45 protein-coding genes (2 of these 45 cut by a window edge) are annotated in these 57671 nt (G+C 40.2%); 39 read left to right on the plus strand and 6 right to left on the minus strand.

The window, feature by feature from the left end:
• Both mutL and ACESQI_RS13150 read left to right on the plus strand, forming a co-directional pair.
• Positions 1 to 540: the final stretch of a DNA mismatch repair endonuclease MutL gene (gene mutL, locus ACESQI_RS13145; RefSeq protein WP_002562347.1), read on the plus strand. It extends 1344 nt beyond the left edge of the window; only the last 540 of its 1884 coding nucleotides appear in the window; its start codon lies off the left edge, out of view; its stop codon occupies positions 538 to 540.
• A gap of 432 nt (positions 541 to 972) precedes the next feature.
• Positions 973 to 2157, plus strand: coding sequence for an OmpA family protein (locus ACESQI_RS13150; RefSeq protein ID WP_007487175.1), 1185 nt, complete (start codon positions 973 to 975; stop codon positions 2155 to 2157).
• A gap of 84 nt (positions 2158 to 2241) precedes the next feature.
• Here the strand turns inward: ACESQI_RS13150 and trpS are convergent, their stop codons facing one another.
• Together trpS and ACESQI_RS13160 are read right to left on the minus strand one after the other, a co-directional pair.
• Complete coding sequence (gene trpS / locus ACESQI_RS13155) at positions 2242 to 3342, minus strand: tryptophan--tRNA ligase (RefSeq protein WP_373126270.1); 1101 nt, start codon at positions 3340 to 3342, stop codon at positions 2242 to 2244.
• A gap of 96 nt (positions 3343 to 3438) precedes the next feature.
• A complete protein-coding gene (locus tag ACESQI_RS13160) occupies positions 3439 to 4197 on the minus strand; it encodes an outer membrane beta-barrel protein (protein WP_320969820.1) in 759 nt (252 codons plus the stop codon).
• Between the two features lie 335 nt (positions 4198 to 4532).
• Here ACESQI_RS13160 and carB point away from each other — a divergent pair, with 335 nt between their 5' ends.
• Positions 4533 to 7760, plus strand: a complete 3228-nt coding sequence (carB, locus tag ACESQI_RS13165; RefSeq protein ID WP_373126272.1) for a carbamoyl-phosphate synthase (glutamine-hydrolyzing) large subunit — start codon at positions 4533 to 4535, stop codon at positions 7758 to 7760.
• A 490-nt stretch (positions 7761 to 8250) separates the two neighbouring features.
• Here carB and ACESQI_RS13170 read toward each other — a convergent pair whose 3' ends face one another.
• Positions 8251 to 8679 (minus strand): hypothetical protein, encoded by a 429-nt coding sequence (locus ACESQI_RS13170; protein ID WP_373126274.1) that lies wholly within the window; start codon positions 8677 to 8679, stop codon positions 8251 to 8253.
• Between the two features lie 178 nt (positions 8680 to 8857).
• Positions 8858 to 12967: a two-component regulator propeller domain-containing protein gene (locus ACESQI_RS13175; RefSeq protein WP_373126276.1), complete on the minus strand. Its 4110-nt coding sequence runs from the start codon at positions 12965 to 12967 to the stop codon at positions 8858 to 8860.
• A gap of 526 nt (positions 12968 to 13493) precedes the next feature.
• On the opposite strand from ACESQI_RS13175, the gene ACESQI_RS13180 reads away from it, so the two are divergent.
• Together ACESQI_RS13180 and ACESQI_RS13185 are read left to right on the plus strand one after the other, a co-directional pair.
• Positions 13494 to 14693 carry a glycoside hydrolase family 76 protein gene (locus ACESQI_RS13180; protein ID WP_256142847.1) on the plus strand — a complete coding sequence of 400 codons (1200 nt, stop codon included), beginning with the start codon at positions 13494 to 13496 and terminating at the stop codon, positions 14691 to 14693.
• Positions 14694 to 14706: 13 nt separating this feature from the next.
• On the plus strand, positions 14707 to 16176 hold the full coding sequence (locus ACESQI_RS13185; RefSeq protein ID WP_007487183.1) for a glycoside hydrolase family 125 protein: 1470 nt from the start codon (positions 14707 to 14709) through the stop codon (positions 16174 to 16176).
• A 118-nt stretch (positions 16177 to 16294) separates the two neighbouring features.
• On the opposite strand, the gene ACESQI_RS13190 is transcribed toward ACESQI_RS13185, so the two are convergent.
• Positions 16295 to 16747: a copper resistance protein NlpE gene (locus tag ACESQI_RS13190; protein WP_025867904.1), complete on the minus strand. Its 453-nt coding sequence runs from the start codon at positions 16745 to 16747 to the stop codon at positions 16295 to 16297.
• A 156-nt stretch (positions 16748 to 16903) separates the two neighbouring features.
• On the opposite strand from ACESQI_RS13190, the gene yaaA reads away from it, so the two are divergent.
• From yaaA to ACESQI_RS13215, 5 genes are all read left to right on the plus strand, one after another.
• A complete protein-coding gene (gene yaaA / locus ACESQI_RS13195; RefSeq protein WP_002562317.1) occupies positions 16904 to 17677 on the plus strand; it encodes a peroxide stress protein YaaA in 774 nt (257 codons plus the stop codon).
• Position 17678: 1 nt separating this feature from the next.
• Positions 17679 to 18230, plus strand: coding sequence for a sugar O-acetyltransferase (locus ACESQI_RS13200; protein WP_195348860.1), 552 nt, complete (start codon positions 17679 to 17681; stop codon positions 18228 to 18230).
• A 176-nt stretch (positions 18231 to 18406) separates the two neighbouring features.
• The gene (locus ACESQI_RS13205) at positions 18407 to 22075 is read left to right on the plus strand and encodes a hypothetical protein (protein WP_373126277.1); all 3669 of its coding nucleotides are present in this window, start codon (positions 18407 to 18409) and stop codon (positions 22073 to 22075) included.
• A 335-nt stretch (positions 22076 to 22410) separates the two neighbouring features.
• Complete coding sequence (locus tag ACESQI_RS13210) at positions 22411 to 23850, plus strand: sensor histidine kinase KdpD (RefSeq protein WP_122201959.1); 1440 nt, start codon at positions 22411 to 22413, stop codon at positions 23848 to 23850.
• A 2-nt stretch (positions 23851 to 23852) separates the two neighbouring features.
• A complete protein-coding gene (locus tag ACESQI_RS13215; protein ID WP_122201960.1) occupies positions 23853 to 24599 on the plus strand; it encodes a hypothetical protein in 747 nt (248 codons plus the stop codon).
• A 135-nt stretch (positions 24600 to 24734) separates the two neighbouring features.
• Here the strand turns inward: ACESQI_RS13215 and ACESQI_RS13220 are convergent, their stop codons facing one another.
• The gene (locus ACESQI_RS13220) at positions 24735 to 25199 is read right to left on the minus strand and encodes a hypothetical protein (RefSeq protein WP_373126280.1); all 465 of its coding nucleotides are present in this window, start codon (positions 25197 to 25199) and stop codon (positions 24735 to 24737) included.
• 1063 nt (positions 25200 to 26262) lie between these two features.
• On the opposite strand from ACESQI_RS13220, the gene ACESQI_RS13225 reads away from it, so the two are divergent.
• From ACESQI_RS13225 to ACESQI_RS13365, 29 genes are all read left to right on the plus strand, one after another.
• A complete protein-coding gene (locus ACESQI_RS13225) occupies positions 26263 to 26814 on the plus strand; it encodes a UpxY family transcription antiterminator (RefSeq protein ID WP_195571408.1) in 552 nt (183 codons plus the stop codon).
• Positions 26815 to 26887: 73 nt separating this feature from the next.
• Positions 26888 to 27373 carry a UpxZ family transcription anti-terminator antagonist gene (locus tag ACESQI_RS13230; protein ID WP_025867911.1) on the plus strand — a complete coding sequence of 162 codons (486 nt, stop codon included), beginning with the start codon at positions 26888 to 26890 and terminating at the stop codon, positions 27371 to 27373.
• A gap of 40 nt (positions 27374 to 27413) precedes the next feature.
• Complete coding sequence (locus ACESQI_RS13235; protein ID WP_373126282.1) at positions 27414 to 28205, plus strand: polysaccharide biosynthesis/export family protein; 792 nt, start codon at positions 27414 to 27416, stop codon at positions 28203 to 28205.
• Positions 28206 to 28227: 22 nt separating this feature from the next.
• On the plus strand, positions 28228 to 30672 hold the full coding sequence (locus ACESQI_RS13240; protein WP_373126284.1) for a GumC family protein: 2445 nt from the start codon (positions 28228 to 28230) through the stop codon (positions 30670 to 30672).
• A gap of 247 nt (positions 30673 to 30919) precedes the next feature.
• Entirely contained in the window at positions 30920 to 32011 is a 1092-nt protein-coding gene (locus ACESQI_RS13245; protein WP_195571615.1) for a polysaccharide biosynthesis protein, read from the plus strand.
• Positions 32012 to 32022: 11 nt separating this feature from the next.
• On the plus strand, positions 32023 to 32880 hold the full coding sequence (locus tag ACESQI_RS13250) for a sugar nucleotide-binding protein (protein WP_196039451.1): 858 nt from the start codon (positions 32023 to 32025) through the stop codon (positions 32878 to 32880).
• Between the two features lie 8 nt (positions 32881 to 32888).
• Positions 32889 to 34016, plus strand: a complete 1128-nt coding sequence (gene wecB / locus ACESQI_RS13255) for a non-hydrolyzing UDP-N-acetylglucosamine 2-epimerase (protein WP_195571621.1) — start codon at positions 32889 to 32891, stop codon at positions 34014 to 34016.
• Positions 34017 to 34131: 115 nt separating this feature from the next.
• On the plus strand, positions 34132 to 35646 hold the full coding sequence (locus tag ACESQI_RS13260; protein WP_195571624.1) for an oligosaccharide flippase family protein: 1515 nt from the start codon (positions 34132 to 34134) through the stop codon (positions 35644 to 35646).
• A 116-nt stretch (positions 35647 to 35762) separates the two neighbouring features.
• Entirely contained in the window at positions 35763 to 36887 is a 1125-nt protein-coding gene (locus tag ACESQI_RS13265) for a Coenzyme F420 hydrogenase/dehydrogenase, beta subunit C-terminal domain (RefSeq protein ID WP_195571626.1), read from the plus strand.
• Positions 36884 to 37942, plus strand: coding sequence for a polysaccharide pyruvyl transferase family protein (locus ACESQI_RS13270; protein WP_373126287.1), 1059 nt, complete (start codon positions 36884 to 36886; stop codon positions 37940 to 37942). The genes ACESQI_RS13265 and ACESQI_RS13270 overlap by 4 nt, the downstream gene beginning before the upstream one ends.
• The gene (locus ACESQI_RS13275; RefSeq protein ID WP_195571631.1) at positions 37939 to 39150 is read left to right on the plus strand and encodes a glycosyltransferase; all 1212 of its coding nucleotides are present in this window, start codon (positions 37939 to 37941) and stop codon (positions 39148 to 39150) included. Before ACESQI_RS13270 ends, ACESQI_RS13275 begins: the two co-directional genes overlap by 4 nt.
• Entirely contained in the window at positions 39140 to 40216 is a 1077-nt protein-coding gene (locus ACESQI_RS13280) for an EpsG family protein (RefSeq protein WP_373126289.1), read from the plus strand. The genes ACESQI_RS13275 and ACESQI_RS13280 overlap by 11 nt, the downstream gene beginning before the upstream one ends.
• Entirely contained in the window at positions 40213 to 41505 is a 1293-nt protein-coding gene (locus ACESQI_RS13285) for a hypothetical protein (protein WP_196039485.1), read from the plus strand. Before ACESQI_RS13280 ends, ACESQI_RS13285 begins: the two co-directional genes overlap by 4 nt.
• Positions 41490 to 42830: a polysaccharide pyruvyl transferase family protein gene (locus tag ACESQI_RS13290; protein WP_195571639.1), complete on the plus strand. Its 1341-nt coding sequence runs from the start codon at positions 41490 to 41492 to the stop codon at positions 42828 to 42830. The genes ACESQI_RS13285 and ACESQI_RS13290 overlap by 16 nt, the downstream gene beginning before the upstream one ends.
• A 7-nt stretch (positions 42831 to 42837) precedes the next feature.
• Positions 42838 to 44475 (plus strand): right-handed parallel beta-helix repeat-containing protein, encoded by a 1638-nt coding sequence (locus ACESQI_RS13295; RefSeq protein WP_195571641.1) that lies wholly within the window; start codon positions 42838 to 42840, stop codon positions 44473 to 44475.
• Positions 44475 to 45611, plus strand: a complete 1137-nt coding sequence (locus tag ACESQI_RS13300) for a glycosyltransferase family 4 protein (protein WP_195571643.1) — start codon at positions 44475 to 44477, stop codon at positions 45609 to 45611. The genes ACESQI_RS13295 and ACESQI_RS13300 overlap by 1 nt, the downstream gene beginning before the upstream one ends.
• Before the next feature lie 170 nt (positions 45612 to 45781).
• Positions 45782 to 45943, plus strand: coding sequence for a hypothetical protein (locus ACESQI_RS13305; RefSeq protein WP_229105867.1), 162 nt, complete (start codon positions 45782 to 45784; stop codon positions 45941 to 45943).
• Between the two features lie 15 nt (positions 45944 to 45958).
• The gene (locus ACESQI_RS13310) at positions 45959 to 46615 is read left to right on the plus strand and encodes a sugar transferase (protein WP_195571646.1); all 657 of its coding nucleotides are present in this window, start codon (positions 45959 to 45961) and stop codon (positions 46613 to 46615) included.
• An 11-nt stretch (positions 46616 to 46626) separates the two neighbouring features.
• Positions 46627 to 47628, plus strand: coding sequence for an NAD(P)-dependent oxidoreductase (locus ACESQI_RS13315; RefSeq protein WP_195571648.1), 1002 nt, complete (start codon positions 46627 to 46629; stop codon positions 47626 to 47628).
• A 9-nt stretch (positions 47629 to 47637) separates the two neighbouring features.
• A complete protein-coding gene (locus tag ACESQI_RS13320; RefSeq protein ID WP_373126293.1) occupies positions 47638 to 48717 on the plus strand; it encodes a hypothetical protein in 1080 nt (359 codons plus the stop codon).
• Between the two features lie 35 nt (positions 48718 to 48752).
• Positions 48753 to 50018: a pyridoxal phosphate-dependent aminotransferase gene (locus ACESQI_RS13325; protein WP_373126294.1), complete on the plus strand. Its 1266-nt coding sequence runs from the start codon at positions 48753 to 48755 to the stop codon at positions 50016 to 50018.
• A 2-nt stretch (positions 50019 to 50020) separates the two neighbouring features.
• Positions 50021 to 51085: a GNAT family N-acetyltransferase gene (locus ACESQI_RS13330; protein WP_195571655.1), complete on the plus strand. Its 1065-nt coding sequence runs from the start codon at positions 50021 to 50023 to the stop codon at positions 51083 to 51085.
• A gap of 53 nt (positions 51086 to 51138) precedes the next feature.
• Entirely contained in the window at positions 51139 to 51381 is a 243-nt protein-coding gene (locus ACESQI_RS13335; RefSeq protein WP_195571658.1) for a hypothetical protein, read from the plus strand.
• Positions 51382 to 51573 (plus strand): hypothetical protein, encoded by a 192-nt coding sequence (locus ACESQI_RS13340; RefSeq protein ID WP_196039506.1) that lies wholly within the window; start codon positions 51382 to 51384, stop codon positions 51571 to 51573.
• Positions 51574 to 51916: 343 nt separating this feature from the next.
• On the plus strand, positions 51917 to 53257 hold the full coding sequence (locus ACESQI_RS13345) for a DegT/DnrJ/EryC1/StrS family aminotransferase (protein ID WP_373126297.1): 1341 nt from the start codon (positions 51917 to 51919) through the stop codon (positions 53255 to 53257).
• Between the two features lie 5 nt (positions 53258 to 53262).
• On the plus strand, positions 53263 to 53703 hold the full coding sequence (locus ACESQI_RS13350; protein WP_373126298.1) for a transposase: 441 nt from the start codon (positions 53263 to 53265) through the stop codon (positions 53701 to 53703).
• A 366-nt stretch (positions 53704 to 54069) separates the two neighbouring features.
• Positions 54070 to 56010 (plus strand): polysaccharide biosynthesis protein, encoded by a 1941-nt coding sequence (locus tag ACESQI_RS13355; RefSeq protein ID WP_373126299.1) that lies wholly within the window; start codon positions 54070 to 54072, stop codon positions 56008 to 56010.
• Positions 56011 to 56271: 261 nt separating this feature from the next.
• The gene (locus ACESQI_RS13360; protein WP_373126301.1) at positions 56272 to 56589 is read left to right on the plus strand and encodes a transposase; all 318 of its coding nucleotides are present in this window, start codon (positions 56272 to 56274) and stop codon (positions 56587 to 56589) included.
• Positions 56590 to 56769: 180 nt separating this feature from the next.
• A protein-coding gene (locus ACESQI_RS13365; RefSeq protein WP_278508241.1) for a P-loop NTPase fold protein crosses the window boundary here: on the plus strand, positions 56770 to 57671 show its start. The gene runs 1645 nt beyond the window's last position; the window shows 902 of its 2547 coding nt (coding positions 1-902); its start codon is at positions 56770 to 56772; the stop codon falls past the right edge of the window.

A 57671-nucleotide genomic window follows, 5' to 3' on the forward strand; every position in this document is an offset into this window, starting at 1 on the left:
AAAGGGCGGTTTATTCTTACTTCTGTAAAATCCGGGCTCATGCTTATTGATCAGCATCGTGCTCATATCCGGGTGTTATTTGATCGCTATATGATGCAGATCAGACAGAAACAAGGAATGTCTCAGGGAGTTCTTTTCCCGGAAATATTGCAATTGCCTGTTTCAGAGGCTGCCGTATTGCAAAGTATTATGGACGATCTTTCTGCTGTGGGCTTTGAACTTAGTGACCTGGGTGGAGGAAGTTACGCTATTAATGGTATTCCTGCTGGTATTGAGGGGCTGAATCCGGTAGAACTGGTGCGTAGTATGTTGCACACGGCAATGGAAAAAGGTAACGATGTGAAAGAAGAAGTACAGAGTATTCTGGCACTGACTTTGTCTCGGGCTGCTGCTATTGTTTACGGTCAGGTTTTGTCAAACGAAGAGATGGTGAATCTTGTAGATAATCTGTTTGCCTGCGTGGCCCCTAACTATACTCCCGATGGCAAAGTGGTACTTTCCACAATAAAAGAAGAAGAGATAGAGAAACTCTTCAGATAGTGCTTCCCGCACGGGGAGGTACGCCAAGCGGTGGTTAATTGATAAAAAAATGAGCTAAATAGATTTGTGTTTTCTATGTGGCACACGGATGAGCCAGATCAGGCAGATGACAACGGATCAAATTTTCTTTTCCCTGATTACCAATAAATGAAAAGACCTGTTGTCATCTGCCTGATCTGGCTTATCTGTGTGCCATAGAAATAGAACGCAGTTTTACTTAAAGCTGATTAATAATGTGTCAATATGCCAATTCATCAATTAGATTAAAGCTAATCATAAAGTAGTATGCCGACTGCTTCATCAGGCTCTTCACTCTCCTTTTCTCACAAGAAAAAACATAAAATCATCTATTTTCAGAACCTTTTATTTCCCTTGGTGTTATTTAAACAGTTTCAATAGGAAAAATAATAACCACTTTAACTATTTAGGTATATGAAAAAGATTCTAATGTTGCTGGCATTTGCCGGCGTTACTGCTGTAGCTTCTGCTCAGCAAGTTACTGTAACTGAATTCGAAGAAATTCAGGTTCAAGACAAATATCAAGTGTTGACCAACCCGTTCTGGAGTAACTGGTTCTTCTCTGTTGGCGGAGGTGCTCAGGTGCTTTATGGAAATGGTGATAAAGCCGGCAAGTTCAAAGATCGTATCAGTCCTGTATTAAATGTTGCAATCGGTAAATGGTTTACTCCCGGATTGGGATTGCGTTTGCAATATAGCGGACTTGAAGCTAAAGGTTTTACATACGATAAAACTGCTCCTTACGTAACCGGTAATGAACTGGGTGACGGATATTACAAACAGAAATTTGACTACATGAATCTGCATGGTGATATCATGTTCAATCTGAATGCCCTTTTTGGCGGTTACAATTCACACCGTGTATATGAGTTGATTCCTTATTTAGGAGCTGGTTTCACTCATGCTTACACAAGACCTCACGTAAATGCATTAACGATAAATGCAGGTTTGATAAACCGTTTCCGCATTTCGAGTGCAGTTGATATTAATCTTGAGTTAAGTGCTACTGGAGTAGAAGGTAAATTTGATGGCGAACATGGTGGTAAACACGACTACGATGGTATTTTCGGAGCTTCTATAGGTTTGACTTATCGTTTCCCGAACCGTGGATTCCAACGTCCGTTCCCGCAGATTATCTCTGAACTGGAATTGAGAAATATGCGCGAACAGATGAATGCAATGGCAGCTGCCAACCTTACATTGCAACAGCAGTTACAGGAAGCAGAGAGCCAGCCAACAACAGAGGTTGTAGAACAAGAAGTGATCGTAGATGCTAATATCGCCCCTCGTACCGTATTCTTTAATATTGGTTCTGCCGAGATATCTCCTCGTGAAGCAATGAACTTGTCTTATCTGGCTGAGCAGATGAAGAAATTCCCGGATACTAAATATGTTGTAAACGGATATGCAGACTCCGCAACAGGTACTCCAAGCTTCAATAAAGAATTGAGTATGAAACGTGCACAAGCCGTTGTGAATGTATTGGTTAAACAATATGGTATTTCAGCAAACCGTCTGAGCGTTGATGGTAATGGTGGTGTAGATAAATTCGGACAACCTATCCTGAACCGTGTTGTATTGGTGAAATCTAACAATTAAAAAGATAGGATTATATAAAAAAGAAAGCCCCGCTACCGGTAAACCGGTAGCGGGGTATTTTCATAAACGATACTCAACGTTTGTTTATTTTTCAGGAGTACTGAACTTCTTTACTTGTTCCGCTATCAGATCCGCATCGTCAAAGTAATTGATCTTCATAGATCTGCGAACGTCTGCCAGTGTATCGGCAGCGGCGGCTCTTGCCACTTCGCATCCTTGTTTCAGCATCTCATAGATGGCAGGGATATCTTTCTCAAACTCTTTCCGGCGGTTACGGATCGGCTCCAGTGTCTCCTGCATAATGGCATTTAAGAAGCGTTTTACTTTCACATCTCCCAGTCCACCACGTTGATAGTGGGCTTTCAGCTCATTCAGGTTCGGATAATCCGGCAGATAACGCTCGAAATGTTCCAGACGACAGAATGCATCAAGATATGTGAATACAGTGTTACCTTCTATCTTACCCGGGTCCTGTACACGCAGATGGTCGGGATCGGTGAACATGCTCATTACCTTTTTCTGTATTTCGTCGGCACTTTCGGAGAGGTAGATACAATTACCCAATGATTTACTCATTTTAGCCTTACCATCGGTGCCCGGTAGGCGCAGACAAGCAGCATTATCGGGTAACAGGATTTCCGGTTCTACCAAAGTTTCACCATAGATATAATTGAAGCGGCGTACAATTTCTCTTGCCTGCTCAATCATCGGTTCTTGATCTTCACCTACCGGAACAGTTGTTGCGCGGAATGCAGTGATATCAGCAGCTTGACTGATGGGATAAGTAAAGAAACCTACTGGGATACTCGTCTCAAAGTTACGCATTTGGATTTCCGTCTTTACCGTCGGATTGCGTTGCAAACGTGACACGGTCACCAGATCCATGAAATAGAAAGACAATTCACAAAGTTCCGGAATCTGTGACTGGATGAAAATAGTAGCTTTGGCCGGATCGAGTCCGCAAGCCAGATAATCGAGAGCTACTTCGATAACATTTTGACGTACCTTTTCGGGATTATCAATATTGTCCGTCAAAGCTTGCGCATCAGCAATGAAAACAAACATCTTACTGAAGTCGCCGGAGTTTTGGAGGTCTACCCTTCTTTTCAAAGAGCCCACGTAGTGTCCGATGTGAAGTCTACCTGTCGGGCGGTCGCCCGTTAATATGATCTTTTCTTTTCCCATTTTCTTTATACTTTTATATATTAGGTGCAGCTTATTTTCGCTTTGGCAAAGATACGAATAAAAAAGGATAAAATAAAAAGGTGGCTATTGCATCGTTTAGAAAGTCCAACCCAATCGGAGAACCGGTTCTATATAAGTCTTAACCTTTGTTGTAATAGCTTTATCGGTCGTTTCTTCGAGATAATTGGTCTTATCTGCCACTGCTCTGTAAGTCATTTTGCTTGATTTACGGTTTTCCAGTTTCAGCCCAAGCTCTGTACCTACATAGAGTCCTTTGTATACGTAAAAATCCAGACCGGTGAAAATTGCTGCATTGATTCCCCAGTAAGCTCTGTCATTCACGGCTGGCAACATATTTTCAATATCCAGTTCGTCTGCATTTGAGTCAGGGGTAATGGCCCCATTGGTGATTTCACCTTTGAATGTAGTTGAGAGTTCATTAGAAACAGTTTCTAACTTAGTGGAGGCGAAATGACGGGTGAACCCCAAAGAACCTCCAACATAGACATTTACTCTTTTGCTGATATCGAAATGGCGTTCGTAACCTGCATCCAGACGGAAGTCTCCCACATTATATTTAAATTTGGTCGAAGTGTAATCCGCCTGTGTTTCGCCTTCTTCTTTATTTGTAAAGTTAGAATGGTCCAGGTTGAATCCCAGTTTCAGGCGAATAGCGTCTTTGTCTGTTACGAAGTAGCGGAACTTTAGTCCGTCCAATTTGAACGTTTCTCCGTTTTGATCAAATGGGTTAAACTGAACTTCAGTACCAAATGAACCTTTACCTGGTTTGTTTTGAGCAGATAGGTTTGCTGCAATACATAATGCGGCAAACAGAATAAGTGTAAGTCTTTTCATGTTTTGAAATTATTGATGTTTACGAGGTGCAAATATAGGAAACAAAATGATGTCGAATACTACTTTGTAGGAAATATTCTTTCCCGAATCTTTTGTATTTATAGAAATAAGTCGTTACTTTGCACAAATTTTAAAAATAGCAATGAATCAACAGGAAATAAGAAGTAAGCAATATCTTCGTTCGGATGTTTTCCATCCGGAATCTGTATACTTCTTCTATTTTCTCCAAAAACGATATTTTAGTTCTTTGGTAATGCGTTAGTCCTTTTGTTAGGGTAACGCATTTTTTTTATGTGGTAACTTTAAGAAACAACAACATTATAACAACAAGAGAAATGGAAAAGGAAATGAAGAAAGTCCTGGTTCTGGGTTCAGGAGCACTCAAAATCGGACAAGCCGGGGAGTTTGACTACTCTGGTTCGCAGGCACTGAAGGCCTTGAAAGAAGAAGGTATCAGTTCGGTATTGGTTAATCCGAACATTGCAACCATTCAGACTTCTGAAGGAATTGCTGATAAAGTGTATTTCCTTCCCGTGACAACCTACTTTGTAGAAGAGATTATAAAGAAGGAACGTCCTGATGGAATTCTCCTTGCATTTGGTGGTCAAACGGCGCTGAATTGTGGTGCTGAACTTTACACAAATGGTATTCTCGACAAATATGGCGTGAAAGTATTAGGTACTTCTGTTGAAGCTATCATGTATACAGAAGACCGCGACTTGTTCGTGAAGAAGCTCAATGAAATTGAAATGAAGACTCCTGTCAGCCAGGCGGTGGAGAATATGGAAGATGCCATTGCTGCTGCACGTCGCATCGGATATCCGGTTATGGTTCGTTCGGCTTATGCATTGGGAGGTCTTGGAAGCGGTATTTGTGCCGACGAAGAAGAATTCTTGAAATTGGCTGAAAGTTCATTTGCATTCTCCAAACAAATTCTCGTAGAAGAATCTCTGAAAGGATGGAAAGAAATTGAGTTTGAGGTAATTCGTGATGCCAACGATCACTGTTTCACAGTGGCAAGCATGGAAAACTTCGACCCGTTGGGCATCCATACAGGTGAGTCTATCGTGGTAGCTCCTACCTGCTCGTTGGATGATAAGGAACTTACATTATTGAAAGAACTTTCTACAAAATGTATTCGTCATTTGGGTATTGTAGGCGAATGTAACATTCAATATGCTTTCAATTCCGAAACGGATGACTATCGCGTTATCGAAGTTAATGCCCGTCTGAGTCGTTCTTCTGCCTTGGCTTCCAAAGCTACCGGTTATCCGTTGGCATTTGTTGCTGCCAAAGTTGCTTTAGGCTACACACTCGATCAGATTGGTGAGATGGGAACTCCGAATTCTGCTTATCTGGCTCCGCAACTTGACTACTATATCTGTAAGATTCCTCGTTGGGACCTTACTAAGTTTGCCGGTGTATCCCGTGAGATCGGTTCAAGTATGAAGTCGGTGGGTGAAATCATGTCTATCGGTCGTTCTTTTGAAGAGATCATCCAGAAAGGACTTCGTATGATCGGGCAAGGTATGCACGGATTTGTAGGTAATGATGACGTGACTTTTGATGACCTCGACAAAGAACTGGCTAATCCTACTGACCTGCGCGTATTTGCTATTGCACAGGCTTTGGAGCAAGGATATACGATTGACCGTATCCACGATCTGACTAAGATTGATCCGTGGTTCCTTGGTAAATTGAAAAATATTGTTGACTATAAAGTGAAACTTTCTACTTATAGTAAAGTAGAGGATATTCCTGCTGATGTGATGCGCGAAGCGAAGATTCTCGGTTTCTCTGACTTCCAGATAGCTCGTTTCGTATTGAATCCGACCGGCAATATGGAGAAAGAAAACCTGGCTGTTCGTGCACATCGTAAATCGTTGGGTGTTCTTCCGGCTGTAAAACGTATCAACACAATTGCTTCTGAACATCCGGAACTGACCAATTATCTCTACATGACGTATGCTGTAGAAGGGTATGATGTAAACTATTATAAGAATGAGAAATCAGTAGTCGTTCTCGGTTCGGGTGCATATCGTATCGGTAGTTCGGTAGAGTTTGACTGGTGTTCGGTAAATGCTGTACAGACAGCTCGTAAGTTAGGTTACAAATCTATCATGATCAACTATAACCCCGAAACGGTATCTACTGACTATGATATGTGCGACCGTCTGTACTTCGACGAGCTTTCCTTTGAGCGTGTACTCGATGTGATCGATCTCGAACAGCCTCGTGGTGTTATTGTTTCCGTGGGCGGACAGATTCCGAACAACTTAGCGATGAAGCTTTATCGTCAGTCGGTTCCTGTACTGGGTACTTCTCCGGTTTCTATCGACCGTGCCGAGAACCGTAATAAGTTCTCTGCTATGCTCGATCAGCTGGGCATTGACCAACCGGCATGGATGGAGCTCACCAGCCTTGAAGAAGTGAAAGGCTTCGTTGAAAAGGTGGGTTATCCGGTGTTGGTTCGTCCGTCTTATGTGCTTTCGGGTGCGGCAATGAATGTTTGCTATGACGACGAAGAGTTGGAGAACTTCCTGAAGATGGCTGCTGAGGTTTCAAAAGAATATCCGGTAGTTGTTTCTCAGTTCCTCGAAAACACGAAAGAGATAGAATTTGATGCAGTAGCTCAGAATGGTGAAGTGGTGGAATATGCCATCTCTGAACATGTTGAGTTTGCCGGTGTTCACTCCGGTGATGCTACATTGGTATTCCCTGCACAAAAGATCTACTTTGCAACAGCTCGCCGCATTAAGAAAATCAGTCGCCAGATTGCAAAAGAACTTAATATCTCCGGTCCGTTCAACATCCAGTTCTTGGCTCGCAATAACGAGGTGAAAGTGATTGAATGTAATCTGCGTGCTTCACGTAGTTTCCCATTCGTGTCTAAAGTACTGAAACGTAACTTTATCGAAACAGCTACCCGCATCATGCTCGATGCTCCGTACAGCCGTCCGGACAAGTCTGCCTTTGATATCGACTGGATTGGTGTAAAGGCTTCTCAGTTCTCATTCTCCCGTCTGCATAAGGCTGACCCTGTTTTGGGTGTAGATATGTCTTCAACCGGTGAGGTGGGTTGTATCGGTGATGACTTCTCAGAGGCCCTGCTGAATGCAATGATTTCTACCGGATTCAAGATACCTTCAAAAGAGAAAGGTGTTATGTTCTCTTCCGGTGCCATGAAATCAAAAGTTGATTTGCTGGATGCCAGCCGTGCTCTGTTTGCGCAGGGATATAAGATTTATGCTACTGCCGGAACGGCTGCTTTCCTCAATGCACACGGTGTAGATACCACTCCGGTGTACTGGCCCGATGAAAAGCCGGGAGCAGAAAACAACGTGATGAAGATGATTGCCGATCATAAGTTTGACTTGATTGTCAATATCCCGAAGAATCATAGCAAGCGTGAGCTGACGAACGGTTATCGTATCCGCCGCGGTGCTATCGACCACAATATTCCGTTGATCACCAATGCCCGTCTGGCAAGTGCATTTATTGAAGCATTCTGCGAGTTGAAACTCGAAGATATCCAGATAAAGAGCTGGCAGGAATATAAATAAGCTTTTCTTGCTATAAAGAGTTCAGGGTGGTAATGCGTGGCATTATCACCCTGTTTTTTTCTTATGTGGAGGTACGTTGGGCAATCAAAGGGAAGGTAATTTATTTAAGTCGTAGTCGAACTCACAGAGAGTCGTAATGAAGCGTTGTTAAACATGTAGATGTTTAACAACGTCCCTCATCGGGAAAGATAGACTTCCTTTGCTTGGTAGAGATCGTTCATCGGTGAAGGATAAATAACAGCATTAGACTGGTACACCTTCCTTATCTTTTAGATGTACCTTCTTGAAAGAGGATTTGTTTGTAAAATAGTATGTTAATACTATATACACTATCATTGCGGGGCTTCATCTTCCTCCGAAAGGGTGAGGGTAAAGGGTAGAGGAGATATACTGACACAACATATTCATTTTTGAATTCATAGTAGATCGAAATTCGTATGAATTCTGAAGAAGAAACAAGGGTTTTTGAGGTGGATAAAGTACGTGAAATTTATGGGCCAAATGTAATTGTAGAAATGATTTTCTTTTCCCCTGTAGAATGACTGCCTATTGATATTCTTTTGCAGTGGTTACTTTCTACAAAAAACGTAAGCGGTTTATTTATATAATTTAGCCGTAATAGTATTTTGCCTTCTTTGTCTGCTGAAGCACTTTGATCCGGAAATATAGTTTTTCCCTCTTTTGTTAATTTCCCATCTTGGAAGGAATAACCTGCAAAACCTGTAAAATGCTGATCGTAATATATATACAGTTTAGAATAAGAATCGGGCATTAAAATATTAGGATTTTCTTTTGTTGTATAGAAAACACTAACTTCAACGAGTCCGCTCTCATCTTCAGTCTCTATATCTATGCTTTCCTTATTGCAGGATATGCATAATAAAAATAGGGTGGTCAATAGTAATAACAGCTGTTTCATAATTTCATCAAATAAAGCAAATTATTAATCTTGTTCTGTTATTTTGATTAAGGTGTAGAATTCTTCCTAACCTCGTTTGTTTACAAAGTTATAAAAAAAATGAGTTTAGCTTTAGTCTGATAAAAATATTATTGTTTTAAATGAATATTCTCAGTTGTTTCTTAAATAAATCTGATGTCTAAAGTTCGTTTTCTTCTTCACCATCCGAAGGAGCAATCAGGCCGCTTTCTTTCTTAGATACCTCTTTGAAATTTTTCTTCTGTTGTTCTCTATATTGCCGTGGAGGCATATTATACTTCTGTGAAAATATCTTATAGAAAGTTCCGCGATTTATAAATCCCGATTTGTCCATGATTTCTTCTATTGACAAATTAGTAGTAAGCAATAGATTTTTTGCTATGGCCAATCGATATTCTTTGATGATATCAGCAGGAGTCTTTTCTGTAATCTCCTTCAGCTTTCGGTAAAAATGCCGGGTACTATACCCTAAGGAACTGCTTAAAAATTCAACAGACAATTCATCGTTGGTAATATTCTTATCAATTAATTGCATCATTTTCTCAAAAAATACTTTATTCTCTTTGTGTAAGAATTGCCCGTCGTCCAGCTTGAAAGTACTGAGTATTGAATTATAATACTCCTTTAATTCTTTTTCCCTCTGGATAAGCCGTTCTGCCAGTTTTATCAGATACTCTGCATTGAAAGGTTTGGTAACGTAAGCTTCTGCTCCGGACTCAATGCCCTTCATCTGATCGTTCACACTATTGAGTGCCGATAATAAGATTAATGGGATATGTGTAAGCAGCTTGTTCGATTTCACTCTTTTTGCGAATGATATTCCGTCTATATCCGGCATCATTACATCTGAGATAATCAGATCGGCAGATTTGAGTTCCAGTTGTTCTATCGCTTTTGCTGCATTATCGAATGAAAGCACATTGTATTTGCCTGCAAACAAATCGGAAATAAACCATAACATAGAAGGATCGTCATCGATAATGACTACCGTTTGCCTGGAAGGATCATAAGTTGCCGGTATATTTTCTAATTCAACCGGTTTGTTATCTGCCTGTACAGGTGGTTCTGTGAGTATACTTTCTTCGGGAACAGAAGCTGTTGTAACAGCCAATGCCGGCAGAGTAACTTCAAAAGTGGTGATCTGACCGGGTACACTTGTTACCTGAATCTGCCCGTTCAGAAGGTTTACCATGCTATGGCAAATGGCGAGTCCCAATCCGTTTCGGGGAGAAATACCATTCTTGTTTTGCACTTCAAAATTGTCCAGTATCTTGTAGCGGTCGAATATCTTGGTTAGATTCTCCTTAGCAATTCCCTTCCCCGTATTTGAGATACGAATGCAAAGCTGTCCTTCTGCTATACGTTGTTCTACGATTATGCTTCCATTCTCCGGCGTATATTTGAAGGCATTGGACAATAGATTATTTACTATCTTATTGAAGCAACTGGCATCCGAATTCCAGTAAACATCTTCTTCTATTTTCAATTGATAGTTTATCTTTTGACTCTCGGCCAGTTCACAGAAAGATTCGGCTATGTCCTTCGTCTGTTCGGATATAGGGAGCTGTTTTATTTCAAGTGTTTTATTTCCGGTTTCCAAACGACGGAATTCTATTAACTCCAGAATCAATGCATTCAGCTTCTGAGCGTTCTGTAGAATCATCGTGGCATATTTGTGAACATAATTATCCGCTTCCGTATGTGATAATATCTTCTGGCAGGGACCATAGATCAAGGTTAACGGAGTGCAGAACTCATGAGTGACATTGGTGAAAAAGCGAAGTTTAGACTCATACAATTCATTCCGTTGTTGGCGGTTCATTTGCTCGATCATGCGATCCCTTTTGTGCCGATACCGCTTAATAAACATGTAAATACACCCGGATACGAATCCGATAAATAGTATAAAGTAAATAGAGTAAGCAATAGTTGTTCTGTACCAGGGAGGGATGATACGGATAATGAGGGATTGGGGCGTGCTTTCTTCTCCCGTGATATTGCTCCGGTATTTTACTAATAGCGTATACTGCCCGGGGGAGAGATTAGAAAAGACAGCTGTGGTAGAAAGTCCATTCTCTATCCAGTTTTCACTCAAACCGTCAATCTTGTAAGAGTAAGTGTAATTATTTCCATTGACATAGTCGATAGCTATGAATGACAGGCTGAAGAAGTTCTGGCTATAGTCCAGCTCGAGTACCTTCTGTTTTTTGTCTTCCCTGAAGAAATCATATATATCATATTCCTTGCCAAAGATAGACAAACGATTGAATTGCAGGGCGGGCATATATTCTATGGCCGTGGAGTTGTTCTCATTAATCGTTATAAAACCGTTCGTACCACCAAAGAAAAGAGTATTCGTGCGTTTGTCTTTAAAGTAAGCTCCGTCACTGAACTCTGTCACTTTCAGATCATTTCGCTGATGATAAGTCTGCACAGCATTGGTTTGGATATTAAATCTTACCAGACCTTGATTGGTACTGATCCACAGATTTTGTTTCTGGTCTTCAAGAATGCCATGAATCGTATTATTGAGAAAACCGTTGGTCTCGTTATATATGTAATAATCGTCATTATAAATACGCGTCAGCCCGAAGCTTGTACCGAACCAATATCCCGCATCATTTTTCAGAATAGCAAAGATGTCGTTTACTGTCTGGCTTTTTATCGCCTGATCAAACAGATAGGTTTTCATTTGCCCCGTATGCGTATTGATCCGATAGGCTCCGTATCCGCGGTTGCCAAACCACATGACGGAATCACTTTCCTGGAAAGAAACAAAAAAGTAGTTGGATGCGCGTTTTCCCTTATCCAGGACAATTCTCTCCGCACGCTTCACAGTGAGGGAACTTCCGGAACCGTTTAAAGACACTTTCACAATACCTTCTCCTACTGTGGCTATCCAGAGGGTACTGTCGTTTTGTTCGCAGATAGAATGGACATACTTTACTGTTTTTCCTTCTGCCAGAACGGGGAACTGTTTTATTTTCCGGTCCGGATACGAATAGTAGTTTATACCGTTCTCGGTTCCTATCCAGAGTCTTTTCCAATGACTCGGAGCAAAACAATAGACGGAGTTGTCTGTAAGTGTACTGTTATTGGTCAGCAGTTGTTCTGTTTTAAGGTTTATATCCGTCTCTGTCTCCGGATGATAGTTGAACATACGTAGTATACCATTTCCTTTCGTTCCGATCCATAGCGTTTGTTCGTCGTCAAGATAGAGTGCGCGAACCGGATTGTTTATCTGATAGGCCGGTGTATTTAGCAGTGTATTCTTTATCGAAAATGTATCGGCAAAATACATGTACAATCCTTGTCCGTCTGTACCTATCCAGATGATGTCCTGGAATTTATCTTTCAGCAGACAAAATATTCCGGTCCGAATATCGGTAGGTTGTATGATATACTTTATTTTCTGGTTGGGCTGATACTTCAGTTGGATCAGGCCGCTACTCTTAAATCCGATATAGTAATCATTCTGTTTCTTTATGATAGAGGATACTTCTCCACGTTGATGTATCTCGGACTCAAGGTCGACAATATAATATTTCTTTTGGCTGTTCAAGTCATATTCATAGAAAGCGTAAGTACTATCAATGAAGTAGAGCAGATTATTTTCGGCTGAAGCCCAGAGTAACTTCTCCGGGTGATTGAAATGATTGTGTGGTGAGAGTTTTATTTCGTCCTTCTCTTTTTCTATCGCATAACTTTGGTTGCTACCGTCTGATGAGAAAATCCAAAGAATGTCTGAACTGTCTGCAACTATTTGCAGGACATTCTCAAAAACAACCGTTCCTACATCTAACTTCCGGAACTCATTGTCGCGCCGGTTGAAATAATAGATGTTGCCGTCATCTTTGATGATATATACATCTCCCGCGGCACTTTTTGTCATTTTATTGATGTCTTTGAACTCCTTGAAGCTCTGAATTGTCTGCTGGTGAGAGTCGAAACGGTCAAGACCATAATTGGTCTGTATCCATAATACATCTTTTTCGGTCTCCATTATGTTGCCTATAATGTTGCCGGAGAAACCAATGCGGGAATTTGTAGGTTTGTACAGTCGTGGGGTAGTACCATCGAAAATGTTTAATCCGTCACAGGTTCCTATCCACATTAAGCCATTGTTATCCTGGCAAAGGGATAGAATTGCACTGTTTGACAACCCGTTCTGACTGGAATATTGCCGCAGGTTGTATGCGTTGATTTCACTCGTTATACTAAGTAGGAATAGTAGAAGTGAAAAGGTATAGTATAGATAGGAGGTTCTCATAAAATGTAGTTGTGTGTCACGATTAATATAAAGAGTTCCTGTACTTGCTGCAAAATTAAATAAAAAAGAGTGATAATGGCAGAAAGGGAATTTAAAAAGTATACGATTTTATGACATATATGTTTATTTCTCTGTCTTTCGGCTCTTTAAGTACACTAATGTCATAAAATTGTATACTGATAATCTAGTCTGAGCCATAGTTTTGTGACATCTGATTAGAATAACAATAGGGTATAGTATAAAGGGGTAAAAAAGATTGTTGCCGGGATAACAATTCTGTAATAAGGTGGGTATGATGATACCCCGTTTTTTTTAGATTTAATATACTGGTTTAATAACATGAAGAACATTCTTTTCTTTATCGGTCTTATTTCGCTGATAACTTGCCGACTTTCGGTACAAGAGTTAAAATCATCGGATTGCAATTGGTAGCGGATTTGCCATCAGCTTATTCGAAATAACGGATAGCAAACAGAAGAAATGAATTATTTAATGAATATCAATACTATTAATTAATAAAGTAAATATGAAGGCAGGATATTTTTTAGTAGGCTTGTTATGTGCTGCTTCTTTGGTAGGTTGTGTCCACAAAGAGCAGGTAAATATGAATCCTAATTTAGCCAGAGCGCAGGAAGCATTAGATTCTATCTATCAGTGTTATTCACGGCCGGGTGTTAATCTGTTGCGGGAGAATTACCCTTTTGATGAGCAAAGCAATGTTACTTATTTAGCATCCGAAGAGCAGGCAAATCTACCTAACCAGTATTCTTATCTTTGGCCTTACTCCGGCATGTTCTCTGCGGTAAATGCGATGTATGAGGCAAGTGGTAAAAAAGAATATAAGGAATTGTTGGATGAAAGGATTTTGCCCGGACTGGAAGAGTATTTTGATATAAAAAGAGAGCCTCACGCTTATTCATCTTATATTCGCACCTCTTCTCCTTCAGATCGGTTTTATGATGACAATGTATGGTTGGGTATTGACTTCACGGATATTTATCAAATGACCCAGGAGGCTGCATATCTTGAGAAAGCTCAGTTGATATGGAGATTTATCCAGAGTGGAATGGATGATCAGCTGGGTGGAGGTATCTACTGGTGTGAGCAGAAAAAGGAGGCTAAACATACGTGCTCCAATGCACCGGGATCTGTTTTGGCATTGAAACTTTTTAAAGCAACGAAAGATAGTATATACTATACGCAGGGAAAAGAATTGTATGAATGGACGAAAGCCCATTTGCAGGACTCTACAGATTATCTCTATTTTGATAACATTCGTCTTGATGGTAAGATAGGGAGAGCAAAATATGCATACAACAGCGGACAAATGATGCAGTCTGCTGCTTTACTTTATCAGTTGACCGGACAACCGGAGTATCTGGCTGATGCGCAGAATATTGCTAAAGAATGCTATAACTATTTCTTTATGGACTTTACATCTGCTACCGGTGAATCTTTCAAGTTACTGAAAAAAGGAGATATCTGGTTCAGTGCTGTCATGCTGAGAGGTTTCATCGAACTCTACCAACAGGATCAAAATAAAACGTATCTGGATGCATTTAATAGGAGCCTGGAATATGCCTGGAACAATGCCCGTGATGATAAGGGTTTGTTTAGCGTAGATTTGAGTGGAAATGACAAAGATGATAAAAAGTGGTTGCTGACACAGGCCGCTATGGTAGAAATGTATGGTCGGCTCGCTGGTATTAAAGAATTGATTAACTAAAATATAAAGACGAATGAAAAAGAAAAACATCAGTTTGTGTGCTATCACAGCCGCTCTATTTTTCGGAAACCATGCAAATGCGGCCGACTTTGTTGTGGCAAAAGACAATACGGTTGTAATCAACCAGGCTTGTCTGGCGGCCGCTTATAAGAGTAACCGCCCGGAGATGAAGAAGCGATTGTTTACCTCTAAAGCAGTAGAGGCTGAAATTGTGCGGGTTAAGAAGTTGTTGACTAACCGGAAATTGTCCTGGATGTTTGAAAACTGTTTCCCAAATACGCTCGAAACGACTGTACATTACCGTACAACGGATGGTAAACCCGATACTTTTGTATATACGGGAGATATTCATGCCATGTGGTTGCGTGATTCAGGAGCACAGGTTTGGCCTTATATACAGTTGGCAAACAAGGATCCGGAACTGAAAAAAATGCTTGAAGGAGTCATTCGCCGTCAGTTTAAGTGTATCATTATTGATCCGTATGCAAATGCTTTCAATGATGGAGCGAAAGGTGGCGAATGGATGAGTGACCTGACGGATATGAAACCGGAACTCCATGAGCGTAAATGGGAGATTGATTCTCTTTGTTATCCGCTTCGATTGGCCTATCAGTACTGGAAAGAGACAGGAGATGCCAGCATCTTTGATAACGAATGGATACAGGCCATCACCAATATTTTGAGAACATTTAAAGAGCAGCAGCGTAAAGATAAGGTGGATTATTACAAATTCCAGCGTAAAACGGAGCGTGCGCTCGACACGCTGAATAATAATGGTTTGGGAGCTCCTGTAAATCCGGTAGGATTGATAGTCTCTTCTTTCCGTCCGTCGGATGATGCTACAACACTGCAATTTCTTGTTCCGTCAAACTTCTTTGCCGTATCTTCACTTAGAAAAGCTGCAGAGATATTGACTGCGGTAAATCAGAGAACTGATCTGGCTCAGCAATGTACGGATCTTGCACAGGAAGTGGAAGGTGCACTGAAGAAATATGCAACCTATAATCATCCCAAATACGGAACAATTTATGCTTTTGAAGTAGATGGTTTCGGAAATCAGCTGTTGATGGATGATGCGAATGTACCCAGTCTGATAGCTATGCCTTATCTGGGCGATATGGATGTGAATGATCCGATCTATCAGAATACGCGTCGTTTTGTATGGAGCAAAGACAATCCGTATTTCTTCAAAGGAAAAGCCGGAGAAGGTATCGGAGGTCCACATATCGGTTATGATATGATCTGGCCGATGAGTATTATGATGAAAGCTTTCACAAGCCAGAATGACGAAGAGATAAAGACTTGTGTGAAGATGCTTATGGATACGGATGCAGGTACAGGGTTTATGCATGAATCCTTCCATAAAGATGATCCTGCCAATTTTACCCGTGCCTGGTTTGCATGGCAAAATACACTGTTTGGTGAATTGATATTGAAATTGGTTAATGAGGGGAAAATTGATTTATTGAACAGTATACAATAATTTTCTCTTTGTACTATTTTACCTTTGATAAAGAGATAGAATATATAAACTGTTTTTTTACATAATTTCCTATCTCTTTATCATACTTTTGATTTATTGTGTTGAATAAGAAGCGTAATTAAAAGACTTTTTCCTGCTTCAACACATACAAATCAGCAAGTGCTCCTGTGATGGGCTGTTTGTCTGCATCCAGCATTACTATCCGGCCTTCTTCCACCTTATAATAAGATTTATCTCCTTCTTTGGAAGTCGTAGTCAATATATTGCCTTCTACTATGAAAGTACCTGCTTCATCAAATTCCGCATCTTTTCTTTCCTGGTAAATATATTTCTGTGTATACGTATGATCCTTGTTGAAAACCAAAGTAACATCTATCCCCGGACAGTCAGCTGCGGGAATTGTTCCTTTATACTCTCCAAAATAATCAAGTGAGGTTTCTGCATTGTGCATATCTGCTACCTGTGTAGTATCTGCACTCATACTGTCGGCATTGTTTGTTTTTTTACTGTTTGTACACCCTGTCATAATAAAAGCACAGAGTATTGCTGCAAAATAAAACTTCTTTCCCATACTGATTGTTATTTTTATTAAACGAACAACAAAGGTACAACTAAAAAGTTTAACTTTGCTCTAAACTAATATCAATCGTAAATCCTCATTTGTGATTTGCCAATTATCATTTATCAATCGTAAATCGTAAATTATTAAATCGTAAATCCTCCATTTATGCTTATACTTTTATCCTGCGCCAAAACCATGAGTGATGTTTCAAAAGTGAAAGTCCCTTTTACTACTATACCTTGTTTTCAGAAAGAAGCGGCAGAAATTGCTTTAGAGATGTCGCAGTTTTCTGTAGAAGAGTTAGAGCATTTGTTGCGTGTGAATCCTAAGATTGCTGTCGAGAATTACAAACGTTATCAGGCTTTTCATTCAGAGGATACTCGTGCGCTTCCGGCCCTGCTTGCCTATACAGGTATTGTTTTTAAGCGGTTGAATCCGAAAGATTTTTCAGAAGACGATTTTCGCTATGCACAGGAACATCTTCGGTTCACTTCATTTTGCTACGGTTTACTTCGTCCGTTAGATCTAATCCGTTTGTATCGTCTTGAAGGAGATGTAAGACTCCCTGAGCAAGGTGGTAAAACTCTGTTTTCTTATTGGCAGTCCCGGCTTACCGATTCATTTCTTAAAGAGATCAAAGCCACCGGAGGCGTACTATGTAATCTGGCAAGTGATGAAATGCGTGGTTTGTTTGACTGGAAGCGTATAGAACAGGAAGTGACGATTGTTACCCCCGAATTTCATGTATGGAAGAATGGCAAACTTTCTACTATTGTAGTTTATACCAAAATGTCTCGTGGGGAGATGACGCGTTTTATTCTGAAAAACCGGATAGAATCTCCGCAGGATTTGAAAGCTTTTCACTGGGAGGGATTTGAGTTTAATGAACGATTATCAAACGAAAAGAAATTAATATTCACTAATGGAGCAACAGAATAAGATGAGTGAAGTAGACAAAATGCGTAATGGGCAACTGGCTGATATGTCTGTGCCGGAAATGCAGGTACGTTTTGAGAAAGCTAAAAAGTTATTGGCCCGTATGCGTGGGTTGAGTACTTATGACGAGGAATATCGTCCCTTGCTCGAGGAACTGATACCGGATATCCCTGTTACATCTGTTATTTGCCCGCCTTTTCACTGTGATCACGGTGATGGTATCCGGCTAGGCGAACATGTATTTGTCAATGCTAACTGTACTTTTCTGGATGGTGGATATATAACGATCGGAGCCCATACATTGGTGGGCCCTTGTGTGCAGATTTATACCCCTCATCATCCGGTGGATTATATAGAACGGCGTGAACCGAAAGAATATGCTTATCCGGTCACGATCGGTAAAGATTGCTGGATTGGTGGTGGCGCTGTTATCTGTCCCGGAGTGACGATTGGAGATCGTTGTATCATTGGAGCAGGGAGTGTAGTAACTAAAGATATACCGGCTGATAGTGTTGCGGTGGGCAATCCGGCACGGGTTGTAAAGAAAGTAAAATAGCCGGGCAACTTATCAGATTGTAAGAAATAAGAGAGGTGAAAAGGTGATTTATTATCTTTCCATCTCTTTTTGTGTATATTAGTGCAATCTTTTGAGAAAATACTTCAATTTCTTCTATAAAAAAAGAGGTTAATTTGTAATCGTTAATCTATCATTAATATATAAAGACGAATGCAATGGGAAAGACACTACTTCTTTTTAAATCTCTTTTGATGAGCGTGTGCGCGCTCACACTGACCACTCAGGCACAAAGTTTATCTGATGTAACCAATATCAATGTAGACGAATGCTATATTTATGATTCATTTTTATCAGCGGACTGGGGAAATGAGTCCATGGCGCCCGGCAACGGAAGTACTGCGAATGATTATTGGGCTAAAAGTTGGATTACAGGAACCCGCAAGGTCTACAAGGGGGCAGAGGTGGTAAATATTGGTGGAACTGAACTTGAATATATAGTGAAACAAGTGCGCCCCGGAAATTATAATAGCTCTATCGGCATGCTGAATATGAAAAATTTATATAGAGCCGATGCATCGGAAGTATTTAGAGAATCTCATATAACCAGTAGTTTGATTTTACCGGAATTGCCCAGTGTCGGTAAGATGGCCCTGTTTCTGTTGAAACCTTATAAATCAGGCGTATCAGATGGCATTGCACTCGATAAAAAAAACGCGGATGGTTCCTGGACAGAGGTGATACAGGTGAAACACCCTTCGGCAGATGGCTGGGTCTATCTGCATTATATTAATAAAGGAGCTATTATCTCTCAGGTTCCGGTGACGTATCGGATTCGTTCTTATTCATATAACTCAAGAACCGCAGAAGGGTATGGCCCTATTTTGGGAGGCCTGATTGTTCAGAAATATCTGGAGAATGACAATTATACCAAACCGCTTACCCGGCCTTATTATCCGTTAGGAAATAACTCATCTACTTTGTCGAATGCCAAAAAACTGGTAGATACTTATACGGAAGCTGAATGGTTGGGATTAGTTCCCACACAAGCTCCCCGTAGTTTGCAGCATAGCCCGGCTTCTGTTAATAGTACGGATTGGACATGGGATCCCGCCCAGCCGGATCAAATAACCTGTAAGGCTACCGGTACTGTGTTTCCAAACAGTAATTATACGGTTTTATATGCCAATGCAGAGGTTATGACCGGAAAGATCATTAAAGTCCCGTATTATAAAACGTCCAAAGGCAACACCTATGTACAGGCTCAGATTGATTATGGAAAAACAGCTTTTATGACTAAGAACTTACCCATTTTGGGAGCCGCCTACCAACTGACAAAAGATGAAAAGTATGCCCGTTATGTGGCTTTGGCTTTAGACAAGTGGGCAAATGCGGTGCCTGATTTCTTTATGACCGAAGGGTGGAATAAAGACCGGATTGTGAATAAGAGTGACCTTTCGAAATATCAGAACGTACAACGTGCTTCGGATCATAACGGGTTGACTCATGAATTTCATGAGGGAGAACTACTATCGTTTGATCGTATTTATGAAAGTCAGGCGCTAAAGGAGCTTTCGGCAGAGAGAGGCTACGATGTACGCCGGCATATTGTTGATGATCTGTTCCTTAATATAGGATTATGGGTGATTGACCAGCCGATGTCTACTCATCAATCTACCAATCTGGTGGGACATATTGGTGTACTGATTCAGGTGGCTGCTATTATTGAAGACGAAGTAATGAAAGAAAAAATCATTGATTTTGTCGATCGTTATTATACGTTGTGTATTGCAAACAACTTCAAGCGTGACGGTATGTATCCTGAGTCCTTCTCTTACCACAGAGGATATGCCGATGAGAACTATGCAAACGTTAAGCTGTTGGAAGATTATTTCAGTATGTTTGAACCGAAAACTGACGCGATGCGCCGTATTGCTGCAAAATCCCTTACACGTAAGGAGTTTACTCAGCGTACGACGTTGGTTCATAAACAGGTTGGATTTCCGAATGGAGATATGGCTCCGTTTGATGATACCACGGCCGGATACAGTGATAAGCGAACTTCTACCAAATCTTATTTATTGCCAGCTTACTATCATGCCATGTTGGGAGCAGGTACGGGCGATCAGCAGATTCAATCGAATATCGGAGCGAATGATAAAGCCAATCATGTGGGCAATAGTGTGATGTCTATGACCCTTTATGCCAATGGAGAAGAGCAGATTGGTGATATCCGTTACTCCCGGCTTCCAGGACGCGATTATACGAATAGTGTGACGGCTCATAACCTGGTTGCCGTTGACGAAGAACTGACCCAGTATTTTACATCAGGCCGCCAGGTTCTTGGCAATAGTGGACACGTATTTACAAATGGTTACTTCACCTTGTTTGAACCGGGGCTCGATGGGGTTGCTGCAACAGAGGTTTATAGTAAAACGATCCGTCCGGGAAAAGTAGAACGTTATCAGCGTATTCATGTTTTGAATACGATTGATCCGTCTCGTCCTTATCTGCTCGACTTATTTGTGGTAAAGGGAGGAACGAAGCACGACTACCTGTTACACGGCTCTACACAGTATGATCAGACGACTGAAACCAGCCTGTCTATGACGAAAATTAACAGCCAATACCCACTCTTGCCAACCGGAGTAACCTATAAAGATCCGGTGGTAGAAGGTGATAAAACAAACTGGTATGGTGCTTTTCGTGAAATGTCAAAAGCGCAATCTCCCGGAGAATGGAACGTGACTTATGTACAGAATGCTTCCAGAGGTGTTAAGATTTTTGCTGTGGATGATGCCCGGTCTACGGTATATTTAGGTAAGTCGCCTAATTCCTATCGTCGTGCTACCGGAACAACGATGTATGAATATTGGCGTCCGGCTTTGGTGGAACGCCGCACCGGAAACAGCGGTATGCGTAGTTTGTTTACCCATGTGATGGAGGCGTATAATGGTGGTTCTAAGATTGTTTCGGTAAAACAAGTTCCGTTAAATCAGAATAGTGAAGAATATGTGGGAGTGTCTGTCACCTTTACTGATGGTCGTGAAGATGTGATTCTTGTGAATCTGAACAATGCGCTGATTACAGGTATTGATCCGGCTGAGAAGATATCAACAACCGATGGGCGCTATGCAATGGAAGGTAAGATAGCTGTTTTTTCAAAGAGTAAAGACGCAGAGAAGGCGAAGAGTATTTTGATTAACGGTTCCCGGTTATCCGTAGGAGAAGAATCGGCAGAAATAGAGAACTACAAATACTCCGGAACTATTACCTCTACTGTACGCAAGGAAGACGGCGCTTCCTGCAATGCTTTTGTTACCGATGCTATGATTCCTGCCGGTGATGAGTTAAAAGGGCGCTGGATGTCGGTTAAATTTGGATCTTATAAAGTGATTAACCCACCTTCGGGTGCTGTGAAAACGCAGGAAGATATGAATGAATTGTTTCAAATAGACCATGTAGAGCAGGTGGGCGGCCAAACTTATATTGTAACCGCCGAAGACCATTGCCTGAAGGTGGATGGTGCAATGGCTGAGGAGATAATGCGTCCGCAACGTCAGTTTGAAGGGGCTACGACATTTACAATCTTAAAGAGCCAGTCCGGCCTGTTTGGAGGAGGTACAGGATTGTCTGCCGTGCCCGCCGAGAAGAACGTACAAATCTGTCCGAATCCGGTAAAAGATGTCCTGCATGTGCGTGCCGATCAGGAAATTAAGCGTGTGATCATCTATTCACTGACCGGTTTTGCAGTGCGTGAACTTTTGTTTGCGGGACAAACAGAAGTTACTGTTCAGGCAATGGATCTGGCAGAGGGCAACTATATTGTGACAATTGAGTTACAGGATGGTTCTGTAAAAAATGAACGGCTGATGATTACGCGTTAGCTTCTTAATTAATAAGTTGTTATAAGAGGGCCAAAAGTAGAATTCGCTATTATTAAAACGCAGATTAACGCTAATTTACGCAGATTTAATTTAATTTTTGCGTAACTTAGCGTTAATCTGCGTTTCTAAATTTATATATTAATAGCTTTCTCAGTTTTTTGACACCTTCTTGTTATTTATACTGTTTTTGAATAAGAGTAGTCGTATGTTATATGATTAAATCTTCTGCAAAACCTTGCATATGATTGTAAATCTTGCTAATATTGCATGTAGACTTCTCTGGTGAGTTGAATATAAACAGACTCTTATAATCTATTTTATCATATCATAGAACTATGACTAACCAAAATCTGATAGCGCAATGCAATGAGGCAGTCATTCATTTTGCGGACGAATGTATAAAATGGCAGGAACAAATAGAAGTACTTTCTTCTACTATGGACGAATCTCTTGCAGTTCCATTGGGAAAGAAACTGTGTGCTTTGTCTGCCTCCCGGGAAGAAATGGATATTTACCGTCGGATGTTTGCTGCCAACGAAGAGTGTAGTCCTATGAATGTCGGAGAGATATGCAGAAAATACATTAATGATTATAATAGTGATAAGAATCACAAAAAATATCATAATATGTATCGGAAAAAAGACGCTCGCGAAGTAAGAACAAGAAGGTTGAATCAGATTCTGATAGCTCCGGATATAGAGACACCCGAACAAAAACGAGAGGCCTGGACTTTGTATAATTATTCGCCTTTATTTAGGTTGGCATTTACGCAAATACTGGATAATGCTGTTAAATATAGTATGCCAAACACTACTATTGATATGCAGATGGAAGTGCATGATGAATATAAACAGATTACTTTTTCTAATTTTGGCCCCCGGCTGGAAGAGGACGAAGCAAAGCGTGTTTTAGAACATGAATATCGTGGGATTAATGCTCAGTATTTGACAACTGAAGGACATGGATTGGGGTTAAGCATAGTGAAAGAAATAGCCGATTCGCAGGAGGTACAGGTAATAGTGGAAAGCGGTGAAGAGGCCAGCAATAGTTACGATAATGTACCTTATGAACTTTTTTCGATTATCTTAGTGTTCCCTCATCGTGATACCCCTGCTTCAGCTCCTGCATTTCTGCAGGATATTTCAGATAATACAGCGATAGGTATCTATCTTCATGAAATGAATCGTGTGATACGTACCTGCTATCGGAAATTATCGGATATCTGCAATTGGGCTACTTCTAACCGTCAGGAATTGCCCGAAGAGATGTTTTTTATATGCAATTGTATGCGGGTCTCCTATTTGCATATGCAGGCATTATTTTTTTATATTGATTATCTTCTGCTGCCACCAGACATGTGTGTGTATGGCAATCCGTTGGAAAAGACGGTTTCGCTGGATACAATTCTGAATAATATATGTGTGGCCTATCGGGATGAGCTAGAATATGATAAAGACTTTTTGCCTTCTTTTTCTTTTCCGGCCAAAGAACTTCTTTTATATATTTATTTGAATGGCATTGTATATCATTTGTTGGAACATCGTAAGGTGAAAGAAGAAAAGTTGGAAATGAATATTGATATTGAAACAAGTTCTGTTGTTTTCCGGGTGAAAAGTGGCTTTAATGATTTAGGAAGGAATGAAAAGCCCGTTTCTCTGGCAGAAATGGAACATCTGGACTGTCATAGATGGGGCTTTTATAATTCCATATTGCAAAACACAACAAGCGGATTTACATCAGTTATTAATAAAACAGTAATCTTGTATATAAAATAGATATGAAAAATTTCTTAAAGGAAGTTCTGAAAACAACGCTTAGCACTTATTTTGCATCTGTTGTCACAGGTGTAGGTGGTGTGTCATCTTTGATTGCATTATTTCATGATGTATCAGGATATTATGTTATCTATTTATGTGCTTTATTGCTATTTCTTAGTTGGTATTGCTTTTATTTGTCAAAGCAGAATAAGGCAAATACAAAGCGGGAGGAGACTAATATCAAAGTAACCAAATGTTCTTCTGTAACTTCTTTAAAAGAGAGAACATTCAATATTCTTGCTATTGATGACCAATATAAAACGCGACAGTATTTGAAAGAAAATTTTCAGAGCGAATGCCTCACAGTGATAGAAGCTATTCCTACCCCTTTGTTTGCTGAGGGATTTGATATTATTATATCCGATTTGATAGGTGCCGGTCCCGGTAAAAAAGAGAATGCAACGCAAATATTACAGGGAATAAGAAAACGTTATCCTTATAAATATCTGATAATCATGTCGTCTGAACCGTTGCTTCTTGTAGAAGTTGCCCAATGGGCGGATGCAACTATAACAAAGACTGAGACGGACAGTTTGTATGAGAAACTTTCAGTTGCATTGTTAAAAGCAAAGGAAGAGTTATCCAACCCCCAAAAGCGTTGGGAGAATCTAAAGGTACAGGGAGCGATTTTGCAGGATTCCTATAATAAAGAAGAGGAATATAGTCTATTTCTTGCTTCACATCACCCTTCTACCCTAATTAAATGATACCATCATTGAAACGCAAATGATCGCAGATTAAATGGCTGTGCTATACGTAAGCTATGATACTCTTTGCGTGAATCTGCGAGTTTCTGCGTTTCAACAATTAAAACTCAGTGAAACTCTTTGGTGAGTCTTATTTTACTTTTTTCTTTCTTCCTCCACTCTCTTTTTCCATCTTTGAAATGATTTCATGAGGGCATCTTCGTGTTTGTCTTCAATGTGATATTTATCCATAAATAGTAACAGTGATTTTTTATACATGATTCCGTTACGGAATTTATTTTTCAGCATGATACTGTGTAACTCAGTCTTCAGCATTGTTTCTATTTCCTCTTCGATGATGATGACACTGTTGTGTCCCAGGTAATTGTATGTTTCGGGTTCTTTTCCATATCTCGGGTCGGGGATTATGAGAGTCAGATTCCCGGTTTCCCGCCATGATACGTCTCGTGGACGTTTAACTGTGAGGTTTTTGATGACATGATACAAGTTTTCGATACTTTTTAACCTGATAGCATTGAGCTCCGTGACTACGCTGTTTTGATAGCGTACATACATGTAAGCCGCCAGATAGGGCTTTACATAGATGGTTGTTGTGACCATTCTGATTAGATTTTATGTAACAATTCTTTTATCTTCATGGCCGTCTTCGACGGTTGAATTCAGTGCCATTGTGTTGAGAAAAAATCAACACTTTTTGGAGCTTTTTGGCACTTCTGTAAGAAGTTGTATATCAAATGGTTACAAGGTCTATTTCTTTCTCGTAGAGAAATATTGTTTTTCTCTACGAGGAACGGGGCTTTTCTCTACGAGGAATCGATTGAATCTCGTAGAGAAATATGTGCTTTCATAAAATCCAAACCACAAAAGTAAAATAAAATCTATTTCATGTATTTTCTTATTCTCGATTGATTTAGTTGTTTTGTAATAAAATATGGGGGTGTGAGCGTGTGTTGGTTTATATCGTGCATATGTATGAACGAATGTTGGAAAATGAGATGATTTTTCTCGTTTAATCTATTAACTAAATTTAAACAAGAGGATTTGAAATGGGAGTGAACTCATTTAGCTGGGAAAGTATATTTTCTATTTATACTTGTTGTCAGAAAAATGCGAGTATTTGGAGTGTTTTTCGGAATATTATTATCAGTACAAAGTAAGAGTGAAATAGGGGATTCTTAATTGTTGATTAATAGTCGTTTGATATTATTCTTTTATTTGAATAGTGTTTCAATAAACGTTCGTTTATTGGCACAAAAATATGTCCTTTTTTTTAATGTACAAAATATTTTCCAATAAAAATAATCTGATCATATCCTTTCTGAATATATTTTATTGATTCATAGGAATTTGTGTTTGTCTATAAAAAGATAATTGGTTTATTATTAATTTAACCTAAATAGAAATAAATGCTTTTCTAAAATGGCGTGCCAATAAACGAACGTTTACTGAAACACTATTTGGTGTTAAAAGTCTTGTTTATAGTTATTTATGTGCTAATAATATAAAAATAGTGCATAATACATATCTCCCCTCTTTATGTTTTGTCTCCTGTGATAGGGAAACTATTGAGGGCTAGTGTATTTTAAGAATTGATAATCCGTTTTTATACACGCTTGACCGGAAGGTATTTTATTACCCCGGTGTCCCCAAAGAATATCCAATTGTGAACAAATCCACAGACATCTGTTGGTATCCACTTCGTGTCACCTATAGCCGTGAGTTACAATTGAAAGAAGTGCTTGATGCCGAGCGTATAGAGAATTTTATTCCGATGCATTATGAGTACGTGAAACAAGGAGAACGTAAGATACGAAAATTGGTTCCTGTTGTACATAACCTTGTGTTTGTTCATAGCTCCTTTGTTTGTATTGATCGTGTCAAACGGTCACTTGGTGCTTCCTTATCCGTACGTTATATCATTGATCGTGAGACGAACCGCCCACTTATTGTTCCGGATTCGCAGATGCGTAGTTTTATTGCAGTTTCAGGTAATTACGACGAACAGATTGTTTACCTTGATCCTGCTCTTACCTCTTTACGTAAAGGGGATCGTGTGCGTATCGTCGGTGGTGTTTTCGAAGGGGTGGAAGGAGTTGTTATCCGTGTAAAAGGCGATCGCCGTGTCTCTGTTTGTATCAAAGGCATTATGGCTGTGGCTACTGCATATATTCATCCTTCTTTGATAGAACTAATTCCCGATACTATTTGTGAATAAAAGAAATTGATTCGTTCCGTATTTTCTTATCAATTGTCACCTGTATAAATAACTAAACTGTAAATCTATCTATATGTTGTCTTTTCAATCACAAGTTGATACGTTGTACCGTACGACCCGTGACCTTCTTAACATGGGTTTTGACGGGACTCCTCTTTATTCCAATGAATTTTGTGCGCTTAATACAGAAGTATACCGTCAAGCTGAGGCTCTATTTGTATTGAGAGGTTCCAACATTGAAGAGGAAGCGCAACGCTGTTATGTTTTATTGACTGCTTATCATGCAACTATCTACGATCATGGTAATAAGAATCTGAAAATTCAGTCCTTACTTGATCGTAGTTGGCAATTGTTCGAACAACTCCCTGCTTCCTTGCTGAAGTGCCAGCTTTTAGTGGCCTGTTATAGCGAAGTTTTTGATGAAGATTTAGCTCAGGAAGCACATGCTATTATGAATAGTTGGACCGGACGTGAATGGACTAAGGCGGAATGTGAAGTTTCCGATTATTTGGATAGTCTGGAAACTAATCCTTGGCCTGATTGGGAAATTGTAGAATGAGTCATATTGTAATTTTATGGAATTGTTTAATAGCTAATTTATGAGAATAAAATTTCTGAATAATTGTTTGCTGTGTCTGTTGACGCTTTTGGTATCTTGTTCTGCTCCCAAAGAGGTGCTTTACTTGCAGGATATAACTTCTTTAAAGGAAGAAAATATTGATAAGAATTATGAAGTTATCATTCATAAGGATGATTTGTTGGCTATTCTGGTGAATAGTAAAGATCCTGAATTGGCTTTGCCATTCAATATGCCTATGGTTAGTTATCAGATAGGTAGTACTACTTCCGGTCAACAACGTCTTTTGGGTTACCTTGTCGATCAGAACGGTGATATTGACTTTCCTATCTTAGGAAAGCTTCATGTGGAGGGATTGACCCGTATGCAGGTTACCGAACTGATCAAACAAAAACTCATCAGTGAAGATTTGATCAAAGATCCTATTGTCACTGTCCAGTTCCTGAACTTTAAAGTATCTGTGATGGGTGAAGTAGCACGTCCCGGTACATTCGATATTTCCGGTGACCGGATAACTCTATTGGAGGCCTTGAGTATGGCAGGCGATTTGACTATTTATGGCCGTCGTGATCGCGTAGCTGTTATTCGCGAAAAAGATGGTAAACGCCGTATTCTGTATCATGATCTTCGCTCTTCCGATATTTTTCAATCGCCCTGCTACTACCTTCAACAGAATGACATTGTGTATGTAGAACCCAACAAAGCGAAGACAGGGCAGAGCCGTATTAACTCCAACAATTCAGTTGGCGTATGGCTTTCTGCGGTTTCCGTGCTTGCTTCCATTACTTCTCTGATTGTCACCATGTTTAAATAACCCGGAATATAAAGAATTGATAATGAATACCGAATCGAAAAATAATAATAGTCTTGAACAGGAATCTGAGATCAATATAACCGATATTCTCCGTTTTGTACTATCCAACTGGTATTGGTTTGTACTATCCGTTTTAGTTTGTATCGGCATTGCGTTCTTTTACGTAAAGTCCTCTTCCAAAGTATACAGCCGTAAGGCCTCCGTTTTAATCCGCGATGATTCGAAAGGTGGCGGAATGAGTGAGTCGGCGGTTTTTTCAGATCTTTCTCTTTTTGGTGGTAAACGTAATGTGGATAATGAAGTGCTTGTTTTCCAATCCCGTCATTTGATGGAGGAGGTTGCGCGGCGTTTGCATTTGGATATGAGCTATAAGGTGAAGAATGGCCTGCGCAGTGAGGAACTTTATACGCATGCTCCGGTCACCGTTTCTTTTCCGGAAGCGGAGGAGCGGCAGGTTATAAAAGTCATGGTTACTCCTGTTGATTCTGCTACGGTGCGTCTTTCCGGATTCTCTTTAGCTGTAGGGGGTGGGGGCGTTCATTCGGAAGAGGTTTTGGATGTACATCTGAACGATACTGTTTCTACTCCGATCGGTCCGATGGTTGTTACTCCTACGTTGTACTATACGGATGTATTTTACGGTAAGCCCGTAAATGTAGTCAAATCCAATTTGGAGAGTGTTATCGAAGGGTATCGTGCCAGATTGAAAGTGTCTCTTGCCAGCAAGACGGCCACCATTATCAATCTTGTCTTGGATGACGTCTCTACTGCCCGTGCGGAAGACATTTTGAACATGCTTATTGCCGTTTATAATGAGGATGTTATCAATGATAAGAACCAGATAGCCGTAAATACTTCCAAGTTTATCAACGAACGTCTGATCATCATCGAACGTGAATTGGGAAGTGTGGATGCTAATATCGAAAGCTTTAAACGTGAAAATCAACTGACGGATATTACTTCCGAAACTGGCATGTATCTTGCCAATACGAGTCGTTATCAGCAGGAAGGTCTCAGTCTGGAGAATCAGTTGAGTATAGCCAGATACATTAAGGAGTATTTGACTGATCCTCAAAAGAGTTCAGATTTGATTCCTGCCAATACGGGTATCTCGGATAACAGTGTTGAATCTCAGATCAAGGAATATAATGATATTCTTTTGAAGCGTGACAAGCTGGTGGTGGGCAGTAGTAGTAAGAATCCGATAGTGATAGATCTGAATAACTCTCTGAGTGCCATGAAGCAGACGATTATCCGTTCGGTAGATAATCTGATTGTAGGACTGAATATCCAGTTGAAGAATATTCGTGAGCAGGAAGAGCAGACCACGAAACGTATTGAGGCTGTGCCTGCCCAGCAGAAATATGTGCTTACAGTAGAACGTCAGCAGAAGATCAAGGAGGAGCTTTATCTTTATTTGTTGAATAAGCGTGAAGAAAACGCTTTGACACAGGCCATTACGGAGAGTAATGCCCGTATTATAGATGCTGCTTCGGGTAGCAGTGCTCCGGTGGCACCTAAAACAATGATGATTTTCTTGGCTTCCATTGTTTTAGGTTTAGGTATTCCCATGGGTGTATTCTGGTTGTTGAATGTGACGGATACGAAAGTCCGCACCCGTAAGGAGTTGGATGGAGTACTTACTATTCCTTTCTTGGGTAATATTCCCCGTCATGGTAATAATAAGGGTGAGGATTCGGATGGTATTGTTGTCCGTGAGAACAGTCGTGATTCTGTCTCCGAGGCTTTCCGTATCATTCGTACAAACATGGACTTTATGCGTGTGAAAGCCGCCAACTTACAGGTGGTCATGTTTACATCCGCCAATCCGGGTGCGGGTAAGACGTTTGTCTCGAGTAATCTTGCCATGAGTATCGCCCAGACGAATAAAAAAGTTGTTCTGGTTGACGTTGATATCCGTAAGGGGACATTAAGTGGTATTTTCTCTAACTCTTCCAACCGTATGGGGTTGACGCACTATCTTTCCGGCAGTACGGATAAGTTGGATGATATCATTGGTAGGAGTGAGGAGTATGATAAGCTGGATGTCATTTTCTCCGGTCCCGTACCTCCCAATCCTGCCGAATTGTTGTTGAGTGAACGCTTTGATCGTCTGATAACGGAACTTCGTAAACGTTATGATTATATCATTGTGGATAATGTTCCTGCGGGTATGGTGGCCGATGCTTCTATTGTCAATCGTGTAGCCGATCTTACCATTTTCGTAGTTCGTTCAGGTGTGATGGATCGTCGTCAGTTACCGGAATTGGAGAACATGTACCGCCAGGAGCAGCTTCGTAATATGTCGGTGATATTGAATGGAGTTCCTTCAGATCATAAGGGCTACGGTTATGGCTATGGTTATGGCTATGGTTATGGCTACGGTTATGGAAACGAAAGCCATAGTCATAACGGAAAGCATAAAAGCTTGAAGAATTTTTTCTCCCGTTTTTTGAAACGTTCGTAAGAATTGAACGTTTGCAACACATTAGTTGCTAAGATGATAAGTACAACACAGGAGCTGTTTTTCGGACCGATGAGAGATGTGGAAAAAAATTGGCAGCTCATAAAAAGACGTTAAGTCTTTTTGAGAGGGAGACATCTGGCGAAATAGTCGTCATCATCGAGACCAAAGCTGGTCGTTACGATCAATGTCGAAACGAGTTCTTGTATATAAATAATTTCTAAAATTGCAATATAAAACAGATAATATTATGTCAGTATTCAAAGGCAAGACACTCCTTATCACAGGAGGTACAGGTAGTTTTGGTAATGCAGTCCTTCGTCGCTTCTTGGATAGCGATATCAAGGAAATCCGCATTTTGAGTCGTGATGAGAAGAAACAGGACGATATGCGCCATTTTTTACAGGCAAATCGTTCTGAGGTTGCAAATAAGGTAAAATTTTATATTGGTAACGTTCGTCAGCGTGAAGCTGTTGACTTCGCAATGGATGGTGTTGATTATGTTTTCTCAGCTGCTGCTTTGAAGCAGGTGCCTTCTTGTGAATTCTTCCCTATGGAAGCTGTTTGTACCAATGTAGAGGGTACTAACAATGTGCTTCTTTCTGCTATTGCTCATGGCGTAAGCAATGTTGTTGTCCTTTCTACTGATAAGGCTGCATATCCTATCAATGCTATGGGTATCTCTAAGGCAATGATGGAAAAGGTAGCTATCGCTCAGGGACGTGCGCTTGGTACTGATGCTAAAACCTGTATTTGCTGTACACGTTACGGTAACGTAATGGCTTCTCGTGGTTCTGTTATTCCTCTTTGGGTAGAGCAGATGATGGAAGGTAAACCTATCATGATCACAGATCCTAACATGACTCGCTTCATGATGACTTTGGATGATGCTGTTGATCTTGTAATTTATGCGTTCACTCATGGCGAGAATGGTGACCTCTTTGTTCAGAAGGCTCCTGCTGCTACCCTTGATGTTCTCGCAGAGGCATTGAAACAGACATATGCCAAGATTGATCCTAAGTATGGTGAGACCGGGGTGAAGGTCATAGGTACTCGTCATGGTGAGAAACTTTACGAGACTCTTGTTACTCGTGAGGAAATGGCTAAGGCGATCGATATGGGTGACTATTATCGCATCCCTTGCGACAATCGTGACCTCAACTATGATAAGTTTTTCACTGAAGGTGACCACAAGGTAGAGCAGGTTGAGGAATATCACTCTCACAATACTCACCGCCTCGATGTAGAGAGCATGAAGGAACTCCTCCTGAAGCTTAATTTCATTCGTGAGGATCTCGGCCTTCAGGCTCGTGCTAAGGCTCGCGACTATCGTTCTGAATAATCTTATAGCTTATGAAGATATTAATATTTGGTGCTAACGGTATGGCTGGTCACATCATCGCACTCTATTTTAAGGAGCAAGGGTATGATGTGACGGGTTTTACCCGTAGACCTATATCATATTGCAAGAATATCCTTGGCGATGCAGCAAATCCTGCTGACGTAAAGGCTGCTATTGAGAGTGACGATTTTGATATCGTCATTAATGCGATTGGCATTCTCAATCAATTTGCAGAAGAAAACAAGTCAATGGCAGTGATGCTCAATGGTTACCTTCCTCACTTCATTGCTGACACTTTGAAAGATAAGAAGGCTCGACTCATTCATATAAGTACCGATTGCGTCTTCGCTGGCAATACCGGTCCTTATTATGAGGACAGTTTCCCGGATGGCAAAATCTTCTATGATAGAAGCAAGGCTATTGGCGAAATCAATGATGACAAGAATCTTACCTTCCGTAATTCAATAGTAGGACCGGATCCTAACGAGAAGGGTATCGGTCTTTTCAATTGGTTTATGAAGCAGAATGGCTCTGTAGGTGGATACACTGGTGCTATTTGGACAGGTGTTACCACTTTGACTCTTGCAAAGGCTATGGAATCTGCCATCAAGGAGAATCTCACAGGCCTTTATAACTTGGTGAACAATGAGAGCATCAACAAGTTCGATCTTCTCGGTTTGTTCAACAAGTATTTCCGCCATGGCGAGATAACAATTAATCCTAACGATAAGCTTCAGCTCGATAAGAGTCTTCGTCACAAGCGTACCGATTTCTCTTTTCAGGTACCAAGTTATGATCAGCAGGTCAAAGAAATGGTTGATTGGATAAACGACCACCGAGATTTTTATCCACATTATTTCAGAAAGTAAACAATGATATGAAGAAACTCAAATTAATGACTATTGTCGGTACTCGTCCGGAGATTATCAAGATGAGTGCTATCATCAAGAAGTCAGATAAATATTTCGACCATGTGCTGGTTCACACAGGTCAAAACTATGATTACAACCTCAACGAGGTATTCTTTAAGGATCTCGGTCTTCGGGAGCCTGATTACTACCTCGGGGTAGTAGGTAAGAACATTGGTGAGACAATGGGTAACGTCATTGCCAAGGCTTACGACCTCATGGTTGAGGTAAAGCCGGATGCGGTGATCGTTCTTGGCGACACTAACTCTTGCTTGAGCATTGTTGCAGCAAAGCGTCTTAAAATTCCTATCTTCCACATGGAGGCTGGTAACCGTTGCAAGGACGAGAACCTTCCTGAAGAGGTAATACGTAGAATTGTTGACGTTACATCCGATGTCAATATGTGCTATTCCGAGCATGCTCGCAGATATATCCTCGAATCAGGTGTTAGGCCAGAGTACACTTATGTTGTAGGATCTCCTATGGCAGAAGTTCTCTCTGAGGTAATGCCACATATTGAGGCTTCAAACGTGTTGAAGGATCTCAACCTCGAGTCAAACAAGTATATCCTCCTCTCTGCTCATCGTGAAGAGAATATCGATATAGAGAGCAACTTCTTCTCACTGATGAATGCTGTCAATGCAATGACAGAGACTTACAACATGCCAGTGCTCTACAGCTGCCATCCTCGTAGCCGTAAGATGATCGAAAAGCGCGGTTTCAAGTTCGACTCTCGTGTTATCCAGCATGCACCTCTTGGTTTCTTCGACTACAACAAACTCCAGCAGAATGCCTTCTGTGTAGTTTCAGACTCTGGTACCGTTCCTGAGGAGAGTGCCTTCTTCCATTTTCCTGCCGTAAGCGTTCGTACTTCTACCGAACGACCAGAGGCGATGGATAGGGGTGTCTTCACTATTGGCTCTATCACTTCAGAGGCAGTTTGTCAGGCAGTCGACTTGGCTGTTACCATGCATCAGAATGGTGATGACGCTTGTGATGTTCCTGCTTATGCTGACACGAATGTTTCTACTAAGGTCATCAAGCTCATTCAGAGCTATGTCGGCATTATCAACAAGATGGTATGGCGTAAGAACTAAGGTATATCCGTCGGCACAGGTGGAGCTCAAGCTTGACGTTCGATACGTCCTGACGGAACTAATCAAAAATAATAATATACTTTTATCACAGCTATGGTTACTGAAAATCTCTTTTATGGCAGTCAATCAACTTAGAGCAGGGGCAGCACTCAACTATGTTGTAATATTACTTAATATATTAGTTGGTTTGCTTTATACTCCTTATATGCTTCGTATGATGGGGCAGAGCGAGTATGGTTTATATTCTCTTGTTGCTTCTGTTGTTTCCTATCTTACAGTACTTGATTTAGGACTTGGTAATGCCATTGTAAGATATACTGCAAAGTTCAGAGCTGAAGGAAAAGTTAAGGAGCAGTATGAGATGTTCGGAATGTTCCTTATTCTCTATTTGGCAGTAGGTCTTATTGCGTTCATAGCAGGAATGGGATTATATTTCAATGTTAATAATCTGTTTGGCGACACCATGACAGCCGTTGAGCTTGATCATGCTCGCATCATGATGCTGATATTGGTATTTAACCTTGCGTTTACTTTTCCAATGAGTATCTTCGGCTCAATCATAACAGCATACGAACGCTTTGTGTTTCCGAAGGTGATCAATATAGCCCGAACCATTCTCAATACCGTTATCATGATAGTACTTCTCTCTATTGGTTATAAAGCTATTGCGATGGTTGCTTTGTTGACTTTCTTCAATGTTTTGACATTAGTAATCAATTATCTATATTGCAAGAATAAACTCCATATACAAATACACTTTGGAAAATTCAAATGGGATTTTCTCCGTGAGGTTGCAATTTATTCCTTTTGGATTTTCCTAAGTGTTATTATGGATAAAATCTATTGGAGTACTGGTCAGTTTGTTTTAGGGGCAGTTTCTGGCACAGTAGCTGTTGCTATATTTGCTGTTGCTATTCAATTGCATGGAATGTATATGATGTTTTCTACTGCTATTTCGTCAGTGTTTCTGCCAAAGGTAACAGGGATGGTAACATTAAATAATGATCCTCAAGAAATTTCAGATTTGTTTGTGAGAACTGGCCGAATCCAAAATATTATTATTCTCCTTATTTTATTAGGATTTATTGTTTTTGGGCATCCATTTATTATCTTGTGGGCAGGTAACGATTATTCTGCTGCTTATTATATGGCACTTGCTTTCTTTGTTTCTTTATATATTCCGTTAATTCAAAATATAGGCATTACGATACTTCAAGCAAGAAATCAAATGAAGTTTAGAAGTCTTTTATATATTGTGATTGCGATAGTTGCCTTGATAGCAGAAATAGTGTTTGCCAAGTTATGGGGTGGTATTGGATGTTCGCTTGCAATAGCTGGCGCTTTGCTGATTGGTCAGGGGGTTATTATGAATATCTATTATCATACCAAACAACAACTTGATGTTTTGAAATTTTGGAAGGAAATATGCAAAATGGATCTTGTTCCGGTTGCAATTTCGCTTATATTTATTTATTTGACCCAAAATGTTTTTATTATTGATTCATGGTCATCATTGGCTATAGGAGTCCTTTTATATGGAATTATCTATATTCCTCTATTTGTGGTTTTGGGCATGAATAAATATGAACGAAATCTGTTCAGACCTATCTGTAAGCGTATTTTTCGATAAAGAATAGAATTGATTATTTTGATTTTCTGAGAGGCTTGGCTATTATGATGGTTGTTGCCATTCACACCTTTAGCATCTCAAAAGGCGATTGTAGTTTCTAAATATATAGGTTTTTAGTGATTGAAATAGTTGATAAACATAATTGCTGTGGTTGTTCTGCTTGTGTGCAGGTCTGTCCCAAACGATGCATTTCATTTAATGAAGATGAAGAAGGCTTTCGATATCCTTTAGCGGATAAAGAACTTTGCATAGATTGTCATCTTTGTGAGACGGTTTGCCCATGCCTCAATCAAAATGAGACAAGAAAACCTCTGATCGTTTATGCAGCCATCAATCCGGATGAGGAAATACGTAAGAAATCATCTTCTGGTGGAGTTTTTTCGATGATTGCCGAAGTTGTCATAGGTGAAGGTGGTGTAGTATTTGGTGCTCGTTTCGATGATCATTGGGAGGTTGTCCATGACTACACTGAAACGAAGGATGGCTTAGTCGCTTTCCGTGGTTCAAAATACGTGCAAAGTCGTATCGGAGATTCCTATATCAAAACGCGCGATTTCCTAAAATTGGATCGTCAGGTTCTATTCTCCGGAACATCATGCCAAATCGCAGGTCTTAAGCAATTTCTGCGTAAAGATTATGACAACCTAATAACTGTTGAAGTAGTGTGCCATGGAGTACCAAGTCCAAAGATTTGGCGTGACTATATTTCCTCTATCTCAGCTACATTGGATTTTAGCCATATTTCGATGAAAGATAAATCAAGAAGCTGGAGAAGATACAATATTAATATTCGAGGAATAAAGGATATAGTAAACGAAAGGGCTTCCCAAAATAAATATATGTTGGCGTTCAAAAACAATCTCTCTATACGTCAATCATGCTTTAATTGTCCTGCTAAGGCAGGTAAAAGTAATAGTGATATTACACTTGCAGATTATTGGGGAATAGAACATATTGATCCGAATATGGATGATGACATGGGCACTAGCTTTGTTTGTGTTAATACCGAGAAAGGATTAGATATGATGCAGGTGATATCTGTAAGGAAGGATCAGACTGATTATGATGCGAGTGTTGTTTATAATTCTTGTATGATTACCAGCACAACTGAATCTATTCAGAGAGATGCATTTTGGAAATCTTATCATGAGAATGGGATACTATCATTGCAATCGCTTAAGCCTGTTAGTAATAATTTCTTGGTTAGAATAATTAAACGACTATTTCTTTTTATGAAATGAAAATAGGTATACTCACTTTTCATTGGGCTACAAACTATGGAGCAGTCTTGCAAACTTATGCACTACAATCTTTCTTGGAATCTATAGGGCATGAAGTGACAATAATAAACTATAAGCCAAGGAACTTTGATAATAGTATATGGCGTTATATAATAAATCGCAACTTCATGCACCATGCCCTTTATTGTGAAGGGCTGAAGAAAGAGTCTGCTATTGTGCCTTTTAGAGAAAAATACTTAAATCTCACAAATCGAGTATATAGGCTTACACAAATAACTGATGTTACTCATAATTTAGATATGGTAATCTCTGGTAGTGACCAAGTATTAAATCCATCATTCCTTCTTAATGGTGAGGGTAGAAGAATTCCGTCTGCAGCATATTACCTTGGATTTTCTTTTAAAGGAATGAAAGTGGGTTATGCCGTGAGTTTTGGGTGTACAGAATTCCCTGTGAATGCGTTGTCTCTTGCAAAACAAAACATTACAAATTTTGATAAGATAGGTGTTCGTGAAGAAACCGGTATTGAGATAGTGAAGGCTATGGGAAGAGAAGATGCAGTTCTTGTTCCTGATCCAACGCTTCTTTTAGGAAGTGAATCATATAAAAAGCTTGCAGAAGATTCGCAAGCTCAAACACCAGAAATATATAAATATTGCTTCTTCATTCGTAACATAGAAGCCAGAAAAGAACAGTTGTCATCTTTTTTTGGTGATAATGTGTTGTGGAATAACGATGATGCTAATTATTCACTTAACGATTGGTTGAGAAAAATAAAAAATGCCAGTTTCGTAGTGACTGATTCCTTCCATTGTATGGTAATGTGCCTTAAATTACATAAGCCTTTTGTTGTTGTTACGGCTAATAAAGGTAATGTTGGCATGAATGACCGCTTTTACACGCTTCTTTCCCCGATGCTATTATCATCCAGAATCATATATTTTGAAGATATAGCCCGGTTAGATGTTATGAAGAAGGAGTTGATAGATTGGCAGAATGTGGATTCTTATCTTGATTTGTATCCATCTATTGCCGAAGAATTTCTAAGAAAATGAAAATATTGCAATTAAATTGCGTCTATCGTCAAGGAAGTACAGGTAAGATAGTTGCTTCGATTAGTGATGTGCTTCGATCACAAGGTCATGAAGTATTTACCTGCTATGGCGTAGGTAACGATCATGCCGATGATTACTCTTCGAAAGTATGTGGTAATGGAGAGCATTACATCAACGCGGTTTTTGGTCGTATTTCAGGTATACCTTTTGGCGGAGTACATTATTCGAATATTCGGGTGAAACATAGCATTCAGGATTTTCGTCCCGATATAGTTCACGTGCACTGCGTAAACGCATCTTCGTTTAATGTTTATCGTATGCTGAAGTATTTAGCGAAGATTAAGATGAAGACTATTCTTACATTACATGCTGAGATTTTTCATACAGCAGGATGCTCACATTCTTACGACTGTGAGAAGTGGAAGAATGGTTGCCATAATTGCGAGGTTTATAAACAACGTGTTGGTTCTTACTTCTTTGATAGATCTGAGACTTCATATAGAAAGATGTATGATGCCGTTAATTCATTTGATAAAGACAAACTTATTGTTACTGCTGTATCTCCATGGTTGGCAGAAAGAGCTAAGCAGTCTGCTATCATGAAGGCGTATAACCTTGTTTATGTGCCTAATGGTGTTGATACATCGGTATTTCATTATACAGAGGGTTCAAATCGAATAAGACGAGATAATTACGACCGTGTAGTATTGTTTGTTACTCCTTATTTTGGATTGGAACAAAACGATATTAAGGGCGGTCGTTTTTTACCACAGATTGCCAAACTTATACCTAACTATAAATTTGTAGTTGTTTCAAACACCACATCAAAAAATCTCTCTAAGCTTCCAGCAAATATAGAGTTGGTGGGACGGGCAAAATCTCAGATCGAACTTGCGCAACTTTATTCAGAATCTGATTTAACGATACTGCTGTCAAAACGAGAAACTTTTTCTATGGTTACAGCAGAGTCTCTTTGTTGCGGTACTCCTGTTGTCGGATTTACTGCAGGCGGGCCTGAGAGTATAGCGATAGATGCTTTCAGTAATTTTGTAGAATATGGAAATATTAAGCTGTTAGCTGATGCATTGATTAATTGGAATAGTTCTTCTTATTATAAACAAGCTATATCAGAAATATCAGGAAGAGAATACTCTCAGGAAAATATGGCTAATAAATTTTTAAATATATATTCTTCTAATGGATATTAGAATCTATGAATTAGCTGTCATTATTTTGTTAGGACTTTTGTGTTCAAATTATGGACGTAAAGGTAAAACTTTTTATGTTTGGTCGGTCATAAGTATGCTCCTGTTGGAATCCGGTTTGCGTTCTTATTATGTGGGTAATGATACAATATTCTATTACAGCACATTTAATGACATGAAGATAACGTCTTGGTCGGATACTTTCTGTTTGTTTGCAGATGCATATATTCGAGGTACAACTCGAGATCCGGGATATAGTCTTTTAGTAAAGATACTACAGATATTTGTAAGTGATTTTACTTCATTTTTGCTTATCATAGCTGCAATATATTTTATACCACTGGGTTATGTTGTCAATAAATATACAGGCAGAACTTTAGAATGTATATTTGCATTTACACTTTATGTGGCATTGTTTCGTGTAATTGCGCTTTCTGGTGTCCGTCAGCAGATAGCTATAGGTTTTTCAATTATCGCATTAATTCAGATTCTTAAAGGGAAGAATCTATTGGCTGTTGTGTTTATTGTTTTAGGTTTCTTTATTCATACATCTTGTGCTTTATGTTTCGCTTGGTTTGGATTGAAGATGATACCGCATAAGTGGATCAACAAGGTTACTTATGTCAGCATACTTTTCGTTCCAGTCATGTATACCATGTCTGGAGCAATCATGTTGTGGCTTGCTTCCTTCATCAAAAATGATTATTACGCAAGCTATGGAGAAAGTGAAATGGCCGGAGGAGCAAATACTTATTTCCTGTTGATGGAGTTGCTTGCTATTGGCTGTTTCCTCTGCTTACGGAAAGTGACGAACAATAATACAATTCATAATTTCCTTACGAACTTGCCAATGGTCATTTTGCTTACACCTTTGATTATGCTGAATGGTTCTATGATTCGTATGGGACAATATTTCACTTTATACTTGTTAGTAATTCTTCCTATGGCTGTTAGGGTGAAGCTGCCTTATAGGAACATGCAGAACATTACCTTATGTTCCATGATTGGCATACTTCTTTATATGGTTCTTCAAAGCAATGTTTTATATTATTTCTTTTGGGAAAGATGAAGGTATTAATTCTTACTCTTAATGCCTGGAACTCATCAAATTCTACTGGCAATACAATTTCCAATTTGTTTTCTGAAATATCAGAAAATGACGAAGTGGCTAATATCTATTGCAGAAACGAAGCTATAAATAATACAATATGTAAGCGATACTTCAAGGTTACCGAGAATGATATTCTTTATCATGTGTTCTCAACAGATCTATGCGGTAATGTTGTAACTGACTATGGTGAAGGTAAACAAGAGGTAGGCCCCAATATTCTTGCAAAAAGTAAAAAAGGCGATTTTCTTAGAAAACATCGTTTCACATCATTATTGTTCCTACGTGAGTTGATATGGGCTCTTCCAGTTTGGAAAAATTGTCGATTAAATAACTTCTTAACAGATTTTGCTCCTGATGTTATTTATATGCATGGTCACAGCAACCTTTATATGCACAAGTTATTAGATTATTGTGCCAAGGTTACCGGAGCTAAAATTGCATTGTTCTGGGGGGATGATATGTATGGACGCAAATCGCATGCGCCTTTGGGCTATATATACGAGACCATGCTCCGAAGCCGCTATCGCAAATCAATTGAGCAGGCATCTTTGCTTTTTGGAGGTTCGCTGAAGCTATGTGATGAGTATACCAGCATTTTTAGAAAGCAGTTTGTTCCTTTCTTCAAGGAATGTAAACAGGTTCGTTATGACGAGAATAAAATAATAGGAAACCCTATCACAATTGTATACGCAGGTAATTTACTGTTCGGCCGTGAGCAGATGATGGTTGAGTTTGCCAAAGCATTAGAGAGCGTAAACACAAAGGGACTTTCGCATCAGTTCTTGCTGAAGGTGTTCTCTAATACCAACCCTTTTCCTGAATCACTGGGTGTATTGGATGATAAGAAGAACAGTCTCTTCATGGGATGTAAGCCATATAGTGAAGTCTGTGAGGAGATGGATAAGTCGGAACTGGTTTTGTTCATTGAATCTTTTGACAAGAAGAACATCCAGATGACTCGTCTATCATTCTCAACAAAGATTATTGACTGTATGCAATCTACGGCAGGTATTCTGGCTATTGGTCCTAAGGAGATTGCATCTATGGATTATATGGCAAAGAACGATCTTGGCTATATTATTTCTGATGTTACTGAGATGGAAGGAAGGTTAGCTTATCTTGCTGACCATACAGATCTCATTCAGGAAGAAAATAAGCATAAAGTAGAGTTTGCAACGAAGTATCACACCAATACTTCTGCGAAAGCACTGAACGAATTAAGAAAATTAGTGTGGAAAAAGTATTAATTATCCCAGGGAATACCGATTTGAACAGAGGTGATCAGGCTCTTGTATGGGAGACTATCAACTTGGTTGAGGATATTTATGGAAAGAACCAGGTAGAATGCTCACTTATGGGTGAGTTAGAAAGCGAACATGCTTACCTACAAAATCGTCAGACAGAGAAATTGGGTTATAAGTTCATAAGTTCATTATTAAAGCATCCAGGGCGCAAATTCCAATCTAAACCTGAAGATAGCAGAGGTTATTCTAAATTAACGATGCTTCAGTGGGGATGGCAAGCTGTAAAAGACTTTTTATGTACCCGATCTTTATTGTCTGATAGCCATATGATTAGGTCTATGGGCGAAATGTTTCTTAACCAAAAGGAAAGAGATACTTTAAACGCCTTCAAAGGGTGTGATGCTGTATTCGTTAAAGGTGGTGGTTTTATCCATTCTTATGGTAGCGTGACGGATCCTTATTTTGTTTATTTCGCCACATACCACATTCGCCTTGCTGAAGCATACGGAAAGAAAGTGTTTGTGTTGCCGAACTCGGTTGGTCCTTTGAAGAATGCTCAGGCAAGAAGTATTGCTGTGAAATCTTTGAAAAGATGTACACTTGCAACCATGCGCGAAAATATTTCAAAGCAGTTTCTGGACTCTCTGGATGTGAACTCCAAACTATATCCAGATCTCGGTTTTTTCCTTAAACCTTCAGAGACGGATATGCGTGATTACTTAACTGCTCATGGCGTACCTGTAGACCGGAAAAAAGTTGTAATGACCTTACGCCCTTATCGTTTTCAGGGTTTTGAGAATGCTGAGCAGTTATTTACAAATTACATTCAAGGTTTCGTTAACCTTGTTGGGTATCTTGTAAATAAAGGCTATCATGTTACCTTTATGGCACATACCTTAGGGCCAAGTAGTCATGAGGATGATCGTATAGCCATTAAAGATGTGGTCAATGTTTTATCTGAAAGAATCAAGAAAAGCACAAGTTATATTGAGGACTTCGAACTGACCTGTAAGGATATAGAGAAGATTTATTCTTATTACGACTATATGGTAGGAACTCGTTTCCATTCGGTTATCTTCTCGCTGAATGTTGGTGTTCCTGCTATAGCTATAGCTTATGGTGGAAATAAGGGTAAAGGAATCATGAATGTTCTTGGCAATGATGATTTCTCTATTGACATGGATAAGGTTCATGATAACAATTTGATTAACATGTTTGACGAACTGGAGAGTGGCCGCGATGCATATTTGGCCAATCTCACAGAAAAAAGAAAGCTGATTGATGAACAGAGGCATGCTCTGATTCAAGAAATTAGAAATTTACTGTAAATGCGTTATGCTTCTGAAATTCTGTAGGGCTGTGCTTCCCATTTTTATACTTATCATACATTCTTTATCATTAACTGCTCGAAGTCATGATGATAAGGTGTTCTATGCCGAAGCGTATGGCGTTGTAGGTGATGGCCGGACAAACAACCTGCAAGTTCTCCATCGACTGGCCAATGCTGTTAATGCCAATGGTGGTGGTCGGGTGGTTTTTCCAAAAGGTAAATCTTTTTTGGTTATGTTTGCTTCCGATCCAAATGGTGGCTACGCAAAAGTTCCGCTTGCTGATGCCATGGCATTATGCTTTTCTCATTGTAAGAATATAACGGTCGATTTAAATGGTAGTATTATTCAAGTTTCTCCCAATCATAGTACCAAATATAGCGTTATTCGTTTCTTTGATTGCAAGAACTTTGTGGTACAGAACGGATCTATTGTGGGTGATGCAATGAATCATGACTATTCGCCTGTAATATATAAGAGTAAAGAATACAAGACTTCACACGAATGGGGATATGGTATTTATTGTTCTGGTTCAACCGGTGCCATCTCGAATATGAAAATCTCTTATATGACTGGCGATGGGCTATATGTGGGCAGTACGTCTCACGATAAGGTTGCTTTTCATGGTAAGACCACAATTGATAGCTGCGAAATTTCTTATTGTAGAAGAAATGGAATCACAGGGTGTTCATCTCAAGGTTTGATAATTACGAATACCAATGTTCATCATATAGGAACTTATGGTGGAATGACAGGAACAGCTCCCATGGCCGGCCTTGATTTGGAATATGAGGATGGTGTTGGTGATAGGGGTGATATTACAATAGAGAACTGCCAGTTTACGGATTGTAGTAAATGGGGAATTGTGACTGCGAACTCTTTTGTTCCTAATCCGATGAATTTCAAACTCTCAAACAGCACTTTTACTCGGGCTACCCTTCACTTAAATAATATGCCGAAAAGCAAAACCAAGTTGGTAGAGGCTTGTGTGCTCAATGATGCCACGGTGTTTGTAGGCGATGCTGATGTTAAGAAATGTGAGTTCTATTTGGGAAGTCAGAACAACTATATCAGCAAGACGAATTTTTACGATTGTGATTTTGTCGGATTAAAAACTATCGAGAAAGGTAGTCGGTTGAATGGCTTCTCCATGGATAAGACAACTTTTGAGAAATGTCGTTTCAAAGATATTATCGGTAATGAGAAATCAGGAGTGGTATGGCAAGGATTTTCCGGTCATGTCTATCCTATGAATGTTGAATTCAAGGAATGTACATTCACTAATACAAGTTTCTGTCGAGGTGGCAATAAAAATGATTCCAGATTTTATTTCGAGGATTGCGTGTTTACGAAGGGATGCAAGATATTAAATCTAAGCAAGTCGCCAATTTCATTCAAAAACTGCTCACTTATAGATGTTGGGTCCTATGCTACTCAAAGTGGTCAATTTTCATTCGACCATTGCACCATTATTCAAAAAGACAAGACCGTTAATCAGCCATTGCTTCTTTTCGGCACGCATACGATGAAGGGATGCGATGTTGTTGACGAAGTTGGAATATCTGAAATTGCCAAAAAGAAGGGTGTAAAGCAATATAAAATTAAAGCATCTGGGACACAGCTTGGAGGCATATTACTAAAATAATGAATAACAAGAAAATAATACGTGTTGTAACCGTATCAGGATCATTAGTCTTTTATACCTCAACAAATCAAACTTTGAAAGACAAAGGCTATGAAGTGATACTTTTATCGTCTCCCGGTCCTGAACTTGAAGAAATTCAGAATGAGGACATAAGAACAATTGCTGTTCCAATGGAACGTCATATTTCCCTTAAAAATGATTTCAAGTCACTTCTGCAGCTTGTTAAGGTATTTCGTAAGGAAAAACCATTTATAGTACACTCCATGACACCAAAGGCGGGTATGCTCTGTATGATAGCAGCATGGATAGTTCGTGTTCCTCGAAGAGTTCATACCTTCACAGGCTTGGTCTGGCCAACGGCAACAGGTGTCAAGCGTAAGATACTGATGTTTACAGATTGGATTACTTGCTTCTGTGCGACTCATGTTATTCCAGAGGGAGAAGGTGTAAGGAATGACTTGCAAACTCATATCACCAAGAAACCAATGAAAGTTCTGGGCTATGGCAATGTTATGGGCGTTGATATGAATCGCTTCAGACATCGTCCAGAGATAGATGAAGCTGCCAAGACAATCAAAAAAGAAGGTATATTTACATTTATTTTTGTTGGCCGCATCGTTGGTGACAAGGGAATGAATGAACTCATGGAAGCGTTCGTTCGTTTGCTTAAGGTTAACGACAAAATAAGATTGATTCTGGTTGGTAAATATGAGGAAAATCTTGATCCTGTAAAACCTGAGACGCTTGAAAGAATTCAAAAAACGCCTCAGATTGAAGCAGTTGGTAGTAAGTTTGGTGACAATCTGCTTACTTACTATGTTGCCAGTGATAGTTTTGTATTTCCAAGTTATCGCGAGGGATTCCCTAATACGGTGATGGAGGCTGGTGCTATGGGATTGCCGTCAATTGTTACTGATATCAATGGAAGTCGCGAGATCATTGAGAATGGTAAGAATGGATTGATCATTCCTTCAAAGGATGCGGATGCCCTCTATGAGGCCATGAAAAAGATGATCGAGGATAAAGAAGCATATAAACGAATGGCTGAAAACGCTCGCCCTATGATTGATTCTCGTTATGAGCAAGGATTTGTACGATCATGCTTGCTTAATTTCTATGAGGAGATAATGAAATAAAAATGACTGCAAAAGGCAAAAGATGCTACTTGCACTCATAATCTCTGCATTGCATCCCATTACAAAGATTATGAGCTCTTTCTATTATTGATTGGAGTAGCGTCTACAAAGAATCTGAGAAGCAAAATGTAATAGCTGCTGCTTGAAAATCGATAAAGAAATTACAGGAGATGGTGCTTGCATCATCAAAGACAGATACTCAGGTGATGTTGTCACCTGCTATTGCTCCAGCAAAGGCAAAGTTGGGGTGGGAGGCACAATTCGGCATAGAGGAGATGTGCCGTGATAGCTGGACCTTCCTGAAGAACAATCCAAATGGGTATGAGAAATAATAATTAGAATGCTATATGTATAAATGTTTTTTTAAGCGTGCGATAGATTTTACAATCGCATTGGTAGTGTTACTGCTTATCTGGTGGATCATCGCTCTGATAGTTTTGTTCCTGCATTTTGCGAACAAGGGAGCGGGTGCTTTTTTCTATCAGGAACGTCCGGGTAAGAGTGGTAAGGTGTTTAAGGTGATCAAGTTTAAGACCATGACGGACGAAAGAGATGAAAATGGCGAACTGTTACCAAACGAGGTGCGACTGACCAAGGTGGGGCGTATTGTACGTTCGTTGTCGCTGGACGAGCTACCACAGTTTATCAATATTTTGAAGGGCGACATGGCATTGATTGGTCCAAGACCACTGTTGACATGGTTTTTGCCACTATATGACGAGATTCAGATGAGACGGCACGAGGTTAGACCAGGAATCACGGGATGGGCTCAGGTGAACGGACGCAACACGCTGTCGTACTCGAAAAAATTTGAGTATGACGTATGGTACGTAGATCATCTGAACGTGATGCTCGACTTGAAGATCGTGTGGATGACTGTAATGAATGTACTGAACCGCAAGGATATCGGTAATGGTTTGCAGAATGAGGTGGACGACCTTGGATGGGCAGAAAAGAAACAATGGGCAATCAATGAATTTGAGACAAAATATTGTAAATGTTAAAAAAACAAGCAATGGGACGGAAAAAGATTATCATTTTTGGAGCTACAGGTAATGTAGGTTCTTACGTAACGCTCTATGCGTTGAATTTCTTTGATAAGGAGAAGTATGAAGTAATTACCTCTGGTCGCAGAAAGACTGATTTTTGGGAGAAGCAGGGCGTACGTTATTTCTCGATAGACATCACCAAACAGGAGGACTTCGACAAGTTGCCTCAAGAGAATGTACATGCAGTGATTGACTTGGCTGCAGAGATTCCTTCTTACATGAGCGACTATGACCCGCGCAAGTATATAGACAGCATCGTGGTAGGTACTACCAACGTGCTGGAGTATTGCCGCAAGGTGAAGGCAGACCGTATCTTGTTCAGTCAGACTGTGTTCGACGTGTCACTGTATTCACAGGATCATGTGCTGGATCCATACGACAAGCCAAACTTTAGCTACACTGGCGACCATGCTGTATACGTGATCGCTAAAAACTGTGCACTGGAGATGATGGAGCACTATCATCAGGAGTTCGGACTGAAGAAGTTTGTGTTCCGTTTCCCAACTATCTATGAGTATAGTACATTCCAGTACTACTATCCCAACGGTGTGAAGACTATGCGCCCACTGTATCAGCAGATCAATAAAGCCATCAAGGGCGAGAACCTGACTATCTGGGGCGACAAGAACTATGCCAAGGATATGGTACACGTGTATGACTGTGCACAGATGATCTGCAAGGCTTGCTTGGTAGATCGTAATGGCGGTTTTTACAATGTAAGTACCGGAAAGCCAGTGACTCTGGAAGAGCAGTGCCAAGCTATCATCGACGTATTCTCACCAAAAGATCATCCTTCAAAGATTGAGTATATTGATCCTGATCGCAAGAGCGGTGGTGGCTTCCTGATGGATATTACCAATGCCAGGGAAGAACTGGGCTATGAGCCAGTGTATGACGTGCACAAGCTCTTTGAAAACTACAAGGAGGAGATGGCTCTTGACCGTTTCATGGAATTGCGTGGAAAATAAAAATCGCGAATGAAAGAATTCGGTTCAGATTTTCAACTTATGCCTGACTACCGCAATATTGTTGCTAAGTCGAGCAAAGGGACACTTTATGACGTATATGGCTGCATGCGTGAATATGCATGTGGCCGACACTCTATTGAGGCTATATGTAAATTTAAGGGTTGGAAGAGGATTTGGATTCCAGCCTATTTCTGTTATGAGGTGATAGGGTATCTGACCCATGAGGCAGGAATTGAGATAAAACTGTATGACGACACGCCTCTTTCGGATCGTGATGACAAGGTGGTTAGGGGTTTGCCTTACGAGGAAGGGGACGTACTGTTGAGAATGAATTTCTTTGCTCTTCGAGGATTTCGTACGAATGAGGGCATCAACGTGTCCGTGATAGAGGACCATACGCACGACATAATTTCGGAATGGACGAAGAGGAGTGATGCGGACTATTGCATTGCCTCGATAAGGAAGACAATGCCTACAGCTGCTGGCGGCATATTGTGGAGTCCTAAGGGGCTGCAGTTACCAGATCAGATAGGTGAGACGGATGACTGTAAGGCCATGGCGAAGATGAGATATGAGGGCATGGAGATGAAGCGCGAGTATCTGATGGGTAAGCCTGTGGACAAGAACGTGTTCAGAGAAAAAATGCTGACTTCGGAGGAGATCATCGATAAGTTGGGGCTCTCGGGTATGGACAAGGAAACAATGAATATAGCACGGGAGATGAACTATGGGATGTGGGATGAGTTGAAAGCTGAAAACTGGAGATTGGCGTATGAGATGCTGGGCTTGAAGTTCAATGTCCTTCGCCCCCTTTACTTCGACGAGATCAGTTTAAACTCGACTCAAAGTGATTGGAGACCGTTCTCGATTACCATTTTGTGCGATACTGCAGAGGAGCGAAGTGCTCTGAGAATGCATTTGATTAAGAATATGATTTATCCTGCTATCTTGTGGGCGGTGCCTGAGGATTCGGAATACCCAGAGGCTGTGGATTTCTCGAAAAGAATGCTGTCGGTGCATTGCGACCCGAGATATAGTAGGAATGATATAAAGAAGATGTGCGAACGCATACTTGCATTTGAATGTTAATCTTCCGATGATCGCGGGAATCGAAAAGACATATTATGAAAGAACTACAAATTAGCCAGCGAGGCATTGAGATGCCTCAATCACCAATTCGTAAGCTTGCTCCTCTAGCTTATGAAGCTGAGAGCAAGGGCGTGAAGATATACCGACTGAACATCGGTCAGCCAGACCTACCGACTCCTCAGAAGGCTTTAGATTGCCTGAGAACTATCAATCGTACTACATTAGAGTATAGCCCTTCCCAGGGTTACTTATCTCTTCGTGAGGCCTTGGTGGGTTATTACGACCGCTATCAGATTAAGCTGACACCACAGGATATCATCATTACGAGTGGTGGTTCAGAGGCGGTATTATTTGCTTTTATGAGTTGTTTGAACCCGGATGATGAGATCATTGTGCCGGAACCTGCTTATGCTAACTATATGAGTTTTGCAATCTCGGCAGGTGCTGTGATTCGTACGGTTACTACCACTATTGAGGAGGGTTTTTGTTTGCCGAAGGTGGAGGAATTTGAGGAGTTGATTAATGAGCGCACAAAGGCGATATTGATTTGTAATCCGAACAATCCAACGGGGTATCTGTATACCCAGAAGGAGATGAATCAGATTCGCGATTTGGTGAAGAAATACAACTTGTATCTGTTTTCGGATGAGGTGTATCGTGAGTTCATCTACACGGGTTCGCCTTATATTTCGGCCATGCACATGGAGGGGATCGAGCAGAATGTGGTGTTAATTGATTCGGTATCTAAGCGATATTCGGAGTGTGGCATCCGCATTGGTGCATTGATTACGAAAAACGAAAAAGTACGACAAATAGTGATGAAGTTCTGTCAGGCGAGATTGAGCCCGCCACTGATTGGTCAGATCATTGCCGAGGCGAGCATTGAGGGTACAGAGGAATATTCACGCGAGATGTATGAGGAGTATACTAGGAGACGAAAGACGCTCATTGATGGGGTGAACAAGATTTCTGGATGTTACACGCCTATTCCTATGGGTGCGTTCTATACAGTGGCGAAGTTGCCTGTGGATGATGCAGAAAAGTTCTGTGCTTGGTGTTTGAAAGAGTTTGTATATAAAGACGAGAAAACTCCAGTTTCTACGACGACAGGATTAGGACCAAAGATGGATTGTATTGGAGAGACCATTATGATGGCACCGGCTGCTGGGTTCTATACGGGTTGTTCGGAGCTTGGTAAGAATCAGGTACGCCTTGCTTACGTGTTGAATGAGGATGATTTAAAACGCGCACTTTTTATTTTAGAAAGGGCACTCGAAGAATATAATAAGATTAATAAGTAATTATGTTTAAGATCTATACAATCAACGAGGCGAAGGAATGGGACGAAAAAGTCGTGTCGTTTTCCAATCATGACATCTACTATTTGAGTGGATATTTGAAGTCGTTTGAGATACATGGGGATGGCTATCCTGTCCTCGTTTATTATGAGAGCGATGGACTGAGGGGTATGTGTGCATTTATGCTTCGCGATATAGCTGATGAAAAATGGGCTAAAAGTATCGATAAAGGACAATTCTTTGATGCTGTAACTCCTTACGGATATGGTGGGTGGTTGATGGATGGTGACTGCTCTGACGAGAAGTTGAAGCGTTTCTGGAAAGAATATGAAATTTTTATGAAGGGGCAGAAAATAGTTTGTGCTTTTACTCGTTGGTGTCCTTGGCTCAAGAATCAGGATGTAATGCGTGGCCTCTCGTCTATCATTGATTTGGGTAATACCATCTTCATTGACACCACTACTGTCGATGGTATTATGGAAAATATTAAAAGTAAGGACCGTAGCACTATCCGTAAGGCTGTGAAAAACGGTATAACTGTGAAATTAAGTGATGATCCAGCACTTTTTAAGGAGTTTATCGAGATATATAATGGGACTATGCTGAAGGATAATGCCGAGGAGTATTATTTTTTTAATTCGGAGTTCTATCAGTCTATTATTGATGACCTAAAAGGTAACTGGCTGATGGCTACTGCTAAACTTGAAGATAAAATTATTGCGATGAGTATCATGCTCTTCTGTAATGGGCATGTGCATTATCATTTATCTGGGAGTATCTTTGAATATAGAAGTTTGAACGCGACTAGCTTGATACTTTACGCGACCGCTATGTATGGTGCCGAACATGGATATAAGCTCTTCCATCTTGGAGGTGGTGTAGGATCGAGCGAGGATCCTCTGTACAAGTTCAAGAAGTCATTCAATAAGAATGGTGATCTACTGTTCTCTATCTCGAAGGATATGTTTGATCTGCAGACGTATAATATGCTAGTGGAGATAAGAAAGAAGAATGATGCAAAGTTCGTGCAGAGTGGATTCTTCCCGGGGTACCGTTCTGTTGAAGATTAAAGATATTTTTTGTAAGCAATCATATAAAGGCATCATTTTATAATGGTGACCGAATGACCTTTCTTGTGCAGAAGGATCGGATGGACATCATATCCAAGGTACAGAGGGACGTGTATCTGACGGCATCGGTTTATGCTTTACAAGAGGTTATAACTGTTACTGGCTTGTGCTTGGGGCTCTTTTGGAACCGGATGCGCAATATGAGCAATCGTGGGGAGGTGATGAAGAAGTTGCGGAAGGCTTGTCCGTTGGTAGCTAACATCTTTACTAATCAACAGGCTTCTCATTATACTTAATTGGATACGGAACAGAAGGAGAGCGTTGTGATGGTGGAGATGAAATCGCCACAGCCTGTAAGGAGCTTCACTGACTTCCTGCAGGAGAAAGTAATAGAGAAGTCGTTAGAATCGTTACGCTATAACCTAAATTTACAAGTGGAACTAATAGAGAAGTGTCCGTTCCCACAGTGGAAAAAAATGGAGGAATAAATGGTTGAAATTAAGAGAAATTTTGCGCATTGGAAATAATTGCTGTGGCGTTTGTAAACGTAAAATGGGGAATTAGCTCAGTTGGTTAGAGTACCTACTTTGCAACAAGCAGAGGGGGATAGTTCGAATCCGTTATTTTCCATGAGTTTACCGTCACAAAGTTCACTCCTAAGATCATAGAGATACAAGCTACGAGAATCATGATGGAAACTTACGATAAAAACGAGAACCCAATCCAAAAACTGAATAGCTTTTGGGACGCAAATATTCCGGAGGAAGTCATTCAGGGATTATAATCAGAGTTTTTTAATAATTCGCAATATATATAAAGCGACTAAATATTATGTCAGAAAGAAAAACTATTTATCTTTGTCTCGCTCACATGAGTGAAGAGGGATGGGAACAGAAGTATGTAAAGGAAGCTTTTGATACCAATTGGGTGGTACCAATGGGGCCTAATGTAAATGCCTTTGAAGACGAGTTATGCCGCTTTGTCACTGGCAATTCAAAGAGTGTTATTTATGATGATTCTCGTTGGCCAGAGACAAAGCCTACTTCTTGGCATGTGAATGAAGATTTGAAAGATACCAAGGTAGTGTGCCTCTCGGCTGGTACAGGAGCTGTACACTTGGCGTTGCTTGCTTGTGGTGTTCAGGCTGATGACGAGGTTTGTGTACAGAGCTTCACATTCTGTGCTTCTTCACACCCTATCACATATCTGGGTGCAAGGCCAGTTTTCATTGGTTCTGAGAAGGATACATGGAATATGGATCCGGAACTTCTTGAGAAGGCCATCATTGACCGTAAAGAAAAGACGGGTAAGTACCCTAAGGCAATTATCCCTGTTGCTCTCTATGGTATGCCTTACCAAATTGACAAGATCTTGGCTATCGCAGATAAGTATGGTATCCCCGTTATTGAGGATGCTGCTGAGGGTATGGGCTCACGTTTCAATGGTCAGGTGCTTGGTACTTTTGGTAAGTATGGTGTACTCTCATTCAACGGTAACAAGATGATCACCACTTCTGGTGGTGGTGCTTTGATTTGCCGCAATACAGAAGATGCTAACACTATCATGTGGTATGCAACCCAAGCTCGTGATGCATATCCATACTATCAGCACACAGCCATCGGTTTCAACTACCGTATGAGTAATGTATGCGCTGGAATCGGACGTGGTCAGATGACAGTTCTCGATCAGCACATCGCTCACCACAAGCATGTTCAAGCTCTCTATGAGGACTTGATGAAGGATATCCCAGGTGTAAAGATCAATAGGCAGCCAAATGATCCTAAGTATGATTCTAACTACTGGCTCTGCACGATGATACTCAATCCGGAGGTGAAGGTCATTGGTCAGGAGAACGCTTATAAGGAGGTTATTAAGACTGCAATCGGTGGTGCTGCTGGTGTCATCCACGCTGTAGACTCACCAACAACCGATTGTCAGCCAAACGATAACGTCGAGGCTATGCGTGTATTTATGCTCAGTAAGAAGGTTGAGTGCCGTCCTGTATGGAAACCAATGCACAAGCAGCCGGTATATGCAGATGCTCCTGTATATACCAATGGTATAGAGGAAGAACTCTTTAAGGTAGGTTTCTGTCTGCCAGCAGGTCCGTATGTGACAGACGATGATGTGAGGTACATCGTGGAGAGTATTAAGGAGGCGATTGTACGATAATAAAAGTGCTGCACAGATGTTCCTATAAACAGATCAGCAGCATCGTGGAGCACGAATACGAGTTTATCCGTTACGAGATACTTGCTTTCAGATTATTCTTGGCTTATCTTGCTTTCAACAAGTATGTGCTTGACAATCCTCTTTATTGTGAACTGGTAGGTATGATGGATGAACGGATGCGGGGCAGCCGTATGACGCTGACCAACTGGCTTGAGAAAGGCTCCAGGTTGATAAAGATACTGAAAGATAACTTTCTTGAGAAAGATTCAATAGTAAACTGTGATGAAATCTGGTACCGGGTAAAGGTGGAAGACAACTATAAAAAGTATATCTGGTGTCTGGTGAACAAGGTTGCCAAGGTGGTCATCTACTGTTATGAGGAGGGCTCAAGAGATAGGGATGTTTTACGTCATATCTTTGGAGAAAGCCAACTCAAGGTACTGTAGTTTGATGGGTACAATGTCTATATGTATTTGGATGACAAACTGATAGATACCGAACATTTTACTGTCTGACTCATGCTTGGGCAAAATTCAAGTATACTTCAGAGCAGGGTGGTGATAAAGGTGCTGATTTCTTTCTGGATGCTTTTGGAGAACCTTACCGGTTGGGAGCCGAATATGAAAAAGGCAAGTTAAGCTCCGAACAGATTAAGGCTTGCCATCAGAATTTTCTTCCAATGACTATCGGATTGAGTAATAATAAACTTTACAAACCAACTCCTTTTTTGAATTTATTTAATGGACAGCTGACTTCTGGCAGCTTTCCTTATGGGATACGTCAAAATTGGACGCTAACATAAAAAAAATATTGTGAAAAGTATTATTTCTAAGATTTTTGATAATCTGTCTGTAAAGAAGAGATTTGTAAATTATCGGGCTGTTTTGTTTACCGATACCGTGTTATCTGTTGCAGGTACATGTATCACTCTGCTTTTTGTTAATAGTTTTATCACTAATATTGAAAAAGACGTTATCATAACCATCTCGGTTTGTTCGGGTATCATCAGTTTTCTTATTTTTCATTTTCTGAGAGTCAGCAGAAACATTATACGTCATGCATCAATAAAGAGTGTTGGTAAAATTGAGACAGCCATCCTGCTGAAAGAATTATCGTTGTTGATTGTTGCCATTCTGACCGGTTCATGGTTACCGGAGAAGTATCTGTATGTATGCTGTTTCATCGATTTGTTGACAACTACAGGGATCTTAGTGGGTGCCCGCGTAGTGCTTATCTTGATCTACGATATTGCTGTGTTACAGTTTACTTCCAGAAAAGCAAGAGTGTTGGTATATGGTACCGGTGATAAAAGCGTTGCGCTCAAGAAACGGATGTACACGAGTAAGCATTTTCATGTAGTCGGTTTTGTGAATCCGGATAAAAATCTCAAATCCTACTCTTTGTCAGAGTCACCGGTCTATTATTTTGCAGATAAATCCAACTTTGTATGCTTTGTAGAAAAGTACAATATTAATGGCATTATTTTTCCCTCGTATGAAGAGGCTCAGAAGGAACAGGGGCATTTGGTGAAATTCTGTCAGGATAATAATGTGAAAAACTACGTTTCTCCGTCTATCGATGTTTTGGGGGATGGTTTGAAGAAAACTGTCATCAGAGAAATTCGGATAGAGGATTTATTGGGGCGTGATGAGATCGAGATCAACATGCTGGAAATTATTAAGAATTTTACGGGTAAAACCATTCTGGTGACAGGAGCTGCCGGTAGTATCGGTAGTGAATTATGCCGCCAGTTGGCTACCTTCGGAATTAAGCAATTGGTTCTTTTTGATAATGCAGAGACTCCCATGCACGAACTCCGTCTGGAATTAGAACGCTTTTTCCCCGAATTGACATTTGTTCCTTTCATTGGTGATGTCCGTCAGAAAGAACGTCTTCAGATGGCTTTTGAGAGGTTCCGTCCACAAGTCGTATTTCATGCGGCTGCCTACAAACATGTCCCTTTGATGGAAGAGAATCCTTGTGAAGCGGTCCGGGTCAATGTGGTTGGTTCCCGCCTGGTTGCTGACTTCTGTGTACAATATTGCGTTGAGAAGATGGTGATGATTTCTACGGACAAGGCTGTCAATCCAACCAATGTGATGGGAGCTTCCAAACGTCTGGCTGAGATTTATGTACAAAGTTTAGGGCTTGCAATGGAACATGGTCAGGTGAAAGGAAAAACGAAGTTTGTAACTACCCGTTTTGGGAATGTACTTGGCAGTAATGGCAGTGTGATTCCATATTTTAGAAAACAGATACAGGAAGGCGGCCCCGTTACCGTTACTGATCCCAAGATTACCCGTTTCTTTATGACTATTCCCGAGGCTTGCCGTTTGGTAATGGAGGCAGCCACAATGAGTACCGGTAATCAGATATTTGTTTTCGATATGGGCGAGCCGGTGAAGATTGTAGACTTGGCAGAGAAAATGATCCGTCTTGCAGGATACATTCCGGGTGAAGATATTAAAATAAAGTTTACCGGTTTGCGTCCCGGTGAGAAGCTTTATGAAGAGGTTTTGAGTAATGAGGAGAATACGGTTCCGACGGATCATTACAAAATACGTATAGCCAAAGTGAGGGAATACAAACGGGATGAAATACTTGCCTCTTATGATAAACTGGCTGAGTTGGCACTCGCGGTGAAGATCGAAGATACGGTGAGACTGATGAAACAGGTGGTGCCTGAGTTTAAGTCGAATAATTCTGTGTATGAGAAACTGGATAGAGAGAATGCGGAGGTTTATCTGAATTGATTTGTAGGTGTTCAATTAATATGTGTCGTATGGCTCATATGAGGGGGCGCTTTCAAAAAGTCTTATTGCAGGGCAAGGATGAAAGGCTCGGTCTTTTATGGAATGGGTCGGTCAGCTGTATGATTTAGAACGTGATTATAGTAATGATTATCTTCCCCCTAATGAAATCAAACGACGAAGGAACGGTAACTACCGAAATTATAGGTTTCATTTGGATGGAGTTGGCCCGTTTACTTGCCGCCCCTTCACACCAAAGGCAAATTGCTAACCAATGCGCTCAATTATTTGAAGAACGCATGGACTCCCGTCATGGCTTATCGCAATGACGGCAGGTATTGCATTGATAACTCTATCGCTGAGCGTTCCATTCACCCTTTGACAATTGAGCGCAAGAATAAAATGGCTTTTGGCAACTATAAAGGGGCTGAGACTTCGACGGTCTATCATACTTTTGTGTCTATCTGCAAAATGGGTGCACTATCCTTCAGACAATTCTTGAAGAATTATTTAACAGCTTTTATGGAAGACCGTACAGATTTTGAGAATCTCTCCCCTGCTAAACTGAGTAAAATCAATTAAAGAAATCTAAAATTCAATAGTCTTTAGTTGAGTTATGTGTGTAAATGTATGGAAATAAGTGGTTTACGAGTAACTGACGTATTGATTGGACGCTTACTTTGTTTTGTCTTAAAACTCAAATATTTTATTTAGAGTACAAATTATGTCCCAAAAACAATAAGGGACGCTTAATATTTACGTATGAAACAGACTATTCTAAAAATTTTATTATGGCTGAGGGATGTATGCATCAAGGCTATGATAATAGTATTGATTGCTGTATTATTTAATAAGCCAATAGAAGTGCATCTTTTGACTCCGCTGTGGAATTTCCTTCAAATAGAATATAGTAGATCATTGGTGACATTAGTAGTTTTACTATCCGTTATTATTGGTATCCATGGTTGGCGAATGTACAAATGTAGATATGACGAGAAACATATCGGTTTATATGTAATGGCTTGGGCTTTATATGTATTTTATAGCAAACAATGGAATTATGTAGATTTCGGTTTTGGATTCAATTGTTGGGAAACACTATTGTTATCATTCCCGGTTGGCTTTTGCGTACATTGGTTATATTATTATACATATTACATTCTGAAACATAAAGAGAAACAAGATGTGAAAAGCGGAATATCTGTGGAAGTTCCATCGGTAACATTGATAGATGACAATCCTGTACAAGACATGTCAGATGATGAGTTTCGATATGGACATTTTGCACAGCGAATAGCACGAACAATTACTGAAAGAACAGGGCGGTCTTCTTTTAGTTTGGGCATAACAGGTATTTGGGGTGCGGGAAAGACATCTATGCTTAACCTTCTAAAACGTTATGTAGAGAAAGATAATTCATGCATTGTAGTAGATTTCAATCCAAGAAAATCATCAGAGGTAAAGTTCATACAACATGATTTCCTTACTACAATTTGCTCTGCTTTGAGCAAATATCATACAGGAGCAACTCATATAATATCTGATTATATGAAAGGCTTAAGTGTGTTGGCAAAGGACACTTCATGGACCAAAATCTTGGATGTTATTCATTCACAAGATGTAAAAAGTTCAAGAGAGGATGTGGAGAGCATGATACGTGCTAT

Origin of the sequence: Bacteroides sp. HPS0048, assembly GCF_964240755.1 — a bacterium.
GTDB classification, from domain to species: Bacteria; Bacteroidota; Bacteroidia; order Bacteroidales; family Bacteroidaceae; genus Bacteroides; species Bacteroides nordii.

Bases quoted from the DNA above. Each gene is read 5' to 3' on its own strand.
- ACESQI_RS13175 (WP_373126276.1), bottom strand. From the start codon at position 12,967: ATGAGAACCTCCTATCTATACTATACCTTTTCACTTCTACTATTCCTA.
- ACESQI_RS13260 (WP_195571624.1), top strand. From the start codon at position 34,132: ATGGCAGTCAATCAACTTAGAGCAGGGGCAGCACTCAACTATGTTGTA.
- ACESQI_RS13215 (WP_122201960.1), top strand. From the start codon at position 23,853: ATGAAAAATTTCTTAAAGGAAGTTCTGAAAACAACGCTTAGCACTTAT.
- ACESQI_RS13280 (WP_373126289.1), top strand. From the start codon at position 39,140: ATGGATATTAGAATCTATGAATTAGCTGTCATTATTTTGTTAGGACTT.
- ACESQI_RS13250 (WP_196039451.1), top strand. From the start codon at position 32,023: ATGAAGATATTAATATTTGGTGCTAACGGTATGGCTGGTCACATCATC.
- ACESQI_RS13210 (WP_122201959.1), top strand. From the start codon at position 22,411: ATGACTAACCAAAATCTGATAGCGCAATGCAATGAGGCAGTCATTCAT.
- ACESQI_RS13345 (WP_373126297.1), top strand. From the start codon at position 51,917: ATGTCAGAAAGAAAAACTATTTATCTTTGTCTCGCTCACATGAGTGAA.
- ACESQI_RS13310 (WP_195571646.1), top strand. From the start codon at position 45,959: ATGTATAAATGTTTTTTTAAGCGTGCGATAGATTTTACAATCGCATTG.
- ACESQI_RS13185 (WP_007487183.1), top strand. From the start codon at position 14,707: ATGAAAAAGAAAAACATCAGTTTGTGTGCTATCACAGCCGCTCTATTT.
- ACESQI_RS13160 (WP_320969820.1), bottom strand. From the start codon at position 4,197: ATGAAAAGACTTACACTTATTCTGTTTGCCGCATTATGTATTGCAGCA.
- ACESQI_RS13285 (WP_196039485.1), top strand. From the start codon at position 40,213: ATGAAGGTATTAATTCTTACTCTTAATGCCTGGAACTCATCAAATTCT.
- ACESQI_RS13240 (WP_373126284.1), top strand. From the start codon at position 28,228: ATGAATACCGAATCGAAAAATAATAATAGTCTTGAACAGGAATCTGAG.
- ACESQI_RS13270 (WP_373126287.1), top strand. From the start codon at position 36,884: ATGAAAATAGGTATACTCACTTTTCATTGGGCTACAAACTATGGAGCA.
- ACESQI_RS13190 (WP_025867904.1), bottom strand. From the start codon at position 16,747: ATGGGAAAGAAGTTTTATTTTGCAGCAATACTCTGTGCTTTTATTATG.
- ACESQI_RS13220 (WP_373126280.1), bottom strand. From the start codon at position 25,199: ATGGTCACAACAACCATCTATGTAAAGCCCTATCTGGCGGCTTACATG.
- wecB (WP_195571621.1), top strand. From the start codon at position 32,889: ATGAAGAAACTCAAATTAATGACTATTGTCGGTACTCGTCCGGAGATT.
- ACESQI_RS13330 (WP_195571655.1), top strand. From the start codon at position 50,021: ATGTTTAAGATCTATACAATCAACGAGGCGAAGGAATGGGACGAAAAA.
- ACESQI_RS13205 (WP_373126277.1), top strand. From the start codon at position 18,407: ATGGGAAAGACACTACTTCTTTTTAAATCTCTTTTGATGAGCGTGTGC.
- ACESQI_RS13315 (WP_195571648.1), top strand. From the start codon at position 46,627: ATGGGACGGAAAAAGATTATCATTTTTGGAGCTACAGGTAATGTAGGT.
- yaaA (WP_002562317.1), top strand. From the start codon at position 16,904: ATGCTTATACTTTTATCCTGCGCCAAAACCATGAGTGATGTTTCAAAA.
- trpS (WP_373126270.1), bottom strand. From the start codon at position 3,342: ATGGGAAAAGAAAAGATCATATTAACGGGCGACCGCCCGACAGGTAGA.
- ACESQI_RS13305 (WP_229105867.1), top strand. From the start codon at position 45,782: ATGGTGCTTGCATCATCAAAGACAGATACTCAGGTGATGTTGTCACCT.
- ACESQI_RS13295 (WP_195571641.1), top strand. From the start codon at position 42,838: ATGCTTCTGAAATTCTGTAGGGCTGTGCTTCCCATTTTTATACTTATC.
- ACESQI_RS13300 (WP_195571643.1), top strand. From the start codon at position 44,475: ATGAATAACAAGAAAATAATACGTGTTGTAACCGTATCAGGATCATTA.
- ACESQI_RS13320 (WP_373126293.1), top strand. From the start codon at position 47,638: ATGAAAGAATTCGGTTCAGATTTTCAACTTATGCCTGACTACCGCAAT.
- ACESQI_RS13150 (WP_007487175.1), top strand. From the start codon at position 973: ATGAAAAAGATTCTAATGTTGCTGGCATTTGCCGGCGTTACTGCTGTA.
- ACESQI_RS13275 (WP_195571631.1), top strand. From the start codon at position 37,939: ATGAAAATATTGCAATTAAATTGCGTCTATCGTCAAGGAAGTACAGGT.
- ACESQI_RS13200 (WP_195348860.1), top strand. From the start codon at position 17,679: ATGAGTGAAGTAGACAAAATGCGTAATGGGCAACTGGCTGATATGTCT.
- ACESQI_RS13180 (WP_256142847.1), top strand. From the start codon at position 13,494: ATGAAGGCAGGATATTTTTTAGTAGGCTTGTTATGTGCTGCTTCTTTG.
- carB (WP_373126272.1), top strand. From the start codon at position 4,533: ATGGAAAAGGAAATGAAGAAAGTCCTGGTTCTGGGTTCAGGAGCACTC.
- ACESQI_RS13245 (WP_195571615.1), top strand. From the start codon at position 30,920: ATGTCAGTATTCAAAGGCAAGACACTCCTTATCACAGGAGGTACAGGT.
- ACESQI_RS13170 (WP_373126274.1), bottom strand. From the start codon at position 8,679: ATGAAACAGCTGTTATTACTATTGACCACCCTATTTTTATTATGCATA.
- ACESQI_RS13335 (WP_195571658.1), top strand. From the start codon at position 51,139: ATGACCTTTCTTGTGCAGAAGGATCGGATGGACATCATATCCAAGGTA.
- ACESQI_RS13230 (WP_025867911.1), top strand. From the start codon at position 26,888: ATGTTGTCTTTTCAATCACAAGTTGATACGTTGTACCGTACGACCCGT.
- ACESQI_RS13235 (WP_373126282.1), top strand. From the start codon at position 27,414: ATGAGAATAAAATTTCTGAATAATTGTTTGCTGTGTCTGTTGACGCTT.
- ACESQI_RS13325 (WP_373126294.1), top strand. From the start codon at position 48,753: ATGAAAGAACTACAAATTAGCCAGCGAGGCATTGAGATGCCTCAATCA.